General features: G+C 39.1%; 52 protein-coding genes, 1 tRNA gene, 1 other RNA gene and 1 pseudogene (1 of these 55 running past the window's edge). 30 read left to right on the top strand and 25 right to left on the bottom strand.

Features of this window, described 5'->3' with window-relative positions:
- Positions 1 to 53 precede the first annotated feature (53 nt).
- The 5 genes from lptD to ACFFHK_RS04995 form a co-directional block, all read right to left on the bottom strand.
- The gene (lptD, locus tag ACFFHK_RS05015) at positions 54 to 2,399 is read right to left on the bottom strand and encodes an LPS assembly protein LptD (protein ID WP_382370163.1); all 2,346 of its coding nucleotides are present in this window, start codon (positions 2,397 to 2,399) and stop codon (positions 54 to 56) included.
- 155 nt (positions 2,400 to 2,554) lie between these two features.
- The gene (gene tal / locus ACFFHK_RS05010; protein ID WP_382370161.1) at positions 2,555 to 3,505 is read right to left on the bottom strand and encodes a transaldolase; all 951 of its coding nucleotides are present in this window, start codon (positions 3,503 to 3,505) and stop codon (positions 2,555 to 2,557) included.
- 106 nt (positions 3,506 to 3,611) lie between these two features.
- Positions 3,612 to 5,078 carry a 4-hydroxy-3-polyprenylbenzoate decarboxylase gene (gene ubiD / locus ACFFHK_RS05005; RefSeq protein WP_382370159.1) on the bottom strand — a complete coding sequence of 489 codons (1,467 nt, stop codon included), beginning with the start codon at positions 5,076 to 5,078 and terminating at the stop codon, positions 3,612 to 3,614.
- Positions 5,079 to 5,092: 14 nt separating this feature from the next.
- The gene (bacA, locus tag ACFFHK_RS05000; protein ID WP_382370157.1) at positions 5,093 to 5,899 is read right to left on the bottom strand and encodes an undecaprenyl-diphosphate phosphatase; all 807 of its coding nucleotides are present in this window, start codon (positions 5,897 to 5,899) and stop codon (positions 5,093 to 5,095) included.
- 30 nt (positions 5,900 to 5,929) lie between these two features.
- The gene (locus ACFFHK_RS04995) at positions 5,930 to 6,277 is read right to left on the bottom strand and encodes an HIT domain-containing protein (protein WP_382370155.1); all 348 of its coding nucleotides are present in this window, start codon (positions 6,275 to 6,277) and stop codon (positions 5,930 to 5,932) included.
- A 325-nt stretch (positions 6,278 to 6,602) separates the two neighbouring features.
- Here ACFFHK_RS04995 and focA point away from each other — a divergent pair, with 325 nt between their 5' ends.
- Positions 6,603 to 7,445, top strand: a complete 843-nt coding sequence (focA, locus tag ACFFHK_RS04990) for a formate transporter FocA (RefSeq protein WP_382370153.1) — start codon at positions 6,603 to 6,605, stop codon at positions 7,443 to 7,445.
- 44 nt (positions 7,446 to 7,489) lie between these two features.
- Positions 7,490 to 9,802 (top strand): formate C-acetyltransferase, encoded by a 2,313-nt coding sequence (gene pflB, locus ACFFHK_RS04985; RefSeq protein ID WP_382370151.1) that lies wholly within the window; start codon positions 7,490 to 7,492, stop codon positions 9,800 to 9,802.
- 237 nt (positions 9,803 to 10,039) lie between these two features.
- Here the strand turns inward: pflB and polA are convergent.
- The 4 genes and pseudogenes from polA to mobA form a co-directional block, all read right to left on the bottom strand.
- Positions 10,040 to 12,856, bottom strand: a pseudogene (gene polA, locus ACFFHK_RS04980) (DNA polymerase I); the annotation flags it as partial.
- 144 nt (positions 12,857 to 13,000) lie between these two features.
- Complete coding sequence (locus ACFFHK_RS04975) at positions 13,001 to 14,362, bottom strand: PFL family protein (RefSeq protein ID WP_382370149.1); 1,362 nt, start codon at positions 14,360 to 14,362, stop codon at positions 13,001 to 13,003.
- Between the two features lie 11 nt (positions 14,363 to 14,373).
- The gene (locus ACFFHK_RS04970; RefSeq protein ID WP_382370147.1) at positions 14,374 to 14,646 is read right to left on the bottom strand and encodes an ACT domain-containing protein; all 273 of its coding nucleotides are present in this window, start codon (positions 14,644 to 14,646) and stop codon (positions 14,374 to 14,376) included.
- 1 nt (position 14,647) lies between these two features.
- Positions 14,648 to 15,235 (bottom strand): molybdenum cofactor guanylyltransferase MobA, encoded by a 588-nt coding sequence (mobA, locus tag ACFFHK_RS04965; RefSeq protein WP_382370145.1) that lies wholly within the window; start codon positions 15,233 to 15,235, stop codon positions 14,648 to 14,650.
- Positions 15,236 to 15,311: 76 nt separating this feature from the next.
- Between mobA and ACFFHK_RS04960 the strand changes: the two genes are divergently transcribed.
- From ACFFHK_RS04960 to ACFFHK_RS04950, 3 genes are all read left to right on the top strand, one after another.
- Positions 15,312 to 15,578 carry a YihD family protein gene (locus tag ACFFHK_RS04960; protein ID WP_382370143.1) on the top strand — a complete coding sequence of 89 codons (267 nt, stop codon included), beginning with the start codon at positions 15,312 to 15,314 and terminating at the stop codon, positions 15,576 to 15,578.
- A 10-nt stretch (positions 15,579 to 15,588) separates the two neighbouring features.
- Entirely contained in the window at positions 15,589 to 16,227 is a 639-nt protein-coding gene (gene dsbA, locus ACFFHK_RS04955) for a thiol:disulfide interchange protein DsbA (RefSeq protein WP_382370141.1), read from the top strand.
- Positions 16,228 to 16,296: 69 nt separating this feature from the next.
- Positions 16,297 to 16,626, top strand: a complete 330-nt coding sequence (locus ACFFHK_RS04950) for a MaoP family protein (protein ID WP_382370139.1) — start codon at positions 16,297 to 16,299, stop codon at positions 16,624 to 16,626.
- A 78-nt stretch (positions 16,627 to 16,704) separates the two neighbouring features.
- Here ACFFHK_RS04950 and ACFFHK_RS04945 read toward each other — a convergent pair whose 3' ends face one another.
- The 6 genes from ACFFHK_RS04945 to ACFFHK_RS04920 form a co-directional block, all read right to left on the bottom strand.
- On the bottom strand, positions 16,705 to 18,240 hold the full coding sequence (locus tag ACFFHK_RS04945) for a pyridoxal phosphate-dependent decarboxylase family protein (protein ID WP_382370390.1): 1,536 nt from the start codon (positions 18,238 to 18,240) through the stop codon (positions 16,705 to 16,707).
- A gap of 85 nt (positions 18,241 to 18,325) precedes the next feature.
- Positions 18,326 to 19,693 (bottom strand): diaminobutyrate--2-oxoglutarate transaminase, encoded by a 1,368-nt coding sequence (locus tag ACFFHK_RS04940; RefSeq protein WP_382370137.1) that lies wholly within the window; start codon positions 19,691 to 19,693, stop codon positions 18,326 to 18,328.
- Positions 19,694 to 20,093: 400 nt separating this feature from the next.
- Positions 20,094 to 20,813 (bottom strand): purine-nucleoside phosphorylase, encoded by a 720-nt coding sequence (gene deoD / locus ACFFHK_RS04935; RefSeq protein WP_382370135.1) that lies wholly within the window; start codon positions 20,811 to 20,813, stop codon positions 20,094 to 20,096.
- Positions 20,814 to 20,827: 14 nt separating this feature from the next.
- Positions 20,828 to 22,060, bottom strand: a complete 1,233-nt coding sequence (locus tag ACFFHK_RS04930) for a phosphopentomutase (RefSeq protein ID WP_382370133.1) — start codon at positions 22,058 to 22,060, stop codon at positions 20,828 to 20,830.
- Between the two features lie 16 nt (positions 22,061 to 22,076).
- Positions 22,077 to 22,856 (bottom strand): deoxyribose-phosphate aldolase, encoded by a 780-nt coding sequence (deoC, locus tag ACFFHK_RS04925; protein WP_382370131.1) that lies wholly within the window; start codon positions 22,854 to 22,856, stop codon positions 22,077 to 22,079.
- 114 nt (positions 22,857 to 22,970) lie between these two features.
- On the bottom strand, positions 22,971 to 24,260 hold the full coding sequence (locus ACFFHK_RS04920; protein WP_382370129.1) for a NupC/NupG family nucleoside CNT transporter: 1,290 nt from the start codon (positions 24,258 to 24,260) through the stop codon (positions 22,971 to 22,973).
- Between the two features lie 334 nt (positions 24,261 to 24,594).
- Here ACFFHK_RS04920 and mtr point away from each other — a divergent pair, with 334 nt between their 5' ends.
- From mtr to ACFFHK_RS04815, 21 genes are all read left to right on the top strand, one after another.
- Positions 24,595 to 25,854: a tryptophan permease gene (mtr, locus tag ACFFHK_RS04915; protein ID WP_382370388.1), complete on the top strand. Its 1,260-nt coding sequence runs from the start codon at positions 24,595 to 24,597 to the stop codon at positions 25,852 to 25,854.
- Positions 25,854 to 26,606: a class I SAM-dependent methyltransferase gene (locus ACFFHK_RS04910; protein ID WP_382370127.1), complete on the top strand. Its 753-nt coding sequence runs from the start codon at positions 25,854 to 25,856 to the stop codon at positions 26,604 to 26,606. The genes mtr and ACFFHK_RS04910 overlap by 1 nt, the downstream gene beginning before the upstream one ends.
- A 215-nt stretch (positions 26,607 to 26,821) precedes the next feature.
- A tRNA-Ser gene (locus ACFFHK_RS04905) sits at positions 26,822 to 26,911 on the top strand.
- 414 nt (positions 26,912 to 27,325) lie between these two features.
- Positions 27,326 to 27,898: a DUF3261 domain-containing protein gene (locus tag ACFFHK_RS04900; RefSeq protein WP_382370125.1), complete on the top strand. Its 573-nt coding sequence runs from the start codon at positions 27,326 to 27,328 to the stop codon at positions 27,896 to 27,898.
- A 15-nt stretch (positions 27,899 to 27,913) separates the two neighbouring features.
- Positions 27,914 to 29,098, top strand: a complete 1,185-nt coding sequence (locus ACFFHK_RS04895; protein ID WP_382370123.1) for a beta-ketoacyl-[acyl-carrier-protein] synthase family protein — start codon at positions 27,914 to 27,916, stop codon at positions 29,096 to 29,098.
- Positions 29,099 to 29,566, top strand: a complete 468-nt coding sequence (locus ACFFHK_RS04890) for a hotdog family protein (protein ID WP_382370122.1) — start codon at positions 29,099 to 29,101, stop codon at positions 29,564 to 29,566. It abuts the gene before it with no gap.
- Positions 29,567 to 29,579: 13 nt separating this feature from the next.
- Positions 29,580 to 30,305, top strand: coding sequence for a 3-ketoacyl-ACP reductase FabG2 (locus ACFFHK_RS04885; protein ID WP_382370120.1), 726 nt, complete (start codon positions 29,580 to 29,582; stop codon positions 30,303 to 30,305).
- Positions 30,302 to 31,543 carry a beta-ketoacyl-ACP synthase gene (locus ACFFHK_RS04880; protein WP_382370118.1) on the top strand — a complete coding sequence of 414 codons (1,242 nt, stop codon included), beginning with the start codon at positions 30,302 to 30,304 and terminating at the stop codon, positions 31,541 to 31,543. The genes ACFFHK_RS04885 and ACFFHK_RS04880 overlap by 4 nt, the downstream gene beginning before the upstream one ends.
- 57 nt (positions 31,544 to 31,600) lie before the next feature.
- Complete coding sequence (locus tag ACFFHK_RS04875) at positions 31,601 to 32,029, top strand: excinuclease ABC subunit A (protein ID WP_382370116.1); 429 nt, start codon at positions 31,601 to 31,603, stop codon at positions 32,027 to 32,029.
- 14 nt (positions 32,030 to 32,043) lie between these two features.
- Positions 32,044 to 33,279, top strand: a complete 1,236-nt coding sequence (locus ACFFHK_RS04870; RefSeq protein WP_382370114.1) for an NAD(P)/FAD-dependent oxidoreductase — start codon at positions 32,044 to 32,046, stop codon at positions 33,277 to 33,279.
- 31 nt (positions 33,280 to 33,310) lie between these two features.
- Complete coding sequence (locus ACFFHK_RS04865) at positions 33,311 to 34,033, top strand: beta-ketoacyl synthase chain length factor (protein ID WP_382370112.1); 723 nt, start codon at positions 33,311 to 33,313, stop codon at positions 34,031 to 34,033.
- On the top strand, positions 34,012 to 34,815 hold the full coding sequence (locus ACFFHK_RS04860; protein WP_382370110.1) for a lysophospholipid acyltransferase family protein: 804 nt from the start codon (positions 34,012 to 34,014) through the stop codon (positions 34,813 to 34,815). Before ACFFHK_RS04865 ends, ACFFHK_RS04860 begins: the two co-directional genes overlap by 22 nt.
- Positions 34,815 to 35,072, top strand: coding sequence for a phosphopantetheine-binding protein (locus tag ACFFHK_RS04855; protein WP_382370108.1), 258 nt, complete (start codon positions 34,815 to 34,817; stop codon positions 35,070 to 35,072). The genes ACFFHK_RS04860 and ACFFHK_RS04855 overlap by 1 nt, the downstream gene beginning before the upstream one ends.
- Before the next feature lie 18 nt (positions 35,073 to 35,090).
- Complete coding sequence (locus tag ACFFHK_RS04850; protein WP_382370106.1) at positions 35,091 to 35,339, top strand: acyl carrier protein; 249 nt, start codon at positions 35,091 to 35,093, stop codon at positions 35,337 to 35,339.
- 13 nt (positions 35,340 to 35,352) lie between these two features.
- On the top strand, positions 35,353 to 35,976 hold the full coding sequence (locus ACFFHK_RS04845) for a COG4648 family protein (RefSeq protein WP_382370104.1): 624 nt from the start codon (positions 35,353 to 35,355) through the stop codon (positions 35,974 to 35,976).
- A 39-nt stretch (positions 35,977 to 36,015) separates the two neighbouring features.
- Complete coding sequence (locus tag ACFFHK_RS04840) at positions 36,016 to 37,458, top strand: AMP-binding protein (protein WP_382370102.1); 1,443 nt, start codon at positions 36,016 to 36,018, stop codon at positions 37,456 to 37,458.
- Positions 37,455 to 37,802: an ApeI family dehydratase gene (locus ACFFHK_RS04835; protein ID WP_382370100.1), complete on the top strand. Its 348-nt coding sequence runs from the start codon at positions 37,455 to 37,457 to the stop codon at positions 37,800 to 37,802. The genes ACFFHK_RS04840 and ACFFHK_RS04835 overlap by 4 nt, the downstream gene beginning before the upstream one ends.
- Positions 37,803 to 37,812: 10 nt before the next feature.
- Positions 37,813 to 39,492 carry a glycosyltransferase family 2 protein gene (locus ACFFHK_RS04830; RefSeq protein ID WP_382370098.1) on the top strand — a complete coding sequence of 560 codons (1,680 nt, stop codon included), beginning with the start codon at positions 37,813 to 37,815 and terminating at the stop codon, positions 39,490 to 39,492.
- 9 nt (positions 39,493 to 39,501) lie between these two features.
- On the top strand, positions 39,502 to 39,936 hold the full coding sequence (locus tag ACFFHK_RS04825) for an acyl-CoA thioesterase (RefSeq protein ID WP_382370096.1): 435 nt from the start codon (positions 39,502 to 39,504) through the stop codon (positions 39,934 to 39,936).
- A gap of 9 nt (positions 39,937 to 39,945) precedes the next feature.
- Positions 39,946 to 40,584 (top strand): outer membrane lipoprotein carrier protein LolA, encoded by a 639-nt coding sequence (locus ACFFHK_RS04820; RefSeq protein ID WP_382370094.1) that lies wholly within the window; start codon positions 39,946 to 39,948, stop codon positions 40,582 to 40,584.
- Positions 40,553 to 42,859, top strand: a complete 2,307-nt coding sequence (locus ACFFHK_RS04815) for an MMPL family transporter (protein WP_382370093.1) — start codon at positions 40,553 to 40,555, stop codon at positions 42,857 to 42,859. The genes ACFFHK_RS04820 and ACFFHK_RS04815 overlap by 32 nt, the downstream gene beginning before the upstream one ends.
- A 106-nt stretch (positions 42,860 to 42,965) precedes the next feature.
- Here the strand turns inward: ACFFHK_RS04815 and udp are convergent, their stop codons facing one another.
- The 6 genes from udp to ACFFHK_RS04785 form a co-directional block, all read right to left on the bottom strand.
- Complete coding sequence (gene udp, locus ACFFHK_RS04810; RefSeq protein WP_382370091.1) at positions 42,966 to 43,724, bottom strand: uridine phosphorylase; 759 nt, start codon at positions 43,722 to 43,724, stop codon at positions 42,966 to 42,968.
- A gap of 19 nt (positions 43,725 to 43,743) precedes the next feature.
- Entirely contained in the window at positions 43,744 to 44,196 is a 453-nt protein-coding gene (gene asnC, locus ACFFHK_RS04805) for a transcriptional regulator AsnC (RefSeq protein ID WP_382370386.1), read from the bottom strand.
- Positions 44,197 to 44,373: 177 nt separating this feature from the next.
- Positions 44,374 to 45,597, bottom strand: coding sequence for an FAD-dependent monooxygenase (locus ACFFHK_RS04800; protein WP_382370089.1), 1,224 nt, complete (start codon positions 45,595 to 45,597; stop codon positions 44,374 to 44,376).
- Positions 45,594 to 46,787 carry a 2-octaprenyl-6-methoxyphenyl hydroxylase gene (ubiH, locus tag ACFFHK_RS04795; RefSeq protein WP_382370087.1) on the bottom strand — a complete coding sequence of 398 codons (1,194 nt, stop codon included), beginning with the start codon at positions 46,785 to 46,787 and terminating at the stop codon, positions 45,594 to 45,596. The genes ACFFHK_RS04800 and ubiH overlap by 4 nt, the downstream gene beginning before the upstream one ends.
- Positions 46,788 to 46,790: 3 nt before the next feature.
- Complete coding sequence (pepP, locus tag ACFFHK_RS04790) at positions 46,791 to 48,122, bottom strand: Xaa-Pro aminopeptidase (protein ID WP_382370085.1); 1,332 nt, start codon at positions 48,120 to 48,122, stop codon at positions 46,791 to 46,793.
- A 12-nt stretch (positions 48,123 to 48,134) separates the two neighbouring features.
- Positions 48,135 to 48,683, bottom strand: coding sequence for a UPF0149 family protein (locus ACFFHK_RS04785; RefSeq protein ID WP_382370384.1), 549 nt, complete (start codon positions 48,681 to 48,683; stop codon positions 48,135 to 48,137).
- A gap of 141 nt (positions 48,684 to 48,824) precedes the next feature.
- Between ACFFHK_RS04785 and ACFFHK_RS04780 the strand changes: the two genes are divergently transcribed.
- From ACFFHK_RS04780 to ACFFHK_RS04770, 3 genes are all read left to right on the top strand, one after another.
- A complete protein-coding gene (locus ACFFHK_RS04780) occupies positions 48,825 to 49,127 on the top strand; it encodes a cell division protein ZapA (protein WP_382370083.1) in 303 nt (100 codons plus the stop codon).
- 69 nt (positions 49,128 to 49,196) lie between these two features.
- Positions 49,197 to 49,378: non-coding RNA, 6S RNA (gene ssrS / locus ACFFHK_RS04775), on the top strand.
- Positions 49,379 to 49,395: 17 nt separating this feature from the next.
- A complete protein-coding gene (locus ACFFHK_RS04770) occupies positions 49,396 to 50,013 on the top strand; it encodes a 5-formyltetrahydrofolate cyclo-ligase (RefSeq protein WP_382370081.1) in 618 nt (205 codons plus the stop codon).
- Positions 50,014 to 50,070: 57 nt separating this feature from the next.
- On the opposite strand, the gene rne is transcribed toward ACFFHK_RS04770, so the two are convergent.
- Positions 50,071 to 53,052: a ribonuclease E gene (gene rne / locus ACFFHK_RS04765; RefSeq protein WP_382370079.1), complete on the bottom strand. Its 2,982-nt coding sequence runs from the start codon at positions 53,050 to 53,052 to the stop codon at positions 50,071 to 50,073.
- A gap of 473 nt (positions 53,053 to 53,525) precedes the next feature.
- Between rne and rluC the strand changes: the two genes are divergently transcribed.
- A complete protein-coding gene (gene rluC / locus ACFFHK_RS04760; protein ID WP_382370077.1) occupies positions 53,526 to 54,506 on the top strand; it encodes a 23S rRNA pseudouridine(955/2504/2580) synthase RluC in 981 nt (326 codons plus the stop codon).
- A gap of 210 nt (positions 54,507 to 54,716) precedes the next feature.
- On the opposite strand, the gene recF is transcribed toward rluC, so the two are convergent.
- The 3 genes in view from recF to dnaA are tightly spaced (at most 9 nt apart) and all read right to left on the bottom strand, a layout consistent with a single transcriptional unit that may run on beyond the window.
- On the bottom strand, positions 54,717 to 55,787 hold the full coding sequence (recF, locus tag ACFFHK_RS04755; protein ID WP_382370075.1) for a DNA replication/repair protein RecF: 1,071 nt from the start codon (positions 55,785 to 55,787) through the stop codon (positions 54,717 to 54,719).
- A gap of 2 nt (positions 55,788 to 55,789) precedes the next feature.
- Positions 55,790 to 56,890 carry a DNA polymerase III subunit beta gene (dnaN, locus tag ACFFHK_RS04750; RefSeq protein ID WP_382370073.1) on the bottom strand — a complete coding sequence of 367 codons (1,101 nt, stop codon included), beginning with the start codon at positions 56,888 to 56,890 and terminating at the stop codon, positions 55,790 to 55,792.
- A 9-nt stretch (positions 56,891 to 56,899) separates the two neighbouring features.
- Positions 56,900 to 57,671 carry the 3' portion of a chromosomal replication initiator protein DnaA gene (gene dnaA / locus ACFFHK_RS04745; RefSeq protein WP_382370071.1) on the bottom strand. Its footprint extends 590 nt past the window's final position, so only the last 772 of its 1,362 coding nucleotides appear in the window; the start codon falls outside the window, past its right edge; the stop codon is at positions 56,900 to 56,902.

Here is a 57,671-nt window from a genome sequence, read left to right as displayed (position 1 = left end):
TCATCTCCCAATAACAAAACCCCATATTTATGAAATATGGGGTTCTTATTTTATTAACGCAAACTAAATGGCGCTGAATAAGGAATAATTCCTACATCTAACATCTTACTGATGCTACTACCATGGCGGTTGCCTAAACCAGATAATTCAAAATTAATGCCAAAGGAATTGCTATAAAAAACATCATTTCGATTAGAATATTGTTGCTCATCTTTCGGTGCAGTCAAATAGCGTCTAGCACCTAAATTAGCACGCCAACAACAAGTGCGATACTCAAGACCAATATACTGTTCTACTGGTTTATTTAATGATAAATCATGATAAGCGTGTGCCACCACCGCCCAATTATCATTAATCCGCCATGCGGTTGCCAATCCTACCTGACGAATATGTTGATCATAGATATTTTGCCCTGTGAGATTTTGATTAATATATTGCTCACTCACATAGCGATACGATAATTGAATTAAGTTCTCAACTGTTGGTCGGTATTCAATCGCGGTATTCATTAATGCAGTTTCTTTAAATAATGTATCGTATTGATAACCGCCTTTCCAACTCCACTGATCATTTATTTTCCAATTTGCTTCTACTGACCAAGAAGATGAACTTCCTTGAGTTTGATTATCTAGATCCTCATCAATTTTCGATGGTGTTAAATACAAAATTTGTCCTAAAGAAAGATTAAAACGCTCATTTGCATACTGGTCAAAGAATCGTGTTGTTCCACCAATCGTTATCTGATTCGCCGAAGAAATTCTATCTAAACCACTATAACGTCTATCATTAAAGAGAGAATAGAAATCTTGTTGCAACAAAATGGAATCATAACCAAAACCTAAATAACCATATTTATTTGAACCAATACTACTTTGATCGCGGTATGGTCGATAAACATACTGCACTTTTGGCTCAATCGTTTGAGTATATCCTGCAAACAAGGTGTTACTAGATGCTAAGACTGTCGCTAACTCCGCTTTAATTTGTGGAATTACCCGATTAATCGAGCGTTCAACTTCAGCCGCGTTGTCTGCTGCCCCTTGTTTTTGTGCATAATGCGTAGCATATAATTTTGTTTCTACATTGAGGCTACCATAACGATTGGCTAATGGCATCGAAAGTGTTGGTTCCATATGGAAACGCCAAGCTGATGGCATCACATCATTGTCATTTTTAAAATGAACCGCCTGTGAATATAAAGAAAAATCAATTAAATTATTTGCAAGCCCATCTCGATAGTAATAAAAATCAATTTGTGGCAACGTACGATACGGTCCAACAGAAACGGTATCAAACACTTGGAATTGTGTTGCCGACACAGTGAAATTGTAATTAGGTTGGTAATAGCTCAAAGCAAAATTCTGTGTCGCATAACCGTCCGTACTTTTCCCATACGGTGAAGTAAAATCATTAAAATAATACGGATCGCTTACCTTTGTATAATTCACATGAAAACGCCAGTTATTCCATAGTGAACCACCATTTTGCCAATAAAGTAAATAGCGTGGACTACCTTGAATATATTCTGCATAACGATCGCCATTTAAATATTCTCCAGCAAAAATACCTGAACCCAAATTATTTAAATAACGTGCTTCGCCTAATAATTGTACGCCTCGACGACTCATATATTTTGGCGTAATTGTCATATCATAATTAGGCGCCAGATTAATATAAATAGGTTGAGCATAATGATATCCATCGCGACTTGATGTACCAAAATCAGGCATTAATAAACCTGAACGACGACGATCGCCAATCGGGAATTGAACATATGGGAAATAAAAAATAGGGATATCTTTCACATAAAAAACCGCATTCCAAAGATCTGCATATTCTTCTTTTACATACTGTTTCATCTCTGATGCACGGATTTTCCAAGCATTATTATCTGGTAAACAAGAAGTGAACGTTGCATTTTTTAGCATACGGTACCCTTGACGTAATTCTGCTTTTTCCGCATTGCCTCTACCTTGGCGATCAACAAATTGATAATTCGAGCGGTAAATATTGGCATCTTGCGTATTTAAATGAATATCCGCTTTTTCCCCAACAACCTGAACTAAATTATCCTGATAATTCATATTGCCATTGATATAAGCATAACGTTGCGGATCGGGTTTATCCCCTTTTTGCTCAATCAATACAGAGTCAGCCCGTAATTTACGATTTCCTTGTTCAATTTGCACATTGCCTCGATACAAAGCATTATTTGGCTGGTTAATTTCCGCACTATCAGAATCAATATAAACTGGCAATTCATTCGGATCTTGCGTGATAACCTCACCTGTAAAATGAGGAACACCTAACAAGCATTGGCTAGCAAGATCTGCATAACTCATCTGACTATATAAAACCGAAAAAATCGATAAAGATAAAAAGGAGTAATATTTTTTCATTGGCGCTTCAACTATAATTTTGTTAATAAACTGAAATTACTCTGCATTATAGCCTAAAACATAATTAATGATGAGCAGAAAAATGAAAAAGCATTGGTATAAAAATAATTAACACCAATGCTTTTTACGAATATTCTGTTTGAATAAAAACGGAATTACAGTTTTGTACTTAACATCGCTTCTAATTTTTCAATATCTGCAGCAAATTTACGGATACCTTCTGCCAATTTTTCTACCGCCATCGCGTCCATATTATGTTGCCAATAGAATTCCGCTTCAGTCATTGCTGCTGGGCGAGCTAATACCTCACCTTGATAATCGAGTTTACGCGGTAATTCACTCGTATTTGCTTGTAATTCTTTCAATAATGCTGGTGAAATCGTTAAACGATCACAGCCCGCTAACTCCGTAATTTCACCTACATTACGGAAACTTGCCCCCATTACCACCGTTTTATAACCATATTGTTTGTAATAGTGATAAATTTTGCTTACCGAAATCACACCTGGATCTTCACTTGGTGCAAACTCTTTTTTATCACCATTCGCTTTATACCAATCTAAAATACGCCCTACAAATGGCGAAATGAGATACACACCTGCTTCTGCACACGCACGTGCTTGCGCTTCTGAGAATAATAACGTTAAGTTACAGTTAATCCCCTCTTTTTCTAAAATTTCCGCTGCTCGAATGCCTTGCCAAGTTGAAGCGATTTTAATCAAAATACGATCATTGCTGATACCTGCTTCGTTATACAGGGCAATCAGTTTACGTGCTTTTTCTACTGTCGCTTGTGTATCATAAGAAAGGCGCGCATCAACTTCCGTTGAAATACGTCCTGGGACAATTTTTAAAATTTCTAAACCAATGTTAACCGCTAATTTATCTTCTGCATCAATCAGTTGTTGTGCTTTATCTGCACTTTTACTTTTCGCATAAGCCACTGCTTCATCAATTAATGACGCATATTGTGGTAATTGAGAGGCGCTAAGAATAAGAGATGGGTTCGTCGTTGCATCTTCTGGTTGGTAGGCTTTGATTGCTTCAATATCACCTGTATCTGCAACCACAACGGTCATTTTACGTAGTGCATCAAGTTGAGACATGAATTTACTCCTTTTGTATATATTGTTCAAAAAAACGTACGAATAGTATCATAGAAATAGCTGGAATGAGTAGTGAGTTACATAGCAATCATTGCTATCATTGAAACTAATCAATACCTAACTCTTGCCAAATTTGATCTATTTTCGCCACGACAACAGGATCTTTCTTAATTGGTCTTCCCCATTCACGTTGTGTTTCACCAACCCACTTATTTGTGGCATCAATGCCCATTTTTGAGCCTAATCCAGCCACAGGTGAGGCAAAATCAAGGTAATCAATCGGTGTATTTTCCACTAAAGTCAAATCCCGTGCGGGATCACAACGTGTGGTAATCGCCCAAATCACATCTTTCCAATCACGTGCATTCACATCATCATCACACACAATCACAAATTTGGTGTACATAAATTGCCGTAAAAAAGACCAAACGCCCATCATGACTCGTTTGGCATGTCCAGCATATTGTTTTTTCATCGTAACCACCGCTAAACGATACGAACACCCTTCAGGTGGAAGATAAAAATCAACAATTTCAGGAAACTGCTTCTGTAAAATAGGAATAAAAACCTCATTAAGCGCTTCGCCTAACACGGCTGGTTCATCTGGCGGTCGCCCAGTATAAGTGGAGTGATAGATCGGATCTTGGCGCATCGTAATATGGGTAACCGTAAACACAGGAAAATATTCTTGTTCATTATAATATCCAGTATGATCGCCATAAGGTCCTTCCAACGCTTTTTCCTCTGGATCAATATACCCCTCCAACACAATTTCTGCGCCTGCTGGAATATCTAAATCACAACTTAACGCTTTAGCGACTTCCGTTTTATTACCACGCAATAATCCTGCAAACGCATACTCTGATAAGGTATCTGGAATAGGCGTTACCGCACTTAGAATGGTTGCTGGATCCGCGCCCAACGCCACGACCACAGGAAACTTTTCACTAGAATGTGCTTCTTGCCATTCTTGGAAATCTAATGCACCACCACGATGTGATAACCAACGCATAATCAGTTTATTTTTCGCAATTAATTGCTGACGGTAGATGCCAAGATTTTGCCGTTTTTTATATGGTCCTTTAGTAATCGTTAACCCCCATGTAACTAAAGGAGCAATATCTTCTGGCCAACACTGCATAATTGGTAAGCGATATAAATCCACTTCCTCATCACGCCAGACAATCTCTTGACACGCGGCTCGGCTAATTGTCTTCGTTGGCATATTGAGGACAGGGCGAAATTGTGAAAATGTACTAAAGAGATCCTTAATACCTTTAGGTGGCTCGGGTTCTTTTAGAAAAGCTAATAACTGACCAATTTCACGTAAAGCACTTACTTCTTCTTGCCCCATACCTAAAGCAACACGTCTTGCTGTACCAAATAGGTTACACAATACTGGCATTTGGAACCCTTTCGGATTTTCAAATAACAATGCTGGTCCCCCTTTACGTAAAGTACGATCAGCAATTTCGGTCATTTCTAAATAGGGATCAACCTCGTGTGTAATACGTTTTAACTCGCCTTGTTGCTCCAGTAAGGTAATAAATTCTCGTAAATTTCTATATTTCACCCAACTCTCCTCAATTAAACTAAAACAATCCACGCCAATAACAATGCAAGAATAAAGCGATAAATCGCAAAAGAGACAAATGAAATGCGTTCAATTAAATGTAGGAAAGTCCGAATTGCTATCATGGCTACCACAAAAGCGGTTATAAATCCTACTGCAAATAATGGAAAATCGTCCCATGAAAGGAAAGGCAAACTTTTATATAAATCTAAGATAGTGGCGCCAATCATCATTGGTACGGCTAAAATAAAAGAATACTCAGCAGCCGCTTTTTTTCCTACGCCCATCAATAATCCACCTGATATGGTTGCACCTGAGCGAGAAAATCCTGGGAATAAGGCTAAACATTGAAATAGCCCAATCGCAAATGCCTGACGATAACTAATTTGATCTACTTCTTCCGCATAGGCGCGTTGTGGACGGAATTTTTCAGCCAAAATTAACAAAATACCGCCAGCCACTAAAGAACCAATCACATTATGAATATTAAACAATGATTTAATCGTTGAATGGAATACGAGCCCAAGAATAACCGCAGGGATCATACCTAAAATAATATGTAATAAATTCAAATGGGGTTTATGTTTATCAACAGTTTCACCAAAATGAATACCTATTAAGCCAAACATTTTTCGCCAATAAACAAAGATCACCGCTAAAATAGACCCTAATTGAATTATTACTTCAAAGGTTGCTGCTTTTTCTCCTTCAAACCCCAGAAAATGCCCAGCAATAATCATATGCCCAGTTGAAGATACAGGCAAAAACTCCGTCAATCCTTCGACACAACCTAAAATAAAAGCAATCAATAATTCAGACATCAATTTTTCCTCAAATGTATTTTCACTTATTTATGGCAGCATTTTGCCTAAATGCTTACCACCAACTAAGTGCATATGTAGATGGAATACTTCTTGCCCACCATGTTTATTACAATTTACAATCAAACGATAGCCATCTTCTGCAATCCCTTGTTCTTGCGCAATTTTGGCTGCCACAACAAACAAATGCCCAAGCACTTGTTCATCTTCAATGGTTACATCATTAACCGTTGGAATGATTTTGTTAGGAATAATTAAAATATGAATGGGGGCTTGTGGTGCAATATCACGAAAGGCTGTTACCTGTTCATCTTGATAGATAATTTCTGCTGGAATTTCCTTACGGATAATTTTACTAAAAATAGTTTCTGTTGCCATAATATCCTCTTTAATCAATACAAACGAAACCAAAAAATGTTATTTATTATAGTACATTAAATGGGATTTAATTTAGTTTTTTCCTCACCGCAAAACTGTATTTATATTTTCATTTCTCTAAATGTTCAGCAAATATTAAGTGATGATTTAGTAACAGAGTTTTAACATACAACCAACTGTTTTTATTAGAATTTGATCTGTATCAACTACTATGTAAAAGCTATTTCCTAACTTATAAAATTACTATGTATTTTTTTCAAAAATTTTTATAATTAACGAAATTTTTTGAAAATATAAAATTTTTTTGATAAAGGAAATCGTCTTTATGAAAGATGCGACAACAGTAGCACTAAATCCAACCGAGATGACTAATCTTGCGGAAAATGTTGCCGCTTATAAAGCACAAAAAAAACCCTTTCTTTCTTTCGCTTCTGGCATTTCAGCTGGTGCATGTATTGCCTTAGCATTCGTTTTTTATACGACTACCCAAACTGGATTAGGTAACGTTTCTTGGGGATTAGCCAAATTAGTCGGTGGCTTAGTCTTTTCATTAGGCGTCATTATGGTTGTGATTCTAGGGACAGAACTTTTTACCTCTTCTACGCTAACTATCACAGCAAAAGTGTCTGGAACTATTACAACAACACAGATGTTACGTAATTGGGTGGTTGTCTATCTTGGAAACTTTGTTGGAAGTTTAATTATTGTTGCATTAATTTGGTTTGCGGGACAAACCATGGTAGCGGACGGTCAATGGGGGTTAACTATCCTTAAAACCGCACAACATAAAATTCATCATACTTGGCTAGAGGCTTTCTCACTTGGCATTTTATGTAACATTATGGTATGTGTTGCTGTTTGGCTAGCCTACTCTGGTCGTACTGTTACTGATAAAGCATTTATTATGATCTTACCTATTGGAATGTTTGTGGCTTCTGGCTTTGAACACTGTGTCGCAAATATGTTTATGATTCCGATGGGGATTATGACTGCTCACTATAGCAGTCCTGAATTTTGGCAACATTTGGGGATTGATCCTTCACTTTATGCTGATCTTGATGTGTATCATTTTATTGTGAAAAATCTTATCCCTGTAACCTTAGGTAATATTGTTGGTGGTGCGGTTTGTATTGGCTTATTCCATCGCTTCTTAGCCAAAGCGCACTAAAGATTTAATTTTTATTATTCATTCATCAAACGAAGGAAATGATTATGACTCAATTAACTGAGCAACAACAAAAAGCATGGGCTGGTTTTGAAGCTGGCGACTGGCAACAAAATGTGAATGTACGTGATTTTATTCAACGTAACTACACCCCATATGAAGGTGATGAATCATTCTTAGCTGGTGCAACTGCAGCAACAACTACACTATGGAACAAAGTAATGGAAGGCATCAAAGAGGAAAATCGTACTCACGAACCTCTTGATTTTGATACAGATATTCCTTCAACTATCACTTCTCACCCAGCTGGTTATATTGAAAAAGAATTAGAACAAATCGTTGGTTTACAAACTGATGCCCCATTAAAACGTGCGATTATTCCATTTGGTGGCATCAAAATGGTAGAGGGTTCATGTAAAGTTTATGGTCGTGAACTTGATCCACAAGTGAAAAAAATCTTTACTGAATATCGCAAAACTCACAACCAAGGGGTATTTGATGTTTACACGCCAGACATCTTACGTTGCCGTAAATCAGGAGTATTAACAGGTTTACCTGATGCGTATGGTCGTGGTCGTATTATCGGAGATTATCGTCGTGTTGCCCTTTACGGTATCGACTTCTTGATGGCGGATAAATTTAAACAATTTTCTTCACTACAATCTCGCTTAGAAAATGGTGAAGATTTACAAATGACCATTCAGTTACGTGAAGAAATTGCAGAACAACATCGTGCATTAGGTCAAATCAAACAAATGGCAGCAACTTATGGTTGTGATATTTCTGGACCAGCAACCAATGCCAAAGAAGCGGTGCAATGGACTTATTTTGCTTACCTTGCAGCAGTAAAATCACAAAACGGGGCAGCAATGTCATTTGGTCGTGTTTCTTCTTTCTTGGATATCTATATTGAACGTGATCTTAAAGCAGGCAAAATCACTGAAGAAGAAGCACAAGAACTAATTGACCATTTAGTGATGAAACTCCGTATGGTGCGTTTCTTACGTACTCCTGAATACGATCAATTATTCTCTGGCGACCCAATTTGGGCAACTGAGTCTCTTGGTGGTATGGGCTTAGATGGACGTACTTTAGTTACAAAAAATACTTTCCGTTTCTTAAATACCCTTTACACAATGGGACCATCTCCAGAACCAAATATGACAATTCTTTGGTCTGAACAATTACCAGATAACTTCAAACGTTTCTGTGCAAAAGTGTCTATTGATACCTCTTCTGTTCAATATGAAAACGATGATTTAATGCGCCCAGATTTCAACAATGATGACTACGCTATTGCTTGTTGCGTAAGCCCAATGGTTGTAGGTAAACAAATGCAATTCTTTGGTGCACGTGCAAACTTAGCGAAAACTATGCTTTATTCAATCAATGGTGGTATTGATGAGAAAAACGGTATGCAAGTGGGACCAAAAACGGATCCAATCACAACTGAATATCTCGATTTTGATGATGTGATGACTCGCATGGATAGCTTCATGGATTGGTTAGCAAAACAATATGTTACTGCATTAAATATCATTCACTATATGCACGATAAATACAGCTATGAAGCGTCATTAATGGCATTACATGATCGTGATGTTTACCGTACTATGGCTTGTGGTATCGCTGGATTATCTGTAGCGGCTGACTCACTTTCTGCTATTAAATATGCGAAAGTGAAACCAATTCGTGGCGACATCAAAGATAAAGACGGTAATGTGGTCGCGAAAGATGTCGCGATTGACTTTGAAATCGAAGGAGAATATCCACAATTCGGTAACAATGACAGCCGTGTTGATGAAATCGCTTGCGACTTAGTTGAACGTTTTATGAAGAAAATTCAAAAACTCAAAACTTACCGTAATGCAGTACCAACTCAATCAGTGCTCACTATCACTTCTAACGTGGTGTATGGTAAGAAAACAGGTAATACCCCTGATGGTCGTCGTGCTGGCGCACCATTCGGACCAGGTGCGAACCCAATGCACGGTCGCGACCAAAAAGGTGCGGTAGCATCATTAACCTCTGTGGCTAAACTTCCATTTGCGTATGCGAAAGATGGTATCTCTTACACTTTCTCAATCGTACCAAATGCGTTAGGTAAAGATTATGAAGCACAAAAACGTAATCTTGCAGGTTTAATGGACGGTTATTTCCACCACGAAGCAACCATTGAGGGCGGACAACACCTTAACGTAAACGTAATGAATCGCGAAATGTTATTAGATGCGATGGAAAATCCAGAGAAATATCCTCAATTAACCATTCGTGTTTCAGGATATGCTGTGCGTTTTAACTCTTTAACCAAAGAGCAACAACAAGACGTAATTACGCGTACTTTCACACAAGCGATGTAATCTAGATATAAGCTTATAAAAGCTACTTTATAGAACAATACCAGTCAGAAAAATGGCTGGTATTTTTTTATAGACCGACAAAATAAATAAAACGATCATAAATAAAGCAACGATAAAAGTTACTGAAGAAAATGCTGCCAAGATCATTATCAAAGCAACAATTATTTATTGTAACGCATAAAAAAAATGAAGTTTTGTCTGACAAAACCTCATTTAAATCTATTCTGCTTTTCTTTATTAATGCGCCTGATCCCAATTATCTCCCGCATTAACTTCGACAATTAACGGCACGGTTAGTTTGACTGCATTTTCCATCACTTGTTTAATCAGTGCTTGGTATTCAGCCACTTTTTCTTCTTTCACTTCAAATATCAATTCATCATGCACTTGCATTATCATACGAATATCATCTTTATCAGCAATTAATTGATCAAGATCGATCATTGCTTTTTTAATAATATCTGCGGCGGTACCTTGCATTGGCGCATTAATGGCGACACGTTCTGCTGCTTTACGACGAATCGCATTACTAGAATTGATTTCAGGCAAATATAGACGGCGACCTAATAAGGTTTCAACAAATCCCTCTTGTTTGGCTTTTTCCTGAATATCTACCATAAATTGTTTTACACCTGGGTAGCGTTGGAAATAACGGTCAATATAAGTTTGCGCTTCATTACGTGGAATATTGAGTTGACGAGATAACCCAAATGCACTCATGCCATAAATTAGACCGAAATTAATCGCTTTAGCACTATAACGTTGTTGAGCAGTAACCGATTCTAATGGAACCTCAAACATTTCCGCCGCAGTTGAACGGTGAACATCTAAGCCGTGAGAAAACGCATAGGCTAAACCCGCATCACCTGAAAGGTGTGCCATAATGCGTAACTCAATTTGTGAATAGTCGGCTGCCACCACTTTATACCCTTTTGGCGCAATAAAGGCTTGGCGAATTTTTCGTCCCTCTTCACTGCGGGTTGGAATATTTTGTAAATTTGGATCAGAAGAAGATAAACGCCCAGTAACGGTTACCGCTTGATGATAAGAGGTATGCACTCGCCCTGTATCAGGATCAACCATTTGTGGCAATTTATCAGTATAAGTTGATTTTAACTTACTTAAACCACGATGTTCGACCAGCAATTTTGGTAATTCATGTTCATAAGCTAACTCTTCTAATACTTCTTCATTGGTTGAAGGTGCGCCTTTTGGTGTTTTCTTTAGAATTGGCAACCCTAATTGATTAAATAAGATCTCTTGTAATTGCTTGGTAGAGGCAAGATTAAATGATTGCCCTGCTAATTGGTGTGCTTGTTGTTCTAATTGGATTAAACGTGCATTAATTTCTTGAGATTGTTGATAGAGAAGATCGCTATCAATTAAGACACCATGACGTTCCATTCGTGCTAAAACCTGAGCAAGTGGCAGTTCAATATCAGAAAATAATTGACGTAAACTTGGGGTTTGTTGCAGTTGTTGCCACAATACTTGATGTAATTTCATCGTTACATCGGCATCTTCAGCAGCATATTCAGCTGCTTGAGGGATCTCAATTTGATCAAACGTAAGTTGACCTTTTCCTTTACCCGCAATCTCTTCAAAATGGATTGTATCATGTTGTAAATAACGTTTTGCAAGGTCGTCCATATTGTGGCGCCCCGTACTATCTAATGTATAAGATTCCAACATGGTATCAAATGCTACACCTTGTAAATCAATCCCATGACGCGCGAAAATCGTCAGATCGTATTTTAGATTTTGTCCAATTTTTTTAATGCGTGGATCTTCTAAAATCGGCTTTAATTGTTCAAGCGTCGTAGTGAGTTCAAGTTGCGGAGGGCAAGCTAAATATTGATGTTGTAATGGTAAATACGCTGCTTCTCCATTTTCTAAGGCAAAGGAAATTCCCACTAATTTTGCCTGCATATAATCAAGGCTATTAGTTTCTGTATCGATAGCAAACAACGTTGCTTTCGCTAATTTCTCACACCAGTCGGCAAGTTGTGATTCAGTGAGAATGGTTTGATATTGTGAACGATCAACTTCAACTTTTGTTGTCGTGATGGCAGGGCGAGCATGTTTTGTAGTGGCAACAGAAAGAGCAGAAGCAGATTTATCTGTCTGTTGTGGCTGATCGTTGAGTAATTCATTTAACCAACGTTTAAATTCATAACGAGCAAAATATTCAATTAATTGATCTCGATTTTCGGGACGTAAAGTTAATTGCTCTACAGTGGTATCTAACACAACATCAGTTTTGATAGTAGCAAGTTTATAAGATAACTCCGCATCTGCTTTGGCAGCAGCTAACTTTTCGGCTAACGTTTTTGCTCCGCGTACGGATAATCCTGCAACTTTATCTAAATTGGCATAAATAGTTTCGAGATTACCAATGCCTTGTAATAAACCTTGTGCTGTTTTTTCGCCTACACCAGTAACGCCAGGGATATTATCGGAGCTATCCCCCATTAAGGCGAGAAAATCGATAATTAATTCTGGCGGAATACCATATTTTTCAATCACACCTTCCCGATCTAAAATGGTATTCGTCATGGTATTAATCAAAGTAATACGATCATCAACTAGCTGCGCCATATCTTTATCGCCTGTACTAATTAATACATCTCGACCTTGTGCCGAAGCCTGTTTAGCAAGTGTGCCAATCACATCATCAGCCTCAACTCCCTCAACGATTAATAATGGTAAACCTAATGCCTCAATCATTTGATGTAATGGTTGAATTTGTTGGCGTAACTCTTCTGGCATAGGTGGGCGATGCGATTTATATTGCTCAAACATTTCATCACGAAACGTTTTGCCTTTTGCATCAAATACGACAGCAATATGGGTTGGTTGGACTTGCTTTAATAGGCTTTTCAGCATATTTAACACACCATACATTGCCCCAGTGGGTTCACCAGCAGAATTAGATAAAGCAAGACGAAGATTTGCGTGATAAGCACGATATAAATAAGAAGAACCGTCAACCAAGACGAAAGGATTTTCTGCAATTTGTGGCATAGTTATCTCGATATTATGATGAAATTTTGTGTATTAGCACCAAACAAGATGGGCTAAAAGTGTTATTTGATGAAAAGTTTTCATTCTAAGCTGTGAGATTGAAAATGCAACCATACGGTAAAAAATCTTAATTAGAGGTTATCTCTATAACGAGATAACCTTTTAATGGATAGATTAATTCTTTAAAGATTGCACTGGCGCAGGAATACGTCCACCACGATTAACAAAGAGCTCACAAGATCCCTCTTTCACTGGCATAATTGGCGCATAACCAAGCAACCCACCAAATTCTACCATTTCGCCAACATCTTTATTTGGCACAGGAATAATGCGTACTGCCGTTGTTTTACTATTAATCATACCTATCGCTGCTTCATCAGCAATAATGCCTGAAATAGTGCTAGCTGAAGTGTAACCAGGTACAGCAATCATATCCAAGCCAACAGAACAAACCGCTGTCATCGCTTCGAGTTTATCTAGAGTGAGAACCCCTTCTTTCGCAGCAGCGATCATTCCCTCATCTTCAGAAACAGGAATAAATGCGCCACTTAATCCGCCAACTGAACTACTCGCCATCATACCGCCTTTTTTCACGGCATCATTTAATAATGCAAGCGCAGCCGTTGTACCATGCGTACCACATACACTCAATCCCATTTGTTCTAAAATACGTGCCACACTATCACCAATGGCTGGGGTAGGTGCCAATGATAAATCTAAAATACCAAATGGAATCCCGAGCCTTTTACTAGCTTCTTGCCCAATTAATTCACCAACACGGGTAATCTTGAATGCTGTCTTTTTCACCACCTCGGCAATTTCGGTTAATGTGGTTGCTTGGCTATTTTCTAAGGCAGATTTCACGACACCTGGACCAGAAACACCAACATTGATCACGGCATCTCCCTCACCAGAACCATGAAAAGCACCAGCCATAAATGGATTATCTTCAACCGCATTACAGAACACCACAATTTTGGCACAGCCAAATCCCTCTGGGGTCATTTCAGCAGTTTGCTTAATCATCTCGCCCGCTAATTTCACGGCGTCCATGTTAATTCCTGCTTTGGTTGAACCAATATTGATCGAACTACACACAATATCCGTTAATTTCATTGCTTCAGGAATAGAGCGGATTAAAACTTCATCGGCTGGACTCATTCCTTTATGCACAAGAGCGGAAAAACCACCTATAAAAGAGACACCTATTGCTTTTGCCGCACGATCTAACGTTTGAGCCACCGAAACATAAGAGGTTGCTTTTGTCGCTGCTGCAATTTGCGCTATTGGCGTTACTGAAATTCGCTGATTAACGATAGGGATCCCATATTTAGCAGACAATTCACGTGCAGTTTGTACCAAATCGCCACCAATCCGCACAATTTTGTCATAAATTTTTTGGTTCAAAATTTCAATATCATCACTAATACAGTCATGCAGATCGATCCCAATCGTAATAGTACGAACATCAAAGTTTTGATCCGACACCATACGCAACGTTTCTAAAATCTCATAAGATTGAATGCTATTACTCATAGAGATAATCCTTAAATGCGATACATTGCATTAAAAATTTCTGTATTTTGTAGGCGAAGATCTAAACCAAGTTTTTGCCCTTCTTCGGTACAATACGCCGCAAGGGTTTGATAATCCTTTTTACATGCTGTGGTATCAACCAACAAAATCATCGTAAAATAATTATCCATTAATTGTTGACTGATATTGAGAATATTAATGTGTTGTTCTGCTAATAATTTCGCCACATCGTACACAATGCCAATGCGGTCTTTTCCGATTACCGTTAATACAGATTGATTCATTTCACGCTTCCTCTTGTTGGCTATAAAACTGTAATTCATCAAGTGAATTAATGTTAATAAAATGGTGTTTCTCAGTAGAAAAATCCACCGTTTGATAATGATGTTGTTGCATAAAACCTAAAACTCGACGTTGCCCTTGCTGTAAATATTCCTCTAACGCAGGCATTAAATGCTTATGCAATAAACAGCAGGTTGGGTGATCTCGTTCACCATCAGTTACATAAATGACATTAGTATCAGCTTGTCTAGAAGCCATTAGCTTTTCTACTAAATTTACTGGTAAATAAGGTGTATCACAAGGGACAAATAGTACCCAATCCGTTTTAGCCTGTTGTAATCCAGTTAACATACCGCTTAAAGGTCCTAAAAAACCTGTTATGGCGTCAGTAATAATTGGCAGATGACTTTCCTGATATTGCGCAAGAGAACGATTGGCACTGATCATCACTTGATCAACTTGTGGAGCAATAACTTCATAAACCCACTGATATAAAGGTTTATTCGCGAGTTGTTGCAATCCTTTATCTGCACCATTCATTCGTTGTGCTTTTCCTCCGCACAAAATTACTGCGGTTATTTGTTCTGGCATATCAATCTCTTTTGGCAATTAAAAATTTAAATGGTATTATCGCACACCTGTGCAAAACAGTGAGAGGAATTACAAGATGAAATGCCATCGTTTAAATGAAGTTTTGGAGCTATTACAACCCTATTGGTCAAAAGATCCTGATCTTAATCTCACCCAAATTTTACAAAAAATCGCGCAAGAAGCAGATTTCAATGGTGAATTGGCTACGTTGAGTGATGAAATTATTATTTATCATCTCAAAATGGCAGGAAAAGATAAAAATGAGCCAATTCCAGGGATTAAAAAAGACTATGAAGAAGATTTTAAAACAGCTTTATTAAAAGCAAGAGGAATTATTAAATAAGGAGTATATTATGAAAAAATTGTGGATTGTATTGGCAAGTTTGATAGTTGCAATTACTGCACCATTTGTATCAGCGGCAAATTTTACAGAGGGTAAAGATTATTCTGCATTAACCCTACCGCAATCAGAACAAAAAGAAGTGATACAATTTTTCTCTTTTTATTGTCCGCACTGTTATGATTATGAATTGAAATACCAAATTCCAGAAAAAATCAAGCAATCCTTACCAACAGGCGTTACGTTTAAACAATATCACGTGAATTTTTTAGGCGCTCAATCAGCAAATCTTACCCGTGCTTGGGCATTAGCAATGGCGATTGGCGAAGAGGATAAGGTGCGCGCACCTTTATTTGAAGCAGCACGAAAAAATAGCTTACATTCAATGGAAGATATTCGCCAGATTTTTATTGAGAATGGTATTGACGGTAAGACATTTGATGGCGCAATTAACAGTTTTGCAGTAAATGCGTTAGTCGTAAAACAAGAAAAAACCGCTGAATCCTTTAAAGTCCGTGGTGTACCAGATTTCTATATTAACGGTAAATATCATATCGAAACTGGTAACAATAGCGGATTCTCAAATATCAAAACTTTAGATGAATTTGTACAACGTTATGTTGACCTTACCCAATTTTTATTAAAAAAATAATTGACTTCTCGTAAAAAGTTGCTTAAATGCGACTTTTTGCGTGAGTTTTTAAATGTGAAGGATTTTATTATGGCTGAAAGTTTTACCGTTACCCGTCGTTTCTTTGATGATAAAAATTATCCACGTGGCTTTGCTCGCCATGGTGATTACACAATTCGTGAGTCTCAAGCGTTAGAAACTTACGGTTTAGCATTTCTTGAGTTAGATAATGGTTCTCGCCAACCTGCTACTGAAGAAGAACAACAATTTGTTGCATTTTGTCGTGGCGAACGCCCAGCAGAAACCTTCTTTGAAAAGACTTGGGATAAATATCGTTCACGTGTATCACGTACAAAACGTGTTTATACACTTTCAGGTGTGTTAGCCAATGATAGCGTTGATGATTACAACGCCGATTAAACAATTTATCATTATGATAATTAGAAAGCCTGCATATGCAGGCTTTTTACTTTTCATTTTATCGCAATTTATTTTCAGCTAAGAGGCGATTGGTGGGATATAACTCCCCTCCACAATCGCGTCTTTGATTCTATCTGCTTCTGCAACTAATTGCTGTAAAAGTGCTTTTACATTTTCAAGCGTTGCTATTGGACTCAGGGTTGTCATTTTTAACGCTTGTTGCCCATTCACTTTTGTTACACCAATATTCGCTTCGCCACGAGCAAATAACTCATCTGCAATATTTTGATTTAACGTATCAATAAATGCTTGTGGATAATCTGGTGGATTAATACGGAAAAGTACTGAGGCAAATTGTGGCTCGACTAATAATTCTATCTCTGGCTGTGAGCGGATATAATCACTGACTTCTCGAGCTAAATAGATACCATGATCAATCATTGAGGCATACAGCTTCTCACCTAATGCTTCAACAGTAAACCATAATTTTAAAGCATCAAAACGTCGTGTTGTCTGCAATGATTTCACCACTAAATTAGGTACGCCATATTCATCGTCATATTCAGAGTTGAGATAATCCGCTTTATAGTCAATGAAACGGAAATTTTGTTCCTCTTTTAATAAAAATGCCCCGCATGAAATGGTTTGGAAAAAATGCTTATGAAAATCAAGTGTAACTGAATCTGCTTGTTCTAAACCTGCCAACCAATGACGAAAATCTTTAGAAAGTAATAAAGCGCCACCCCAAGCGGCATCAATGTGCAGCCAAGTTTGGTATTTTTGCACAACCTTGCTAATCGCTTTAATATCATCGATTGCCCCCGCATCTGTTGTTCCTGCTGTCGCCACCACACAACCAATTAACTTACCCTCCTCAGTTAATCTTGCTAAGGTCTCCTCTAAAGCAAGGACGTCCATTTGTGCATTGGCATTAGTTGGTACGGTTACCACTGACTGGAAGCCCATTCCCATCATTGCCATATTTTTTTGTACAGAGAAATGCGCATTCTCAGAACAGATAATTTTTACTTTTTGTAAGGCTTCTGCGGGTAATCCTTGTTGTTGCACGAGCCATTCTGAACCATCATCATTTTTCCAATGCTTAGCTACACAAGCATCTCGTGCTAGTAACACCCCCATTAAATTGGATTGCGTACCACCAGAGGTAAATACCCCACCCGTCCCTTTGCCATAGCCGACTTTTTGTCGCAACCAATCAATGAGCTGTTCTTCCATAATAGACCCAGCTGGACTTTGATCCCATGAATCCATAGATTGGTTAGTTGCATTAATTAATACTTCTGCAATTTGGCTCGCCACCATAGTTGGGCAGTGTAAATGGGCTAATGAATGTGGGTGGTGTACTTTTAAACTTGGATTGAGAAAAATAGAGACTAAATGTTCTAATGTTTTTTCAATACCTTGCCCATTTTCTGTTGGATTAAATTGAATGGTTGGACGAATTTCACGGATACTACCACCTGTGTACATCTGTTCATTTTGCATCCATTGACAAACTGCGTTAATTGCCTGTTGCATCGCTGTAGCATAATCATTTATTGATTGAGGATCACGGCAAAATAAAGCTCTTTTATGTTGAGTTAACATCGCAATAAATTTCCTAACTAAATTGGCTATCTATAATGGATAAAAAGTACGAGCAACCTCGTACTTTTTCACTGATCACGGACATGATGAATTATGCCGCTCTTATTTGTAATGCTTCGATCAATGCGTTAGTGAAACGTTTAATCATTTCTTCACATTCTGCTTGTGTGATAATGATTGGGCAAAGAATACGCACCACATTGCCGTTTCGTCCACCACGTTCTAATAAGAGGCGATTTTTAAAGCACGCTTTTTGAATAGCGACAGCAAGATCAGGATCGCCTGGATAAGCCCCTGTACGATCTTGTGCTTTTGTTTCATCAACAATTTCAATCCCCATCATTAATCCACGTCCACGAACGTGTCCGATACATGGATATTGTTGCGCTAAGGTTTGTAAAGCCGATTTTAAGTATTCGCCACGCTCTTTGGCATTTTGTGCTAAATTTTGCTCACGCATAATTTTCAACGACGCATAACCTGTTGCCATAGCTAATTGGTTACCACGGAACGTTCCTGTATGCCCTGCTGGTTTCCAAACATCAAACTCTTTACGAATCGCTAACACTGCCAATGGTAAACTCCCTCCGACAGCTTTAGACATCACAACAATATCTGGTTCAATGCCTGATTCTTCAAAAGCGAACATTTGTCCTGAACGACAAAAACCAGCTTGTACTTCGTCAACAATCAGAAGAATGCCGTGTTTTTGGGTAACTTCTCTTACTTTCTGTAAGAATTTCGCTGGCGCTGGTACCACACCACCCTCGCCCTGAATCGCTTCTAAAATCACGGCTGCTGGTTTAACAACACCACTTTCAACATCTTCAATAAAATTCTCAAAATAAGCTGTTACTGCTTCCGCTCCCGCTTCTCCACCAATACCAAATGGGCAACGGTACTCATGTGGATATGGCATAAATTGCACACCCGCCATTAAATTTTGCACGGCATTTTTTGCACTAAGATTACCCGTTAAAGATAATGCACCGTGTGTCATGCCATGGAAGCCACCAGAAAAAGCGATAACATTGCCTCGCCCAGTATAGGTTTTGGCTAATTTAATTGCCGCTTCATTAGCATCTGCACCTGATGGTCCACAAAATTGCAAACAATATTTATCTTTAGGAAAGAAAGATAACAACTCTTCGGTAAACGCATCTTTTAATGGCGTGGTTAAATCTAAGGTATGTAAAGGTAAATCGCTTGCTACGGTATCTAAAATTGCTTGTTTAATTGCTGGATGGTTATGACCTAAGGCTAACGTTCCTGCACCTGCTAAGAAATCAAGATATTCATTGCCTTCCACATCGGTTACCCAACAGCCATTTGCCTTTGCAATCGCAAGCGGTAATTTACGCGGATAACTACGCACATTCGATTCCATTTGATCTTGGCGATCTAAATAATAAGCGTTAGTGGCATTATGAATTGATTTTATAGGGGTGATAATTGTCATGATAAGATAAACCTTCTAATAGAGGTGAAAAAAATAAGTCGGGTGCCTTGCGGGAAGCATATGCTTTCTGTTTCCTACAAACAGATGCCATGGGGCATTTGACTCGCTACTTATTAAAAAAAGCGTTTCAGCTTTTTTACTTCTCAATAAAACGTTTAAAGAGAATATTCCTCATAAAATCATTATTGGAGATAAATTTTATAGGGACGGCGTATAGTACCGACTTTTATTAGAAAAGAAAGCTTTTTATCTCTATTTTTTTAAATAAATTTGTATTGCTTGATGTTTATTAACAAATTGGTAACAAAACGTATTTAGTCAGCAAAAAAGAAGCAGAAATTTGCAGGCGAGTAAGTAATTTATGTCGGACGGAAGAATCCGACATAAATTTGATAATAGATTATGCTTGATCAGCGATTAATACCGATTCTAACGCAATTTCAATCATATCATTGAAAGTTAATTGACGCTCTTCTGATGTCGTTTGTTCACCAGTACGAATATGGTCAGAGACAGTACAGATTGCTAATGCTTTTGCACCATATTCTGCTGCCACCGCGTAAATACCAGCCGCTTCCATTTCGACACCAAGAATGCCATATTTTTCCATCACATCAAACATTTCTACATCTGGCGTATAAAAAAGATCCGCAGAGAACAGATTACCCACCAGAACTTTAGCTTGTTTTTGTTTTGCTGCTTGCACAGCTGCTTGTGCCATCTCAAAATCTGCAATCGCCGCAAAGTCATTATCTTTAAAACGGATACGATTCACTTTAGAATCCGTACACGCCCCTAAACCAATAATCACATCACGGACTTTCACATCATGACGCACTGCACCACAAGAACCAACACGAATGATTTTTTTCACGCCATATTCCGTAATCAATTCTTTAGCATAGATTGAACAAGATGGAATACCCATTCCATGTCCCATCACAGAAACCTTTCTACCTTTATAAGTCCCTGTGTAACCAAGCATATTACGCACATTGGTTACTTCAACGGCATTTTCTAAGAATGTTTCCGCAATATATTTTGCACGTAATGGATCACCTGGCATTAAAACAACATCTGCAAAAGCACCATCAACAGCATTAATATGTGGAGTAGCCATAAATATCCTCTTCTTTATTTGTTATTAAAATCAATCATTGTTGTACCGTAATCCATTGGACTAAGATCAAAATAATTTGCAATGGTTTGTCCAATATCCGCAAAGGTTTCACGTTTGCCAAAAGATTGTTTTGGTACATTTGCCCCATATAACAATACAGGAATATGTTCACGCGTGTGATCTGTGCCGCTCCATGTTGGATCGCAGCCATGATCCGCTGTAATGACTAATAGATCATCTCCCGTTACTAATTTTAGTAATTCAGGTAAACGCTGATCAAAATATTCTAAAGCTGAAGCATAACCAGCGACATTACGACGATGCCCGAAATCAGAGTCAAAGTTTACAAAATTAGTAAATACGATTGTTTTATCACCAGCCGCTCTTACTTCGTCTAAAGTACGATCAAACAGTTCTTCCAACCCTGTTGCTTTAATCTTACGAGTAATCCCTGTATGTGCGTAAATATCCGCAATTTTACCGATTGACACCACTTCACCTTGTTTTTCATCAACTAATTTTTGTAAAACAGTGGCTGATGGTGGTTCAATCGAATAATCATGGCGATTACCCGTACGTTGGAAATTGCCTGCTTTATCCCCAATAAACGGACGCGCAATAACACGACCAATATTATATCCCTCTAACTCATCACGTACTAAATGACACAATTCATACAAACGCTCTAAGCCGAATGTTTCTTCATGGCAAGCAATTTGGAATACGGAATCAGCCGAGGTATAGAAAATTGGTTTACCAGTACGCATATGCTCTTCACCCAATTCATCAAGAATCACCGTACCTGATGAGTGGCAATTACCTAAGTAACCAGGAATACCCGATTTTTCTACAATGCGATCCAATAACTCTTGTGGGAAAGAATTTTCATGTTCAGGGAAGTATCCCCAATCAAATAATACTGGCACGCCTGCAATTTCCCAGTGCCCAGATGGCGTATCTTTCCCAGATGAAATTTCTTTGGCATGCGCATAGCCACCAATGATTTCTGCATTTTCGTCTAATCCTGCTGGGAATGTACCACAAGACTCTTTTGCCGCTAAACCTAAACCAAGTTTGGTTAAGTTTGGTAAGTTCAATACCCCTTCTCTACCCTCATTAGCTAAACCAGCTGCACAACGTTCAGCAATATGTCCCAATGTATTTGAGCCTGCATCACCAAATTTATCTGCATCTGCAGATGCACCAATGCCAAATGAGTCTAGCATCATAATAAATACACGTTTCATAGAATCCTCTCTGTCATTAATAACTTGTGTGGATAGCTGTAGTTTCTACCCCTAATGTCGTTAATAAATTATCTAGTAATCCCGATGCACCAAAACGGAAATGGCGTGGTGTTAGCCATTGTTCACCAAATAAATCTACAGCAAGTTGTAAATATTGTTGAGCTTCTTCCGCAGTACGCACACCACCAGCCGCTTTAAAACCAACACGATCTTGGACACCTAAATCACGAATCGTTTCCAACATCACTTTTGCAGCGTCTAATGTTGCATTTACTGCCACTTTTCCTGTTGACGTTTTAATAAAATCTGCACCTGCTTGAATGGCGATTTCTGATGCTTTACGAATTAATGCTGCTGATTGCAGTTCGCCTGTTTCAATAATAACTTTGAGCAGTTTATCACCACACGCTTGCTTACAAGCAGCGACTAATTCAGCACCAATTTTTTCATCACCCGCCATTAATGCACGATAAGGAAATACCACATCAACCTCATCTGCGCCTGCTTGAATAGCTCTTTCTGTTTCATGACGCGCCAACTCAACATCTGCTACACCTTGAGGAAAATTAGTAACTGTTGCTATTGCAACAAAAGATGTACCTTGTTGTTGTAAAGTTTGCTTTGCAGTTTGAATAAATTGTGGATAAATACAAACTGCTGCAGTTTGCCCGATTGGATTCAGTTCTTTTTGACACAGCGCCATTACCACTTCATCGGTATCATCACTATTTAATGTAGTGAGATCCATTAAAGATAAAGCTAATTTTGCAGCCTGATTAAGATTTAATGCTGACATCAATTATTCCTTTTATGAGAAAAGCAAACGTTTTCTATCCCTTAATAATAGAACACCACGACATCTGTCGTGGTGCTGCGATATGTATTAAATATGATAATTATATCACACTGATTATCCCATTAACACAGGACCAACCAATCCGATAAATAGCCCCGCAATAGCAGCACTCATTAAATTAGAGAGTGAACCAGCAATAACCGCTTTAATCCCTAAACGAGCAATATCTTTACGACGATTCGGCGCCATAGTGCCTAAACCACCAATTAAAATTGCAATGGAACTAAAGTTTGCAAAACCACAAAGCGCAAAGGTAATAATCGCTTTCGTTTTTTCGGCTAAGACTATTGGAGAATCTGGACCAAGGTATTTCACAAAATCCACATACGCCACAAATTCATTTAATACTAATTTTTGCCCAATCATTGAACCAGCCACTTCTGCTTCATTCCATGGCACACCAATAACATAGGCTAATGGACGGAAAATCCAACCAAGGATAGTTTGCAGATTTAATTCTTTATGATCCAGTGAGCCAGAACCATATCCAAACCAATCACCAATACCGCCAATAATACCGTTTAATAATGCAATTAAAGCGATAAAAGCAAGTAACATTGCACCTACATTCATTGCTAATTGCATACCTGATGAAGCCCCCATTGCTGCAGCATCTAAAATATTAGATGGTTTATCTTCATTACTGTTTTTTAAGCTATCGTCAAATTTTTCAGTTTGTGGAATAAGAATTTTAGCAAATAACAACCCACCTGGCGCAGCCATAAACGATGCCGCAATTAAGTAAGGAAGCGGTACGCCCATTTGCGCATAACCGATCATGACAGATCCTGCAACCGAGGCTAACCCACCACACATAATCGCAAAGAGTTCTGATTCTGTCATTGTTGCGATATATGGACGCACAATTAATGGGGCTTCAGTTTGCCCAACAAAGATATTTGCTGCGGCAGACATAGATTCTGTCTTAGAGGTGCCAAGTACTTTTTGCAAGAAACCACCAATTAAACGGATAATCCATTGCATAATACCTAAGTAATAAAGTACGGAAATTAAAGAGGCAAAGAAAACGATTGCTGGTAATACACGTAATGCAAAAACAAATCCACCACCACCAAACACCTCAAACATCTTATCACTTACTAAACCACCGAATAAGAAGCTGATCCCCTCGTTACCATAGGCAATAACTTTATTGACAGCTTCTGCAGCGCCTAATAATGCTTTACGACCTAATTCAGAATAAAGTACTAACGCCCCAATCCCGACTTGAATTAGGAATGCGCCACCTACCGTTCTAAGATTAATCGCCTTACGATTAGTTGATAATAAAAAGGCAATGGCTAATAACACCACGATGCCAATAATACTCATAAATAAATCCATAATTACCCCTGATTGGAAAAATGGCTGTTGATGAATTGATGAGATAACTCGAATTTATCCCGAAAAATAAGACCAACAATAGTCCTAAGGATAAACGTTGCCAACTATACTCGCTTTTCAAAAAAATGTCTGTGAAATTTGTAAAAATGAGAACGTAATCGATTACTTAATGACTACTCTTTCTATTTTGCCCATCATTTTGCAAGAGTAATAAGGATAAATTACATTTTTTCTACAGCTTTATCATGACGTCTCCGCCTAAAAAATCTCTATTAAATCTCCTTTACTTTTAAAAATGTACTACTATAATAGTGCAAAAAATCATTGGAGAATTATCATGAGTCAGAAAATCCCTTCTTTACTTGGTGGCGCTATGATTATTGCAGGTACTGCAATTGGCGCTGGAATGTTTGCAAACCCAACTGCGACCGCTGGCTTATGGTTTATCGGTTCAATCCTTGCCCTGATTTATACATGGTTTTGTATGACAACTTCTGGGCTAATGATTTTAGAAGCAAACCTACATTATCCTACTGGTGCAAGTTTTAGCACGATTGTGAAAGATCTACTGGGTAACACTGCCAATATTATCAATAGTTTATCGTTAGTGTTTGTACTTTATATTCTTACTTATGCTTACATTACATCAGGCGGAGGAATTACCGAAAACTTGCTAAATCAGTTACTCACGTCAGATAGCCATACAGTTGAATTGGGCAGAAGTTATGGTTCATTAATTTTCTGTATTATTTTGGCTGCTTTTGTATGGTTATCAACCAAAGCAGTAGATCGTTTTACCACAATCTTAATTGCAGGAATGGTTATTGCCTTTTTCCTTTCTACAACAGGTTTATTAACCTCCGTAAAAACGGAAGTACTTTTTAATACAATAGCGACAGGCGAACAAAGCTACCTACCTTATTTATTAGCGGCTTTACCCGTCTGCCTTGTTTCATTTGGTTTCCACGGTAATGTACCAAGTTTGGTGAAATATTATAATCGTGATGGAAAGCGTGTTGAAAAATCCATTATTTTAGGGACATTCATTGCGCTGGCGATTTATGTCTTATGGCAATTAGCGATTCAAGGGAATTTACCTCGTAGCGAATTTGCACCAGTTATCGCGAAAGATGGTGATATTGCGGTATTACTTAGCGCATTAAACAAATATATTCAAATAGAATATATGGCAGTGATTCTCAATTTCTTTGCTTATATGGCGATTGCCAGCTCTTTCTTGGGCGTAACTCTTGGTTTATTTGACTATATTGCAGATTTATGCAAATTTGATGATAGTATTGCTGGGCGAACTAAAACCACATTAATAACATTTTTACCACCACTTATCCTTAGCCTACAATTCCCATTTGGTTTTGTAATGGCGATTGGTTATGCTGGGCTAGCTGCAACGATCTGGGCGGCAATCGTTCCTGCATTATTAGCAAAAGCTTGTCGTAAAAAATTCCCTGATCAAACGTATTGTGTGTTCGGTGGTAACTTTATGATCTATTTTGTGATTTTATTTGGGGTACTAAATATTGTTGCACAATTAGCCGCTCGCTATGGTTTTCTTCCCGTATTTACAGGTCAGTAATGCAAAAAAGTGTCTATGATCAGGCTGAATTTTTCGAGTTATACCAAAAATTAAGAAATAACCCCATCAGCCTGAATGAAATTGTCGAAAAGCCAACGATGTTCCAACTCGTTGGCAATCTTACAGGAAAAAGAGTATTAGATCTTGGTTGTGGAATGGGCGTTCATTTACAACACTATTTACAACAAGGTGCTAAATATGCCGCTGGCATTGATCTATCTGAAAAAATGCTACAACAAGCCTCGACTAATCTACAACACGCTGGAATCACAACAGAACGCTATAATCTTTATCCGCTCGCCATGGAACAACTTGCTGACTGCCCAGATAATCAGTTTGATTTGGTTACCAGTTCATTTGCTTTTCATTATATAGCTGATTTTCCTGTACTTTTACAGCAAATTGCAGCAAAGCTAACTCCAAATGGACAGCTCATTTTTTCACAAGAACACCCGATTGTAACTTGTTATCAAAGTGGAGAACGTTGGGAAAAGGATCAAAATAAACAGCAAATTGCTTATCGCTTAAATTATTATCGAGAGGAAGGATTACGCCAACGTAACTGGTTTAAACAACCATTTAAAACGTATCATCGAAAACTTTCTACCATTCTGAATGATCTAATTCAAGCAGGTTTTACTATTCAACAGGTTGCAGAACCTATGCTAGATACACAACCTGAATGGCAACAAGAATTTAAAGATTTACAACATCGCCCTGTATTATTGTTTGTAAAAGCACAAAAATGTTAACTAAAAATTTATGCAAAAACATTTTTACTCTTCACATAAATAAGTGTCTTTAATACTCAATTTAAATCAATACGTTATTGCTTTATGACCATATCAGTTATAAGGACTGCTTAAAGAAAAATCAAACTTAACTGATTGATTTAAAAATACTTGACGAAGTATTGGAAAGTGAATATATTGCAATTCCTCTATTTTCCTGCTCAAATTTCTATTATGGTGAGATGTCCGAGTGGTTGAAGGAGCACGCCTGGAAAGCGTGTATGTGCGAAAGTGCATCGGGGGTTCGAATCCCCCTCTCACCGCCAGAAGAAAGATTTTTTCAAGCGTTTTTGTTTATATTGTTCACTAGCTTATTGAAAAATAAGCAAATTCTAAATCCATTCTGTTTATTTTGTTCTTTTTGCGTGGTTTTGTTTTTGGCGAAATGATCCAAAATGATACCTAGTAACATAATGTTACTAATTTTTAAAAAAATTTTTTTCATTAGGGATCATTTTTGAATTAAATCTATCAAAAACAAGGTCTTACAAAATGACAAAATTTCATCAATAAAGTTAAATCAGCAAGAACCCCTAACATCAGACCCTTTTTAAAATGCTAAATGATAAAAAGCATATTTGTTACATCTATATAATGTCTTGTTACTTATTTATTTACAAAACAATTTATTTTATTAAAATAAATTATCAATGAAGTAAAAATCTAATGTAATGGTAAAAATGCAATATTTTCGTTTTATTTGTTGTGCATTGACGATATTTTTGTGCGGTTGTCAGCTCTCAACGAACAATACTCAATATCACCTACAAAAAACAACACAAGTGCCATTACCTTCGCTTAGTTTTGCGCCAACGATTGAAGCGCAACAATTACTTCATATTAATGCTCAACAGATGAAACCAAGTAATCATCATCTATTAACTTTGTTAGCGTTATCGCCAGAGCGTTTAAGTTTAACCTTGCTTTCGCCTGTGGGAATTAGACTTGCGCAACTGGAGTATAATGGTCAAACGATCAATGTGAAACAGCAAGTTAATTTGGCTAATAATAATCTGCCGCCTTTGCCACAAATTGTTGGGGATATTTTACTTACCACTCTTCCGCTCACTGCGTGGCAGTCAGTGTTGCCAGTGGGTTGGCAGATAAGTGATCAGGATAAGCAGCGTGTTGTGTTGAATGATAAGGGGCAGGCGGTTGTTCGGGTTGATTATGGCGATGATGCTTATCAGCAGGCAAAACAGATTACGCATTATCAGTTTCACTATCAGATTTTGCTAGAACATTTAGAATAAAGGAAAAAACAAGGAATGCGGGAGCCAGCGGTTTTTATTCATCATTATGCTTTTTGTAATGCGTTAGGTGCAGATAAGCCGACTATTTTCAATAATCTGGTGGAAAACCGTTGTTTACTTCAATTAGATCAACAATTTTTAGCCAAGAAGCATAGCTATGTTGGCAATATTCCTGTCGTTGATTTGCCATCTATTCCTAGCGATCTTTCTATTTATACTTGCCGTAATAATCAGGTGGCGTTATGGTGTTTGCGGCAGTTAGACACGGAATTAACGGCGTTGATTGCTCGTTATGGTCGCTCTCGGGTTGCGGTGGTGATGGGAACAAGCACGGCTGGTATTGATTTAGGCGAGGCAAGCATTTATCAGCCTGAGACAACAAATTATGATTATCGCTGCCAAGAACTCGGCTCTATTTCGGGCTTTGTCGCAAAATATTTAGGCTTAACAGCACCGCACTTTACCATTTCTACCGCCTGCTCTTCGAGCGCTCGGGTATTTATTTCGGCAAAACGCTTATTAGCCAGTCGGTTGGTTGATGCCGTGATTGTTGGCGGCGTTGATACCTTGTGTCATTTAACCTTAAATGGGTTTGATTCGCTGGCTTCGCTTTCTGAACAACACACTCGCCCTTTTGCGGCGAACCGTAATGGGATTAATATTGGTGAAGCTGGGGCGATCTTTGTTTTAACCCGAGAGCCAAGTGAGATTGAATTAGCTGGAGTGGGCGAAAGTAGCGATGCTTACCATATTTCCGCCCCAGAGCCAAACGGGCTGGGTGCGGAGCGTGCAATGCAAATGGCATTGGAAGATGCTCATCTGTCGCCACAGGAGATTGGCTATCTCAATCTACACGGCACAGCCACGCCACTCAATGATAGTATGGAGAGTTTGGCGGTGAGCCGTGTTTTTGGCTCACTTCCTTGTAGCAGTACGAAGCATTTAACAGGGCATACCTTAGGCGCAGCTGGGGCAACTGAGTTGGCAATAAGCTGTTTGCTGCTTGAACATTATAGTGAGACGGAAAAACCATTATTGCCACGTCAAAGTAACGCGCCGAAAAGCAGCTATTATGATGATAAATTGCCTGAGATTGGCGTGATTTTTGAAGATTGTTACTTAGAAAAACCAGTAATAATGAGTAATTCATTTGCCTTTGGTGGTAACAATAGCAGTTTAATTATTCGAAAGAGAGGATAAATGTTAGGTAAAGCTGGTGATTATTTGCCCCACGATGTACCGATGATGTTATTGGATAATCTATCTCTTTGCCAAGAGAATTTTGTTGAAGTCGATACTCGCATTGATGATAAGTTTACCCTTTTTTTAGATGAAAATGGACGTGTACCAGCGTGGATCAGTGTGGAATTAATGGCTCAAGCAGTGGGTGTTTGGGCAGGTTATCACGCTAAGTTAAAAACAAACAGTGAGCCGAAAATCGGTTTTTTACTGGGTGGCAGACAGTGCCGACAAGCGGTTGAATTTTATCAAAAAAATGAAAAATTAAAGATTCAAGCGGAAATTATTATGCAAGATAATCAGATGGCAAATTTTGCGGCTCGAATGATTAATCAAGAGGGTGTTGTCGTGGCTGAAGGAAAACTGACGACATATCAACCGAATGAGAGCGAAATTGCAGCATTAAAGCAGGCTGTTGGAAAAAAGTAAATTAGAAAGAGAAATGATGAGAAGTGTATTAGTTACTGGTGCAAGCAAAGGGATTGGCAAAGCGATTGCCATTGAGTTGGCGAAATTAGGCTTTGAGATTGTGGTGCATTATCTTTCCGACCAACAAGGGGCGGCGGATACCTTACAGCAAATTCGAGATCTTGGCAGCGATGGGCGATTGCTCTGTTTTAATGTTAGTGATCGCACGCAATGTCGGGCAATGATTGAGCAGGATATTGCAGAAAATGGCAGTTATTATGGTATGGTGCTTAATGCTGGGATTATCCGTGATGGGGCATTTCCAAGTTTAAGCGAAGAAGATTGGGATAGTGTGATTCATACCAATTTAGATGCCTTTTATAATGTGATTCACCCTGCGATTATGCCGATGATTTCTGCTCGCAAAGGCGGACGTATTGTTACCTTAGCCAGTGTTTCTGGTATGGTTGGTAATCGTGGTCAGGTCAATTACAGTGCCTCAAAAGCAGGCTTAATTGGTGCGACAAAGGCATTAGCGTTGGAGCTTGCCAAACGCAAAATTACGGTAAATTGCGTCGCACCTGGGTTAATTGATACAGGAATGATTAGCGAAGAGGTGCAAAAGCACGCCTTGCCACTGATTCCAATGCAGCGAATGGGGCAGGCACAAGAAGTGGCTGATCTTGTGGCATTTTTAATGAGCGATAAAGCGGCGTATATCACCCGTCAGGTGATTGCGATTAATGGTGGTATGGTATGAGTATAAATAACAGACGTGTTGTTGTTACGGGAATGTCAGGCGTAACCGCATTCGGTAACGATTGGGCGACGATTAAACAGCGTATGTTGCAGTACCAAAATGCGGTGGTTTATGTGCCAGAATGGGAAGTGTATGACGGCTTGCAAAGTCGCCTTGCAGCCCCTGTGTCTGATTTTAAGCTCCCTGCTCACATTACCAAAAAGCAAAGTCGCAGTATGGGGCGAGTGGCACAAATGGCGGTGGTCGCTACTGAGCAAGCCTTAGTTGATGCAAATTTGCTCAATAGTGATTATTTAAAAGCAGGCAATGCGGGCGTTTCTTATGGCTCTTGTACAGGCAGCACTGAGCCTGTGCGAGCGTTTGGGACGATGCTCAGCGAAAAACACACTCACGCTATCACCGCTCAAACGTATATTCAAATGATGCCTTACACCACAGCGGCCAATATTAGCTTATATTTTGGCTTGCAAGGGCGAGTTATTCCCTCTTCGACTGCGTGTACCTCAGGCAGCCAAGCGATTGGTTATGCTTATGAAGCGATTAAACACGGTTATCAAAATATTATGATTGCAGGCGGTGCAGAGGAACTCTGCCCGAGTGAAGTGGCGGTGTTTGATACCCTTTTTGCCACCAGTCAAAACAATGATAATCCTGAACTTACGCCACGTCCATTTGATGCACAACGAGATGGATTAGTGTTAGGGGAAGGTGCAGGCACCTTTATTTTAGAAGAGTTAGAACACGCTAAACAGCGTGGAGCAAAAATTTATGCCGAAGTTGTCGGCTTTGCAACAAATTGTGATGCAACGCACGTTACCCAGCCACAATTTGCAACAATGCAAGTTTGCTTAGAGCAGGCTTTAGCACAAGCGACCATTTCTGCCGATCAAATTGGCTATGTTTGCCTACACGGCACAGCGACAGAGCGTGGCGACATTGCCGAAAGCCGTGCAACTTATAATGTTTTTGGTCATCAGCCTTATGTTTCTTCAATCAAAAGCTATTTAGGGCATACATTAGGAGCTTGCGGTGCGTTGGAGTCGTGGTTTAGTATTGCGATGATGAATGATGGATTATTTATGCCAACCATCAACCTTGAACAGCGGGACGAACGCTGTGCAGATTTAAACTATATTCAACAACAAGCTATTGAATGCAAAACAGATTATGTGATGAATAATAATTTTGCGTTCGGTGGTGTAAATACCTCGTTAATTTTCAAGCGGTATCAAAATTAACTCAGGTGTAATATTTAGGTACAATATTTTGACTCATCAATATAAGAGGAAAAGACAATGAAACTGAATAAAGCAATTTTGCTATTAATGGGCGTGGGTATGTTATTCTCAGCAAATAGTTTTGCGCGTGATACTACCTATCATTTACCAATTAAAGATGTATTAAATCTGCCAGAAGCGAAAGAAAAGTTAGATCCAACTATTAAATTTTATTTTGGTCAATCCGTAGCTGGTAGCGTCGTAAAAACAGCTTCTACTAACAAAAAAACTAATGCATTTAACAAATCAGACGAAAAAGCGTGCCAATGGGCAATGCTATCCGCTATGTTACAAATGCAAGAACGTGCAAAGCAGTTAGGCGTGAAAAAAATCTCAAATATAGTGAGTTATTATAAGAAAAATCCATATAAAAGCACGACGACTTACGAATGCCATGCAGGCAGCGTTATGGCAGGTGTTGCGTTAAAAGGTGATTTTGTTAAATAACCCCAAGGTACGTAATGGTAGAACAAAGAAAGGTGGTGGTGATTGGTGCTGGACCTTCGGGGGCAATTGCCGCCACATTATTAAAGCGCAAGGGATATGATGTTGTTGTGCTGGAAAAGCAACAATTTCCTCGCTTTTCCATTGGTGAAAGCTTACTTCCTCACTGTTTAGATTTTATTGAAGAAGCAGGAATGCTTGAAGCGGTGGAAGCTCAAGGCTATCAAATTAAAAATGGTGCTGCCTTTGGTTTAGCAGATGAATACACCGTGTTTGACTTTGGCAAACAATTTACCGCAAATAGCAAGCCTTATGCCTATGAAGTAAAACGTGCCGAGTTTGATCAGCTACTGGCAGATTGTGCGCTAGAACAAGGAATTGAAATCCGTTATCAGCACGAAATTACAGAGGTTGTTTTTCAAGAAAATTGTGCATTATTAACGGTTAAGCCTGAGCAAAGCGAAAGCTATCAGATCGAGTGTGAATTTGTGCTAGATGGCAGTGGTTATGGTCGGGTACTTTCTCGGTTATTGCAGTTAGAAACACCGTCTAATTTACCGCCTCGCCAAGCGATTTTCACTCATATTGAAGATAACATCACCGCCTCGCAATTTGAGCGTGATAAAATCCTGATCAGCGTACACCCTGAGCATAAAGATATTTGGTTTTGGTTGATTCCATTTAGTGATGGCCGAAGCTCAATCGGCGTGGTTGGTGAGCCACACTATTTTGCTCAATTTGGCGATAATCTTGAGCAATGTTTGCAGCATTTTGTGAAAAATACACCAAATTTGACCGCACTTTTAGACCAAGCCAAATGGGATACGCCATATCAAAAACTCACTGGCTATTCAGCCAATGTCAAACAGCTTTATGGTAAACGTTTTGCTCTGCTTGGCAATAGTGCTGAGTTTTTAGACCCCGTGTTTTCATCAGGGGTAACCATTGCGATGTGCAGTGCAAGCCTTGCTGTTAAGGCGTTAGATCGCCAATTTAAAGGTGAGCAAGTGAATTGGCAAAGTGAGTTTGCCGACGTGTTGCAACGTGGCGTGGACACATTCCGCACTTATGTAATGGGCTGGTATGATTTAAGTTTCCAAAATGTGGTGTTTGCTCAAAATCGCAATGAGCGAGTTAGTGCGATGATTAGCTCGATTTTGGCAGGTTATGCGTGGGATCTGGACAATCCGTATGTGAAAGAACATAGCCGCCGCTTGAAAGTATTAGCGGAACTTTGCCAGTCTTCTGCTTAAGTGGTTGTAATGAAAAAGGGAGTAATCATTTATGCTAACCTTTAATCTACTGGCTTGTAAGGCTTATTCAGCCGCATTCACTGAAGAGGCTGAGTGGCAGGCGTGGGCAAGCCAAGCGGATTTGGCGCTGCCAAAAGCTAACAACTTTAAAGCGTCAAAAATCCCGATGTTACAAGCTCGTCGTATGTTGTTGGCTGATAAAATGGCGATTCAATTAGCCTTGGAGCTAAATGAATTACACCCTGACATTGATGCGATTGTTTTTGCCAGCAGACACGGACAGCTAGAGCGAACCTATAAATTATTAAGCCACTTTTTCCAAAGCGGTGAGATGTCGCCAACAGATTTTGCCACTGCCGTACATAACGCACCAGCAGGGCAATTTAGTATTTTAGCGAAAAACATTGCCCCAATTAGCTCGGTGGCAGCAGAGGATCAAACCTTTTGTGCAGGGTTAGTTGAGGCGTTATTAGCCTTACAAGATGGCAAAAAGAAAGTGTTGTTGGTGATGTTTGACGGCGTGGTGCCTGCACATTATCAACCTTATCTTGCAAACGATGAGATAAGTGAACCTTATGCGTTGGCAATGGTGCTGACTCAAGGGGAGCAGTGGCAGCTATCTTGGTCTGAACGAAGCGAGCAAGCCAGCACAAAAAGCCCTGATGGTTTGCAGTTTTTGCAGAAATTTTTCCAAAAACAACCGCACTTTTGCTTAGTGAGTGATACCCAACAATGGCAATTTACACGCAATTAAACAAACTGTGGCGAATTGTCGGCACAGGCCTTGCCTTTGCCTATTTTGGCATTGGTGCGGCAATTTTGGGTAATATTTATATGTTGGCGATTCGCTTGCGTTATCGTGATCCGATATTGCGGCGAAAATATAGCCAGCGTAGCATTCAACTCTGTTTTCATAGTTTTGTGGCGACGTTAAAATTTTTGCGTATAATTGATTACAAAATTGAAGGGGTGGAGCTGTTGCAGCAAGATAAAGGCTGCTTAATTGTGGCGAATCACCCAAGCCTGATTGATTATGTGTTGCTCGGTTCAGTGTTGCCTGAAATGGATTGTGTGGTTAAAGAAGCACTGTTTCATAATCCGTTTTGTAAAATGGTAGTAAAAAATGCGGGCTATATTGCCAATTCTGCCGATCCACAACAGCTGTTAGCCAGCTGTAAACAGCGATTAGCACAAGGCGGAAAGCTGTTGATTTTCCCTGAAGGAACACGCACGCCACTTCACAGTGAGGGCTTGAAGTTACAACGAGGGGCGGCAAATTTGGCGATTCGTTGCCAAGTCCCGATGCGGATTGTGCATATTGTATGCGAGCCTCGCAGTTTAAGCAAAGAGCAGGCGTGGTATCAGGTGCCAGAGCGAAAATCATTTTTTTATGTGAAAGTGCAAGAGTTATACGATATTGCCCCTTATCTTGCTGAAGATGTGCCAGAAAGTAAAGCGGTTCGCCGTTTGAATCGAGATTTAGCGAATTTATTACAACCAACCGTTGATATGATTGAATTGACAAGGAAATTATAATGACAACTTTAGAAAATCAAATTAAGCAATTGATTATTTCTTCATTAAATTTAGAAGAATTGACCGTTGATGATATTGAAACGGACGCACCGTTATTTAACGAGGGTTTAGGTTTGGATTCTATTGATGCCCTTGAGTTGGGGTTGGCAATAAAAAACACATTTAATATTCAGTTAAACCCCGAAAGCGATGATGTACATAAACATTTTTATTCAGTAAAAACATTGGCTGACTTTATTCGCAGCAATCAAGAATAACAACAAGGAATAATGATAATGGAAAAAACAGAGATTTTTGAACAGGTTAAAGGTTTTTTATCTGAGTTATTTGATATTGATCCGAATAGCGTTACCCTTGATTCACATATTGTAGATGATCTAGATTTGGACAGTATTGATGCGGTGGATCTGATTGTACATTTGCAAAATGTAATCAAAAAACGAGTAAATCCAGCAGAATTTAAAAATGTCCGCACGATTGGTGATATTGTAGAGGTTATCTATAAATTACAGCAATCAAGCTAACAGATAACATTTTGTGAAAAAGGTTATTACTGTTTTATTTACAATCATCTTTATTCTCTACCCTCTTTTTATTTATGTTGCTTCTCATTATATTAAGTTGCAATGGCTAATTTGGGGGGTGTTATGTGTATTTATTTTTCGAGGTGTAATGCTCATTGCCAGTACAGTGAAAATTAAAACCAACAATCCTGAGCATTCACCTAATCTATCGATGCAACAACAAGCCGCAACATTAAAAGGCATTGGCATTTACTCGGCGTTTATTGGTGTTGCCCTTGCGATTGGGGCGTTGGTCTTCGATAGCCAACAGGCACTGCTTTTTTACCCTGTGTTTATTAATGTATTGTTATTTACGGTGTTTTTTACTAGTCTTTTTCGCCCAATAACGATGATTGAATATTTTGCTCGATTGCAAAAGCCAGCGTTACCTGTCAAAGCAATTCGTTACACTCGCAAGGTAACGCAAGTGTGGTGTCTGTTTTTTGTGTTAAATGGCAGTGTGGCATTTTATACCGCACTTTTTGCCGATTTATCGCTGTGGACACTCTACAATGGCGTAATTAGTTATATTTTGATGGCAACATTATTTGTAACCGAGTGGCTAATCCGCCATTTTTGGCTAACCAAACGAGTATAGTCCTACCAAAAAAGGTTAAAGGCAGAAAAGGTTCTCTTGATGACAATAGATCAATTACAACAACAATTAAGCCAACAATTTATTCAAGATAAAACAGCATTAATTTCGCTGAAAAATCTATTATACCGCAATACAACCAGTCAGCATCTGGTCTGTCTTGGTGATGGATACCACTATACTTGGCAAGATTTACGTCTGCATACTGCTTATTTTGTCCAAATATTAAACAATAGACCGACAGATAAACAGGTTGCGTTAGTATTTAAAAGTGGCTTTTTGATGGTCTGTGCCTTGTTAGCGTTAGCTCACTGCCAGCGAAAAATTATTCTGCCTTCTTTACAAACCGCAGAACATCTTGCTGATATTCAACCGCACTTTTCACTGTTATTGACCGATAATGAATCATTGAGCAATCAAGTGGAAAACGAGGGGATAAGTGCGGTCTATTTTCATCAAATTTCTGCACACAAACCGCTCAGTCTTGAACAAATCGATGGCTTATTGCAAGCTAACGACAAGATTAATGCACAAGCGGTTGATCTAGAAAACCCTGATTTATATCTCTTCACCTCAGGTAGCACTGGCACACCTAAAATGATTGATAAATATTTTGCCCTTTTTGATCGGCAAATAGCGATTGAATATGACTTGCTTGCAGAGCGATTGCAAGGGGCGGTGATGTATTCCACTGTGAATCATAACCATCTGCTCGGTTTGATGTACCGCCTGTTTTTCCCTTTAGTGTTGCGAATGCCGTTTTGGGATTACAGCTTAATTATGCCAGAGCAATTAAGCAAAATTAGCCTGCCTTATGCGTTAATTAGTAGCCCTGCATTTTTACGTTTTTTAGATGACAAACTCAGCTACCCTACGGCACGAGTGGTCTATTCTTCAGGTGGAAAATTACCGCTTGCCGTTGGTGAAAAAGCGAAAAGTTATCTAAATTGCCCATTAATGGAGTTTTATGGCTCCAGTGAAACAGGGGCGATAGCCTATAAATATTTCCCAAGTGAGGATTGGCTTGCACTGAATGGCATTGAGGTGCAAAAAAATGCGAACGGCTGCCTTGCGATTTTATCGCCACTTCTGCCACAAAATAGCTGGTATGCAATGGAAGATCGGGTCAATCTCACCGCTTGTGGCTTTGAGTTATTAGGGCGAGCGGATCGGGTGGCGAAAATTGCGGATAAACGGGTCTCGCTGACGCAAATTGAGCATTTAGCCTTACAACTGCCTGAAATTAGCGAAGTAAAAGCCCTAGTTATTAGCGAAGCACACCGTGATAGCATCGGGTTAGTGGTGGTGTTGTCGCCAGAGTTCACCGAGTTATCAAGTAAAGCCGCATTAAATTTATTGCGTAACCATTTACGCAATCATATTGAGCTTATCGCCTTGCCTCGTCGTATTCGATTAGTTGAATTTATGCCGTTAAACGAACAAGGCAAGTTAAATATTAAACAACTGGAGCAGTTATTTGTATGATTATCAAACCACCATATCAGCTAATCAGCCAATCAGAGACCGCATTTAGTCTTGAGTGTGATTTTCGTGGCGATTATCCCTATTTTGCAGGGCATTTCCCGAGTTTTGCCTTGCTCGCTGGCGTGGTGCAACTTGGGTTAGTGCATCAGTTTGTTCAGCAGTTTTTTGCCTTGTCATTAAGCCAAGCCACTATTCGCCAAATTAAATATCAACAGCCGATTTTACCTGAAAGCAAGGTGTTATTATCAGTGCAGTATTACCCCGAGCAAAAACGCCTCGACTTTAAGTGGCAACAGGCAGAAAAAGTGATGAGCAGTGGCATTTTTATCCTGAAATCAGAGTGAGTAACAGCAAATGAATTTCCGCCCTTGTTTTATTGTTCCTTGTTATAATCACGGCAAGTTTATTGAAGCGGTGTTAGCGAAACTGCAGGCTTATTCCTATCCGATTATTGTGATTGATGACGGTTCAAATGCCGAAACGGCAGAAAAATTAGCACAATTACAACCGCACTTTAACCTGATTTTACATCGCCATTCACAAAATTGTGGCAAAGGTGGGGCAATTAAAACCGCCCTGTATCTCGCAGAAATTCACGGATTCAGCCACGCCTTGCAAGTCGATGCTGACGGCCAGCATCAACTTAGCGATATTGAAAAGCTATTGAGTTATGCCAAAGATCACCCCGAAACCTTAGTCTCTGCCAATCCTATTTTTGATGAATCTGTGCCAAAAGCTCGCTATTATGGGCGATATTTAACCCATTTTTGGGTCTGGCTCGAAACCCTGTCATTACAGATTAAAGACAGTATGTGCGGCTTTCGTGTTTATCCTGTGAGCCACACATTAGCCCTGATCCGCAATCACTTTATCGGCAACAAAATGGATTTTGATATTGAAATTATAGTGCAATATTACTGGCATTATCGCCAAGTCCATTTTATACCAAGCCAAGTGATTTATCCTGCTGACGGCATTTCGCATTTTGATCAACTTTATGATAACTTGCGGTTAAGCCGAATGCACTGCCGTCTGTTATTGCAATTTTGGTATCGCATTCCTTCGCTGTTAATGCGTAAAACCGCACAAAAATCGGCTCAGCCCCATTGGTCAAAAATGCAAGAAACAGGCTCAATAATTGGTATTCGTACACTATTAGCCATTTATTCCCTACTGGGTAGAAAAGGCTTTAGACTGCTACTTAAACCAGTGATTTTATATTACTGGCTATTTTCTCGTACGCATCGCCAAGCCTCAGAAGCCTATTTGCAGAACGTACAACATTATGCCAAACAGCAACATTTACCGCTCAATCAGCAGGTAGCATTAACCAGTTTTAACCATTTGAGCTATTTTGCCGAATCGATGCTAAATAAACTGATTGCGTGGCGAGGTGAAATTAGCGCAGCAGATTTAAATTTCCACACACCCGAAGAGTTTGATTGTGAACAGCTCAAAGGCGGATTGATTATTGGCTCGCACTTAGGTGATTTAGAGCTAAGCCGCGCGTTGGGTTCTCGAATTACCGATTTAAAAATCACAGCGTTAGTATTCACCAAGCACGCTGTACGGTTTAATCAATTAATCCAACAACAGCAGAGCAACCAAGATCAACTTGAAGTATTGCAAGTTGATGCGATTTCGCCTGCCACCTTGTTATTGCTACAAGAGCGTGTTCAGCAAGGGCATACCATTGTCTTGGTCGGCGACCGCACTTCGCCAAACGAAAGCCAAAAGAGCAACCAAAGCCAAGTGGATTTTCTCGGTCAGCCTGCCTATTTTCCGCACGGGCCTTATATTCTTGCTCATCTGCTGAAAGTGCCAGTCTTTTTACTTTTTGCCTTGAGAAACCCAGCGCAAGAGGGGCGATTTGATATTTATATTGAGCCATTTGCAAAAAATATCCAGCTGCCACGCCAGCAGCGTGAACAGGCGATAGTACCTTATATTCAACACTATGTGGAGCGATTAACCTATTACTGCTTAAAATCGCCCCTTGAGTGGTTTAACTTTTTTAATTTTTGGCACAAATAAGGAGGGCGAATGTCAGCAAAACAGCCAGCATTAATCAGCGTACGAGTTGCCTGCCAGCCTGCTTTTCAAGATCTTGATATTATGCAAGTGGTGTGGCACGGGCGGTATTGGCAGTTTATTGAGCAAGCCAGAGAAGCCTTATTTAATCATATCGGTTATGGTTATGCCGAAATGATCAAGCGAGGCTACCAATTCCCGATTATCAAAGCAGAGATTAAATATATCCAGCCGATAGTGCTTGATCAGCAATTTGATGTAGAGGCGGCATTATTGGAATATGAAAATCGGGTTCATATCCGCTTTACTTTTTTTGATAAGCAAAGTCAGAAAATTTTGTGTAAAGCAAGCAGTATGCAAGCGGTAGTGGCAGTGGGCGAGCGGCATTTGCAATTTGTTACCCCTGACTGCTTTCAGCAAAAAGTGCGGTCATTTTTGGCAAATTAAGGAGCGTTTATGCGAAAATATTTTTCTTGGCTGCTGATCGGTTTGTTATTAAGTTTAGGCATCGTTACTCAAGCTGCACAAGCGGCTCAAACACAACAGCAGACATTAGCACAGATTGTAAATCGATTAGCCATTCCTGCGACAATGCGTTGCCAATTTAGCCAACAACGCTTTTTAACAGGGTTGAAAAAGCCGTTAAATGCCTCAGGCAAAATGTGGTTGGATCAAAAGCAAGGGATCGCTTTGTTGCAACAACAACCTTTTGAACAGATGACCGCCCTTGCCGCAGATAAGCTCATTCAAATTATTCAGCAACAAAAACAGGTGATTTACGAAAAAGATCAACCGCAACTTTTCCATATTACTCGCCTGCTTTTCTCACTGTTTCAAGGGGATTTTAATGCCATTCCGAACCATTTTGAGATAACGGAATTAGAGGCAAAATCAGCACAATGGTCATTGGTCTTAGTACCGAAACAAGCACCGCTTAACCTGCTTTTTAGCCAGATCAGCTTGCGAGGAGATCGTCATATTGAAAGCCTAACGATCCTTGATAAACAGCAAGATCAAACTCTGTTACAATTTGAGCAGTGCCAGCAACTAGAAAAATTGAGCAATGAACAGCAAATTTGGTTTAACGCAGAATAAAATCCATCTGCTGATTTGGTTGGCGTGTGTCTTATTAAGCCTTGCGGTGTTGATAAAAAATAGCGATCAAATCAAAATTGAAGGAAATTTGACCGCCCTTTTAGGGCAAAGCCACACTGTGCCAACGGAAGTGGATAAGCAGTTATCAAGTGCGGTTAATGATTCGCTTCTTTGGCTGGTAAAAGCAAAAACGCTGGCAGCGGCACAACAGGCGGCAGGCGAGTTTGTTCAACAGCTTTCACAGCTCGCAAAACTCTATGATATTCAAGCCCAAGACACCGCACAACAGACAGCGTGGCAGCAATACTTTTTTCATCATCGGGCAATGTTATTAACGCCTAGCCTAAAAGCGGCACTCACTGATCCAGCACATTATTTTACCTACATTCAATCGCAACTTTATTCGCCCGTAGCAGGTGTATCGCTGCAGGAGTTAGCACAAGATCCACTGCTGCTCACTCGCCAACAATTACTACAACAAAAACAACGGCTACAAAGTGATAACGGCTGGCTTTATGTCAAATATCAAGATGATTTTTATCTGCTAATTCGAGCAAAAACCAACGCTCAAGATCTTAATGAAAAAGCCGAGTTAGTCGAAAAAATCAATCAAATTACCACGCAGCTCACAGCAAAAAACGAGATCAATATTTACCGCAGAGGGGCATTATTTTTTAGCCACGCGGCCGCCGAAAGTGTCGAGCGAGACATTACCATTATCGGCACAGGTTCACTGCTTGGCATTATCCTGTTATTACTACTGGTATTCCGCAGCCTTTACCCCTTTTTATTACTAACAAGTTCGCTTTTCACCGCAATGTTATTTGGCACACTGGCGACTTGGTGGTGGTTTGGCGAAATTCACCTGCTTACACTAGGCTTAAGCAGCTGTTTGATTGGTGTCTCTACCGACTATAGTCTGCATTTTCTAGTGAAACGTTTTTACGCCAGCAATAAATCAACTCACCTACAATCCCCCCCATTAAATGGGTTGAAAGTGCCGTTAATTATTGCCTTTATTACCACCGCACTTTGCTATGGAGTAATGCTGTTTGTGCCATTGGCAATCCTGCAACAGATGGCAGTTTTTGCGATTTTCGGGCTATTTGGTGCATTATTTACCGTGATGCTCGCCTATCCCTGCTTGACAGTGCGAATAAAACCGCTCACATTCCGTTATCCTGCGGTGATAATGGGATATCTGCAACAGTGGCAAACACAACGCTGGCTGCGAGCGTTCACCTTGCTTCTGTTTATGCTTTCGTTATTGTTGGTAAGCCGAATTCAGATTAATGATGACGTACGCCTGCTACAAAGCCGAGATCCTGCTCTGTTACAAGATGAACAGATAATAAGCCAAGTGTTACAACAACATAACGAACTGCAATATTTTATTGTGCAAGCGGACAATCTTAACGATTTATTAGCAAATAGCTACACATTAATGCAGTTATTACAACAGCCAGCCTACCGCACCGCACTACAACCTGCACTTCAGCTGGAAAATTATATTCAACCGATTGAACAACAACAGCAAAATTATCAACAAATAGACCGCACTTTGACTGCACTCTTGCCACAACTGAATGAATTAAGCGAAGAGATTATCGACAAATATCCTCAGCAAACGGTCAGTTTTGCCGATTTTTTACAAGGCGAGGTGGGCAAGCTCTTTCGTGAATTATACCAACAACATCAAGGCAAACATTATCTCTTAATACCACTAACCAAAAGCGACAGCCAACTTGCCAACGCCCTTGCGGCACAGTCGGAAAATATCAGCTACCACAATATCACCCAAGAATGGAGCGATCTCTTTCAACAAACCCGAGTGCATATTTTGCACATTTTACTGGTGAGTGTTGTCATCGTGTTTATTCTGCTTAGTTGGTGTTTAACGTGGCGAAAAGCGTTGGCGATAGTTGCGGTTTTGGTGTTAGCAATGAGCCTTGCCACCGCTACACTCACCCTCACAGGGCAATATTTCAACCTCTTTAGTGCGTTAGCCTTAATGCTATTGCTTGGAATGGGGATTGATTATGGGGTCTTTATGGCGAAAGCTCAAACAGACAAGCAAGCGAATATAGAAAGCAACAAAGAAACCAGCCTCTCATTTTTGGCAATTTGGCTTTCTGCGTTAACCACGTTGCTCTCTTTCGGCTTGCTCACATTAAGCGAAACCAAAGCCTTAGTCAGTTTTGCCAGCGTGTTATGTGTTGGCATCAGTTGCGTATTTATTTTTATTCCATTGGTGTTAAATATAAAAAAAACTTAAAGCCTTGAATTATCAGGCTTTAAGTATATTCTCTCTTTTAACAACTATTTTAGCCTTTCATTAAAAGGGTTATAAGGAGATTTAAAAATATACATTTATGATCAAATTACAATAAATAACTTGCGGCTTTCACTACAATTTTGATCGCATTTTCTTCTGTTGCTTTCATCGTCTCTTCATTTGGAATTTCTTGTTGTGTACGATTAACAATCGCTCCCGCCACCATTCCTGCACACAATCCTAAAGCAGAACACATAGTAAACAAAGTTGCAGATTCCATTTCAAAATTCATCACATTGAGTTCTTGCCACTGTTTTAATGAACCTTGGAAATGGCGCCACACTTTACCAGAATAGGTATCGTAACGCTCTTGTCCTGGATAGAAAGTATCAGAAGAAGCAGTAATGCCGACATAAGTTTTATTCGGATTTACCTCTTGTGCAGCACGATACAATGCAGTAGTACATTCAAAATTTGCTACTGCTGGATATTCTAATGGTGCAAAGTGCTGGCTTGCCCCATCTAAACGTACTGCACCAGTGGTAATTAATACATCACCAACATTGATTTCTGGTTGAATTGCACCCGTTGTGCCAATACGCAAGAATGTTGTTACCCCTAATTGCGCAAGCTCTTCTACGGCAATAGACACAGATGGTCCACCAATACCTGTTGAACACACAACAACTGCTTTACCATTTAAATAGCCTAACCAAGAAGTAAACTCTCTGGTTGAAACTAAAAATTTCGGATTTTCTAGCTGTTTCGCAATCACAGGTACACGTTCAGGCGCACCTGGTACAATAGCTAACGTTGCTCCGTCCAAATCACTTTTCTTAAGACCTAAGTGGAAAACGTCCGACATAATGCCCTCCTTATTATGGTTATGGTTTTATATCTCGGAGAATAGGGTTCTGCATCGAAATCAAGGTTTCTGTCGATTGAATTTCGTCAATTAACTGAATTTTCGTTGCCAGAACATGATGCAGCTCTTCAATAGTGTGTGTCATCACTTTAATAAAAATAGAATAATTGCCCGTGGTGTAATACGCCTCAACCACCTCATCAAACTCTTGTAATTTAGCAATCACTTTTTCATAATCTTTTGCACTTTTTAGAATAATGCCAATAAAACAACACACATCATAGCCAAGGCGTCTTTCATTAATCTTGACTTTTGTGCCTTCAATAATGCCCGATTGACGCATTTTTTCGACTCGTACATGAATCGTACCAGGACTGACCCCAAAGTTTTTTGCCATTTCAGCATAAGGTGTGCGCGCATCTTGCGTTAAAACACGCAAAATTTGTTGATCAAGATGATCAATATTACTGATTGGTTGCATACTTGTCCTTTTAGACCGTGAATTTATTAGAAATTATATAATTTATAGAGATAAAAAATAAATTTCTTCTAATGATAAGGAGCTTCAACAGTAGTTTCAAGACAAAATCAGGTTATACTGCTGAATTCAGATAAAAGTGTGAAGCTGATCAATATTTTCTGTTGTAATTCAATGTTCTAAAGCAAATAAATCTATTTGTTTCACCCGTTTTGGCAAGTCGCCACTTAGTCCTGTCGCTTGTGCAATAAATTGCTGTTTCACAGGTAAAAGTTTATCTGTCAAACTTAAACCAATACCTCGTACCAATTTTTTCAACGGCATATCACCAGCAAACAGCTCTCTAAATCCTTGCATTGCAGCCAGCATCTTCATTGCTTCAGTTTTACGCCAACGTTCATAATGACGTAAATGACGATATTCGCCTATATCTTTATTGTGAGCTAGATTAGCTTCAATTTCTTGTGCTAAGGCTAATGCGTCCATAAAGCCTAAATTAACGCCTAATCCCGCTAACGGGTGAATGGTATGTGCAGCATCTCCAACTAATGCCACTCTATCTTGTGCAAAATGACGGGCAAATCTCGCCCGTAATGGATAAATATGACGTTCACTAACAACTCGACATAAACCTAATCGATTATCAAAGGCGGTAGTTAAACGGCGATTAAACTGTTCTTCATCACACATTACTAATGCTTTTGCTTGTAATGGATCTAGCGACCATACAATGGAATTTAAATTCGGTTGGTGTAATGGTAAAAACGCTAGAATTGACTCTGAGGAAAAAATTTGCCGACAAACTTGTTGATGTGGCTCTTCCGTTTCAACATTACAGACCAATGCGGTATGTTGATAATCTCGAAAACTCAATGGGATCTGCATTTGCTCTCGCAACCAAGAGTTCGCCCCATCTGCACCAACAACTAATTTAGCTACAATAATTTCGCCATTATCTAAACTTAATACTGCATTGTTCTCATTAATCCCCACCGAGGCTGGTTTAGCAAATAACAGTTCTACATTGGCTTGTTGCTGAACGGCTTGATATAACGCTTGTCGGATAATCTGATTCTCAACGATATGACCTAAATGATCGCTACCTAAATTTTGCGTATCTAATTGAATATTGGCGAAACTATCTTTTTCCCAAACTTGCATTCGATCATAAGCAGTAGCTCGCCAATACTGAATTTGTTGCCAAACCCCAAATTGGCGCAACATGGCTTCTGAAGCAAGATTTAATGCACTAACACGATTAGCCACTTGCTCTAACTGCAAAGTTGGCTGATTAGCTTCAATAATCGCAATAGAACACTCATTTTCTTTCAATGCTTGGGCTAATGCCAAGCCCACCATACCACCACCAATAATGACAATATCGAAAGTTTTCATAAAATCCGCCCTAATGTTGGCTGTACAAACAAATTACGCAAGCCAGAACAATGACTTAAACTCAGCAAACCAAGATTTCGCAATAGTTGAAAAGGTAAAAGATCATTACTAAAAATGTGTACTAAGTTACTCGTGAGACTCATTATTCGCTGTTGATCTTGTATTCGAGCGTTTTGGTATTGTTGCAGCATTTGTTCAGATCCAATAGCTGTTGCACTCACAATCAACTCTGCCAAAGCAAATACATCGCGAATACCTAAATTAAAGCCCTGCCCTGCCACTGGGTGTAAGGTTTGTGCAGCATTCCCTACTAATGCCACTCGTTGTCCAATAAAAGAAGCGCTACGTTTTAATTGCAATGGATAAGCTGTGCGGCGACTCACCGAGGTAAATTTACCCAAACGCCAACCAAAATATTGTTGTAAATGTTGTAAAAAAGCCTGATCATCGAAACCAAGTAGCAGCTCTGGTTGTTTGGTACAAAAAACCAATGACATCATATTATTTGTCATCGGCAATAAGGCAATCGGTCCCTCAGACGTAAATCGTTCAAAGGCTCGCCCTTGATGAGCCACTGATGTCATCACATTAGCAATCACCGCACTCTGATGATAATCCTGTTCAATATAACTGGTAATACCAGCCAATTTTGCTAGTTGTGAATCGCTACCATCTGCTGCAACCAGTAATTTTGCGCTTAATTGGCAACCGTTATCCAATAATACATTGACTTGTCCATCTGTCGTTTGCAGTTGTTGAATGGTATGAGGGCAAAAAAAATCAATATTCGGTTTATCCGTCAAAGCTTGCGCAAACAGCTCCCCCATGTGATGTAAAGAAACCACAACCCCCACTTGCGTTAAGTGCATATCGCTTGCATTAATTTCTACAATACCGCTATGTCCACGATCTGAGACATGCACTTGTTTAATCGGTTCAGCAAATTGTGCTATACGATCCCACAATGTTTGTTCTGAATTAAATTGGATACGGTTTAATTTACGACAAGTGCCATCTGATAAAGCAACACAACGACTATCAAATCCCACACCTTGATGTTGCGATCGTTGCTGCTTTTCAATCACCGCAATCTTGAGTCGGGCTGCGCTCATAGTGTGCAATGCTAGCGCAAGCGTTAGCCCATTCATTGCCCCACCGCCTATAATTACATCGTAGTGTTGCTGTTGCATTAATTAATCCTTTTGTGCCATTAAAGCTTCAATATCGGCAATTTCTTTTGGTACAGCAGCAGTTAATACCTTATTACCATATTCCGTAATTAACAGATCATCTTCGATCCGCACACCAATGCCTCGGTACGCCTCAGGTATATCTTCTGCATTCGGAATATATAATCCAGGCTCAACGGTTACCACCATTCCAGGCTGCAATTCACGTTGACGCTCGACACCGTAACTACCTACATCATGCACATCTAAGCCAAGCCAATGTCCTAAACTATGCATATAAAAACGAGTGTAAGCCTTTTCCGTAATAAGAGTTTCAACATCACCCGATAAAAGCCCCAAGCGAACTAAACCAGCGACTTTAATACGTAACACTTCATCATTTGCTTGTTTAATTGAACTACCATTGACCAATAATTCAATCGCGCGTTTTTGTGCGTCCAATACAATTTGATAAATTTCACGTTGTGCTGGACTAAACTTGCCATTGACAGGGAAAGTACGCGTAATATCGCCTGCATACATCGCAAACTCACACCCCGCGTCAATTAAGACTAAATCACCATCTTGCATCAAGCGGTCATTCTCTGTGTAATGCAGAATACACGCATTTTCCCCACTAGCGATAATAGCAGGATAAGCTTCCCATCTTGCACCAAAACGATTAAATTCATGTAGCATTTCACTAGCTAATTCATATTCAAAACGTTGTGCTCGTGCTTGTTTCATTGCTCGAATATGCGCTAATGCAGAAATTTGCCCTGCTTGTTGCATTAAGCGAATTTCATTATCTGACTTAAATAAACGCATTTCGTCTAAAATATGTCGCCAACAAACTTGGGTTGTTGGGATTTTCATACCTTGACGTTGCTGGGTACGCATCAGAGAAAAAGTTTGCCGAACTAGTTCATCTCCCCACGCTTGCATTTCTTCTGCGTGATAAAGAGTATCTAAACCATTTAATAATTGTGGTAACTGTTGACGAACTTCATCAATAGAAAAAGCTTGATCTAAATGTAATGTTGCAGGAGCTCGCTCAACTCCTAAACGGCGTCCATTCCATGTTTCCATTAATGGATCAGATGGGCGTAGAAATAGAATACTTTGCTCACCTAGCTCACTTTTTTTCAATAGCAAGATCGCATTTGGCTCATTGAATCCTGTTAAATACCAAAAATAGTTATCTTGCCGAAATGGGTAAGTAGATGAGGCGGTACGTTGTTGTTCTACATTGGAAAAAACTAATAAGCCACTATTGTTGGGTAATTGAGCCAAAACTGCTGCTCGGCGTTGTTGAAACTCTTCTATTGGCATTTCTGCCATATAACTTAAATCCACAATAACGTCCCCTTAGTGAATTGTTTTATTTGTTGTCGTTGATTGGTTAAAGTGCGAATAAAATAACATTGCAATAGTACGTAAGTATTCAATCACTTCTTCTAAGGCCTGTGCAAGACTCTCTTCATCATCATCTTCTTCATAACCAAGCTGACAAATTTCGCGTAAATCCGCTAAAGCTTCAGCAATATCTGGTTGTTGTTCCTGTTGTAAATTCGGCTGCGCTAACCCTAAACCCAGTAAAAAATGATTGCACCACTCACTTAATGAGGTAATATTTTGGTAAGTATCATCTAGACTACCTAAATCTAAGTCAAAGGTAAATTCGCTAAGATCAGATAAACTTTGATTTAATGCGTTATATAATTCTGCAATCTTGCTAATAAGTTGTACGGGATAGGCATGATCATCATTAGTAAATTTATATAACAAAGGTTTCCAACTTTCATCGCGGATCCCCCCACAAATAAATCCAGTTAATAACCCATGTAGTTCGATTCCATTTAAGGCTATATCGACTTGTTTTAATTCTTTTGTAAGCTGTGCTGCTGTAATGACCATATTTTTTCCCATTTGATAACACACATCAATCATTCTAACACCAACCAGAATATCCACCAATAATCTATGACGAAACTTATTTGCTATGGCATAATATCAAACTATCTATGAATTATCATTTCTGTCTAAAGAGGTTCTTGTATGTCTAAAAATATTGATTTGTATATTTTTGGTCAAAACCTACGTTTAAGCTGTCCTGAAGATCAGCATCAGGCACTAAGAGAAGCAGCGGATATTTTGGAAAAAAAAGTATCAGAACTGAAAAATCGTACGGGTATTATTCAACTAGATAAAGTGTTAACGATTGTTGGGTTAAATTTATGTCATGAATTAATCACTCAACAGCAGAAAAATTCAGAACGAGAAAACCTCATTAATAATAAAATTGAACAAATAGAACACTCTTTAAGCACTATTTTATCAAATATGCCTTCACCTAAATAAAAGATGATCTAAATTAAGGAAATTAAGTACCCTGACTAGGCAAATTGATAAAATTCATGTACTATTAAAACTATCCTGAGGTGTACGACAATGGGTTACGTCCCTGAGCCGATACTGATATATTTTCGAGTTGGTTACCTACAATCGGTGAGCATGCTTGATTTATCAAGAAGCCTAATGACTGTAAGACTGACTCCCTTGAACCGTAGGGTTCAAGGACCGACCACCCGTATCGGCACCTCGGGTTCTAACTAAAGTAGTCAAGCCTATGTCGATTATTCCGTCTCACTCTCAAATTATATTTCCAGAGAATTCCGCATTTAATAAAACTCACCAAAGGCAGCAATTACGGCAATTTATTCGCAAGCAACGCGCAGCACTTACAATACAGCAACAAATTGAAGCTGAACAAAAAATTGTTGCCCCTGTGTTAGATTTTTTACATTCCCGCTCTGTAAAAAATATTGCTATTTATCTCTCATTTGATGGTGAGCTTTCTACAAAAACATTAATTCAAACACTCTGGCAACAAGGCTATCATCTCTATTTGCCTGTATTACACCCTTTTAGTAATGGTAATCTCTTATTTCTTGCTTATACACCTGATACACCACTACAAAAAAATAAATTTTCCATTAGAGAACCAACATTAGATGTAACTCAGGTTTTACCAGCTAATCAGTTAGATATTATTTTCACACCTCTTGTTGCATTTGATCCCCAGAAAAATCGGCTAGGTATGGGAGGTGGCTTTTACGACCGCACCTTAGAAAATTGGCAACAAAAAAACTTTCTGCCAGTTGGTTTAGCACATAAATGTCAACAAGTGAGAGAGATCCCTTGTGAGACATGGGATATTCCATTATTTGATATTTTTGCAGTTTAAATCGAAAAATGGTCAAAAAAATGTCGGATACCTTTGTACCCGACATTTACTATTTGTTTATCCTGCTACTGCTTGGGTAGGTTCAACCGCTGCATGATCAATCGCCGTATGATAGCCAGCAGCCCCTTTACCTCTAAAGCTATAACGAGAGCCTTTCCACTCAGCAATACTATTGAATGTCATTGGCACAAGCGTATCCGCTTCTGCTAACGTCATATCGACTTTCACGTGTTGCACGGCAGAAAATGTACCTAAACGACCATTAAATTGATAAGTTGATTGATATGGAACAACAACTTTTTCTGCTACGTTTAATTCAGTTACAGCTTCATTGAATGCAACTTGTTCAGTTACTGGATCCACCGCTGATACAACTGTTTCTGTTACTTGTTGCTCATCAGCCTGTGCCAATAATGCCTGATTTAGGCTACTATTTGGTTTAGATTTTGCCTCTTTGCCATTAGCAGCCATGGTTAATACTGGCGCTAGTGGGCGTGGATTTGCCTCTTGGCTTGCCACTGCAGACGTAACTGGAATTACTGTTTCATTGGTATCTTGTTTTTGTTGTTCTAACATTTCATCAACTGAAACAAAAGTGCTGTTTTTCTCTTTCTCAACACGATTCACAAATGGTAAACAAATTTTACCACTCGCCAATTCAGGTGATGCTACTGCCATAAATAAAGGCATAGGTGATACCACTTCAGCCGCATGGCGACGTCTGCGATTATTCATGCGCAAATGACGAGGTAAGCGACGTGAACGGTTATCTTTATGTGTTTTTTCCTGCCCCTGATTTTCTTCTGCTTCTACATTTACAGGAGAATCTGATTCAGATTGAACACCATCTAATGACACCATTGCTGTTTCCATCACGTCATCAGCTTTCGTTTCAGTAATCGTTGACATTACCTCTTTGATTTCAGCGACTTTACTTGGTTCCGATACGACTACTTCTGATACCTCTATTAGAGCATTAGGCGTTACATTATTTTCTTGCTCAACTATCGCCTCACTATTTAAACGAACTTTTTTACGCAAATCTCGACGTTGACGACGAGAAGCAATTTGTTGTTCTTTGCTATTTTCGTCATCTTTGCGGGTCGCAACCAGCGAAGTATTTGTTTCATTAAGTTCTTCATTGATTGATTTACGGCGTTTGGTACGTTTTATATTTTCATCTTTTTCTACTGTAAGATGCGTATCTTTACGGCGTGTATCCTCATTATTGCGGCGATCACGGCGGTTATTTTCGCGGTTATCACGGCGTGGTCGTTTATTATGACGAGAATGAGATTTCTTATTCTTCTCCTCATTTTCTTGATCTGCAAATAAACCTTTAATTTTTTGCCACAAACGAACGAGCAAAGAAGCTTTCTCTTCTTCTTTACGTTTGATCACTGGCGCAGGTGCTGGAATAGTAATTTCTACTGCAGCAACTTCTGGTTGTGTCGCGGTTGTATTGGCTGATACATCAGACACACGACTCACTAATGACTCTTCGCCATCAAAGTCATCTTGGATATCATGCAATTTTGTTAAGTTATAACTCAATGTATGATTATCTTCACCATCTCGTAAACGGAATACCGAAAAGTGAGGGGTTTCCATTTGTTCGTGCGGCACAACAATAACTTGTACATTATGGCGCTTCTCAATCTCCATAATTGCACGACGTTTCTCATTCAATAAGTACGTAGCAATTTTCACAGGCACAATAGTATGTACTTGCTTGGTATTTTCTTTTAAGGCTTCTTCTTCTAATAACCGTAAAATTGAGAGTGATAAAGATTCATTATCTCGAACTTTCCCTGTTCCTTGACAACGAGGACAAATATGGTGTGTTGATTCATTAAGTGATGGACTTAACCGTTGGCGGGACATCTCTAATAAGCCGAAACGTGAAATACGGCTAATTTGAATTCTAGCACGATCTTGACGTACCGCATCACGAATTCGATTTTCAACTTCACGTTGATGACGCGCTGGCGTCATATCGATAAAGTCAATCACAATTAAACCACCAAGGTCACGTAACCGTAATTGACGAGCAATTTCATCCGCTGCTTCTAAGTTAGTGTTTAAGGCAGTTTCTTCAATATCGCCGCCACGTGTTGAACGTGCTGAGTTGATATCAATCGCGGTCAACGCTTCTGTTACGTCAATAACGATAGAACCGCCTGATGGTAATTGAACTTCACGTTGGAAAGCCGATTCAATTTGTGATTCAATTTGGAAATGACTGAATAATGGCACTTCACCTTGATAAAGTTTGACTCGATTAATAAAGTCTGGACGCACCAATTTGATATGCTCTTTTACTTTGTCATATACCTTACGGCTATCGATTAAGATTTCACCAATATCACGACGCAAATAATCACGAATTGCACGCACAATAACATCACTTTCTTGGTGAATTAAGAATGGTGCTGGACGTGATTCTGACGCTTGTTTAATCGCTTCCCAGTGATGTAATAGAACATGTAGATCCCATTGCAACTCTTCAGGTGATCTTCCCACACCCGCAGTACGCACAATTAAACCAACACCATCTGGTACTTCTAATGAACCAAGTGCTTCTTTTAACTCTAAACGTTCATCCCCTTCAATACGGCGTGAAATACCGCCAGCACGAGGATTGTTTGGCATAATCACTAAATAACTGCCAGCCAAAGAGACAAAAGTTGTTAACGCAGCACCTTTATTACCCCGTTCTTCTTTACTAACTTGCACAATGACTTCTTGCCCTTCGTGCAAAATATCACGGATATTTGGTCTGCCTTGATAAACATAACCTTCTGGGAAATATTCTCTAGCAATTTCTTTTAAAGGAAGGAAACCATGTCGTTCTGCACCATAATCAACAAATGCAGCTTCTAAACTTGGTTCTACTCGGGTGATTTTTCCTTTATAGATGTTGGCTTTCTTTTGTTCATGCCCTGGAGATTCAATATCGAGGTCAAATAAACGTTGACCATCAACTAGAGCGACACGCAACTCTTCCTTTTGCGTGGCGTTAATTAACATTCTTTTCATCGTTATTTCTCTATTCTTGTTATAACTTTTATAAAAACGATGATAATACAAACACTTTAATTCTGTTGTTGCAGTATGCCAATCTCCCGATTCTCATTGTGCTAAAACGTAACGCAATTTAACATACAAACATGACTGTTCCATTGTTTGTACTAAATGGTTACTTTGAACTGATTATATTGAATTTGCTTAATTCGTGTCCTGTATTAACATCTCTAAAATTGGTGTCTTACGCCCTACTGCTGCACCAAAAATCAAGTTAAAAAGCACTATTTTGTGATTGATAAAGACAAAACAGCAAATGTGTTAATTGCCCACAAAAAAATGCTCCTTATTATTCCATTTTATCGGCCTTTTGCAAAGCTAAAGATCCTTAATTTCCTATCACTTACTGTGAAAAAAATTGCGTAATTTTTCGCAACTCCTGATGCTTAATGGTATGATACGCCGAATTTTTTAAGGTTAGAGAAATTATGAGTCATTCTGAAAATAATGTAATTAATGCGAATGTCCGTTTTGTGACGATTGAAAGCGATGAAGATCAACAACGCATCGATAATTATTTATTAGCCAAATTAAAAGGTGTCCCCAAAAGTTTAATCTATCGCATTATTCGTAAAGGTGAAGTACGCGTAAATAAAGGTCGAGTCAAACCTGAATATAAATTACAAGCGGGTGATATAGTGCGAATCCCTCCAGTAAGAGTGAGTGAAAAAACCGACACTGTTCCCGTTTCCACCAAACTTAATAAAGTGAGTGAACTAGAACAACAAATCTTATTTGAAGATGATCAACTCCTAATAATCAATAAGCCTTCTGGTATTGCGGTACATGGTGGCAGCGGTTTAAGTTTTGGGGTAATCGAAGCATTACGCGCTTTACGTCCACAAGCAAAATTTCTCGAACTGGTACACCGTTTAGACCGTGATACTTCAGGGATTTTATTGGTTGCAAAAAAACGTTCTGCCTTACGCAATTTGCATGAGCAGTTACGTGAAAAAACAATCCAAAAAGATTATTTGGCATTAGTTAGAGGTGAATGGCAATCACACTGCAAAGTGATCAAAGCACCGTTATTAAAGAATGAATTATCTAGTGGCGAGCGCATTGTGAAAGTTAGTGATCAAGGTAAGCCGTCTGAAACACGCTTTAGCGTAGAAGAACGTTTTAGTTTTGCAACATTAGTGAAAGCCTCTCCTGTTACAGGACGAACACATCAAATTCGGGTACATACGCAATACGCAGGGCACCCGATTGCTTTCGATAGTAAATACGGTAATAAAGAATTTGATCAACAACTTGCATCATTTGGCTTACAACGCCTTTTCTTACATGCAGCATCTATTCGTTTTGTTCACCCAAAAAGCGGAGAGGAAATGGTTGTTCAAGCGCCATTGGATAAAGCCTGTAAGCAGCTGCTAGTACAATTAAGGAACTTAACTAAATATCAATAGTTAAGGCAAAGTGATAATAAAGCTAATTTAATATGACAAAAAACGATAGCTTTTTGAACATTGCTGGCAACGACTCGTTAGAGTGAGTAACTTTGCTTGCGAGTAAAATGGTATCCCCTTTTGGGCGAAACCTAAATGTATAGCTCAGACACTTATATTCAACTTTATCGTTTATAAATTAATATGTTATATCGGATTTAAAAATTTGCCCTACAAAATTTCCCCATTTTGCAAATAGAAAGTAGCCCCTTCTTGCCAATGGGGTTGTTGTAATTGTTCAGGCGTGATAGCTGTAATAATGACTTGCGATTGACTTTCTTTGAGGCGCTGTGCCAATAACGCTCGTTTATTCGGATCCAGTTCTGAAGCAAAATCATCAATTAAAAAAATACAACGCCGTTGTTGCTCTCGCATTAGATGTTCGCCTTGTGCTAACCGCAAGGCACACATTAATAATTTTAGCTGCCCACGCGAAAGAATATCTTCTGCAGGCAAACCATTGGCTTTAAATTTAAAATCTGCTCGTTGTGGTCCTGACATTGTGTAACCCACCGCCTGATCACGTTGAAAATTTGCAGCCAAAACCTCTGCATAATCTAGCTCTTTCGTCCAACCTTGATAGAACTGGGTATCGATTTCTACTTCTGGCAAAAATAGCCGACAAGTCGCCTCAATTTCTGCCTTTAATGTTTCAGCATACTGCTGACGCCAAGCACTAATTTGATGTGCAACCTGTTGCAACTGTTGATCCCAAATTTTAATTTGCGCATATTCTTTAACTTGCTGTAATGCTGCATTACGTTGTTTCAACAGGCGATTCATCATTGACCATAGCTGATGAAAGTTTGCTTCAAGGTGAAACAGTCCCCAATCTAGAAATGCGCGGCGGTAACTTGGTCCACCATTAATTAAAGTCAATCCTTCAGGGGTAATTAATTGCATTGGCAAGAGATGGGCTAAATCAGAAATTTTATTGCCATCTTCCCCATTAATACGAATCGTATTTTCACCTTGGCGAGTTTTTTGTAATCCTACTGACCAGCTCGTTTGCTGATCTTCGATCTTCGCATAAAGGGTAAATTCCGCTTGCTCATACTGAATCACTCGACTGATCACTGAGCTTTTAAAAGAACGTCCATGCCCTAAAAAATAGATCGCTTCTAATAGGCTTGTTTTTCCACTACCATTATGTCCAATCAAAAAATTAAAGCCTGAGTTTAACGTTAAACTCACGGCTTTAAGATTTCTAAAATGTTGAATATTGAGTTGAGATAAAGCCATAACTACAGACGCATTGGCATAATCACATATTCTGCATGACTTTCTTCGCAATCTTCTATTAGACAACTTGACGTTGCATCAGTTAGACGAATACGCACAGCCTTACATTTCAACGCATTGAGTACATCAAGGATATAGCTTACATTGAACCCCACTTCCATTGGTTCACCACTATAACTAACATCTATTACTTCTTCGGCTTCTTCCTGATCTGGATTTTGCGCTAAGATTTTTAATTGATTAGCTTCAATAATTAAACGTACACCACGGAAACGTTCATTAGATAAAATTGCAGCTCGCACACAAGCCTGTTTTAACGCGTTCCAATCCACTTCTAAAATACGATCCGCATTGCGTGGTAATACGCGACGGTAATCAGGGAAACGTCCATCAATAAGCTTAGAAGTAAAAATCACATTATTGAGATGCACTTGGATATTATTTTGCCCCATACGAATAAAAGCATTTTCACTATTACTATCCAATAAACGCATTAATTCAATGACCCCTTTGCGCGGCACGATAATGGCATAATCAGGCACATTTTGCGCTAATTGAATACCACAGACAGCCAAACGATGCCCATCTGTCGCCACCGTTCTTAACACATTATTTTCCGTTTCAAATTTCATTCCATTTAAGAAATAACGCGCATCTTGATTTGCCATAGAAAATTGTGTTGCTTCCATTACTCGGCGTAACACGGATTGTTCCAAGCTAAGCTCAATATCAATATCTAGCTGTGTAATATTTGGATAACTTTCTGCAGGTAAGGTTGCTAAATTAAATTTACTACGTTCAGCAGTAACTAATACACGGTCATTTTCATAATTTACAGTTATTTCTGCATCATCATTTAATGAACGACAAATATCTAAAAATTTGCGCGCAGGAATAGTAAATACCCCGTCTTCACTCGCCGAAATTAATTGCACAAAAGTAGAAAGTTCTACCTCAAGATCTGAACCTGTTAAGGTTAAACGATCCCCCGCAATTTGTACTAAAATATTATTTAATACAGGCAAAGATGGACGGCTACTTAAAACCCCACAGACTTGTTGTAATGGTTTTAATAAATTTTCTCTTGCTACGATAAATTGCATATGCCCACCTTAGGTTGATAATGTTCTAATAAGATTTGCGTAATCTTCACTGGTATTATTGTCTGAATCACGTAACTCAGCGATCTTGCGACACGCATGTAATACCGTTGTATGATCACGATCACCAAATGCACGCCCAATTTCAGGCAAACTATGATTGGTTAGTTCTTTTGCTAATGCCATCGCCATTTGACGCGGGCGTACAACCGAGCGTGCTTTACTTTTTGATTTTAGATCTGCCACTTTAATGCGATAACGTTCCGCTACCACTCTTTGAATATTATCCAATGTTACTGAACGATCATGCACTGCCAGCATATCTTTTAATGTTTCTCGGACAAAATCGATCGTGATAGGCTGACCAGTGAAATTTGCATTAGCACTGACGCGGTTCAATGCACCTTCTAACTCACGTACATTGGTGCGTAATTTTTGCCCAATAAAAAATGCCACTTCTTCAGGCAAGACAATATTACTTTCTTCTGCTTTCTTTAATAAGATTGCAACTCGAGTTTCTAATTCAGGTGGCTCAATCGCTACACTTAATCCCCAATTAAAACGAGATTTTAAACGCTCTTCAATCTTATCAATCTCTTTAGGATAACGATCTGAGGTTAAAATAATTTGTCGACCACCTTCAAATAAACTATTGAAAGTATGAAAAAATTCCTCTTGCGACCCCTCTTTTCCTGCAAAAAACTGAATATCATCAATCAATAATGCATCTAAAGATCGATAGAATTTCTTAAATTTTTCAATACTTTCTGTTTTTAAGGCCTTT

Source organism: Gallibacterium trehalosifermentans, assembly GCF_042433055.1.
Lineage (GTDB): Bacteria > Pseudomonadota > Gammaproteobacteria > Enterobacterales > Pasteurellaceae > Gallibacterium > Gallibacterium trehalosifermentans.
Note: the sequence above shows the minus strand (reverse complement) of the source record. Positions and strands in the feature narration are given on the sequence as shown.

Bases quoted from the DNA above. Each gene is read 5' to 3' on its own strand.
- lptD (WP_382370163.1), bottom strand. From the start codon at position 2,399: ATGAAAAAATATTACTCCTTTTTATCTTTATCGATTTTTTCGGTTTTA.
- tal (WP_382370161.1), bottom strand. From the start codon at position 3,505: ATGTCTCAACTTGATGCACTACGTAAAATGACCGTTGTGGTTGCAGAT.
- bacA (WP_382370157.1), bottom strand. From the start codon at position 5,899: ATGTCTGAATTATTGATTGCTTTTATTTTAGGTTGTGTCGAAGGATTG.
- ACFFHK_RS04995 (WP_382370155.1), bottom strand. From the start codon at position 6,277: ATGGCAACAGAAACTATTTTTAGTAAAATTATCCGTAAGGAAATTCCA.
- focA (WP_382370153.1), top strand. From the start codon at position 6,603: ATGAAAGATGCGACAACAGTAGCACTAAATCCAACCGAGATGACTAAT.
- pflB (WP_382370151.1), top strand. From the start codon at position 7,490: ATGACTCAATTAACTGAGCAACAACAAAAAGCATGGGCTGGTTTTGAA.
- ACFFHK_RS04975 (WP_382370149.1), bottom strand. From the start codon at position 14,362: ATGAGTAATAGCATTCAATCTTATGAGATTTTAGAAACGTTGCGTATG.
- ACFFHK_RS04970 (WP_382370147.1), bottom strand. From the start codon at position 14,646: ATGAATCAATCTGTATTAACGGTAATCGGAAAAGACCGCATTGGCATT.
- mobA (WP_382370145.1), bottom strand. From the start codon at position 15,235: ATGCCAGAACAAATAACCGCAGTAATTTTGTGCGGAGGAAAAGCACAA.
- ACFFHK_RS04960 (WP_382370143.1), top strand. From the start codon at position 15,312: ATGAAATGCCATCGTTTAAATGAAGTTTTGGAGCTATTACAACCCTAT.
- dsbA (WP_382370141.1), top strand. From the start codon at position 15,589: ATGAAAAAATTGTGGATTGTATTGGCAAGTTTGATAGTTGCAATTACT.
- ACFFHK_RS04950 (WP_382370139.1), top strand. From the start codon at position 16,297: ATGGCTGAAAGTTTTACCGTTACCCGTCGTTTCTTTGATGATAAAAAT.
- ACFFHK_RS04940 (WP_382370137.1), bottom strand. From the start codon at position 19,693: ATGACAATTATCACCCCTATAAAATCAATTCATAATGCCACTAACGCT.
- deoD (WP_382370135.1), bottom strand. From the start codon at position 20,813: ATGGCTACTCCACATATTAATGCTGTTGATGGTGCTTTTGCAGATGTT.
- ACFFHK_RS04930 (WP_382370133.1), bottom strand. From the start codon at position 22,060: ATGAAACGTGTATTTATTATGATGCTAGACTCATTTGGCATTGGTGCA.
- deoC (WP_382370131.1), bottom strand. From the start codon at position 22,856: ATGTCAGCATTAAATCTTAATCAGGCTGCAAAATTAGCTTTATCTTTA.
- ACFFHK_RS04920 (WP_382370129.1), bottom strand. From the start codon at position 24,260: ATGGATTTATTTATGAGTATTATTGGCATCGTGGTGTTATTAGCCATT.
- ACFFHK_RS04910 (WP_382370127.1), top strand. From the start codon at position 25,854: ATGCAAAAAAGTGTCTATGATCAGGCTGAATTTTTCGAGTTATACCAA.
- ACFFHK_RS04900 (WP_382370125.1), top strand. From the start codon at position 27,326: ATGCAATATTTTCGTTTTATTTGTTGTGCATTGACGATATTTTTGTGC.
- ACFFHK_RS04895 (WP_382370123.1), top strand. From the start codon at position 27,914: ATGCGGGAGCCAGCGGTTTTTATTCATCATTATGCTTTTTGTAATGCG.
- ACFFHK_RS04890 (WP_382370122.1), top strand. From the start codon at position 29,099: ATGTTAGGTAAAGCTGGTGATTATTTGCCCCACGATGTACCGATGATG.
- ACFFHK_RS04885 (WP_382370120.1), top strand. From the start codon at position 29,580: ATGATGAGAAGTGTATTAGTTACTGGTGCAAGCAAAGGGATTGGCAAA.
- ACFFHK_RS04880 (WP_382370118.1), top strand. From the start codon at position 30,302: ATGAGTATAAATAACAGACGTGTTGTTGTTACGGGAATGTCAGGCGTA.
- ACFFHK_RS04875 (WP_382370116.1), top strand. From the start codon at position 31,601: ATGAAACTGAATAAAGCAATTTTGCTATTAATGGGCGTGGGTATGTTA.
- ACFFHK_RS04870 (WP_382370114.1), top strand. From the start codon at position 32,044: ATGGTAGAACAAAGAAAGGTGGTGGTGATTGGTGCTGGACCTTCGGGG.
- ACFFHK_RS04865 (WP_382370112.1), top strand. From the start codon at position 33,311: ATGCTAACCTTTAATCTACTGGCTTGTAAGGCTTATTCAGCCGCATTC.
- ACFFHK_RS04860 (WP_382370110.1), top strand. From the start codon at position 34,012: ATGGCAATTTACACGCAATTAAACAAACTGTGGCGAATTGTCGGCACA.
- ACFFHK_RS04855 (WP_382370108.1), top strand. From the start codon at position 34,815: ATGACAACTTTAGAAAATCAAATTAAGCAATTGATTATTTCTTCATTA.
- ACFFHK_RS04850 (WP_382370106.1), top strand. From the start codon at position 35,091: ATGGAAAAAACAGAGATTTTTGAACAGGTTAAAGGTTTTTTATCTGAG.
- ACFFHK_RS04840 (WP_382370102.1), top strand. From the start codon at position 36,016: ATGACAATAGATCAATTACAACAACAATTAAGCCAACAATTTATTCAA.
- ACFFHK_RS04835 (WP_382370100.1), top strand. From the start codon at position 37,455: ATGATTATCAAACCACCATATCAGCTAATCAGCCAATCAGAGACCGCA.
- ACFFHK_RS04830 (WP_382370098.1), top strand. From the start codon at position 37,813: ATGAATTTCCGCCCTTGTTTTATTGTTCCTTGTTATAATCACGGCAAG.
- ACFFHK_RS04825 (WP_382370096.1), top strand. From the start codon at position 39,502: ATGTCAGCAAAACAGCCAGCATTAATCAGCGTACGAGTTGCCTGCCAG.
- ACFFHK_RS04820 (WP_382370094.1), top strand. From the start codon at position 39,946: ATGCGAAAATATTTTTCTTGGCTGCTGATCGGTTTGTTATTAAGTTTA.
- ACFFHK_RS04815 (WP_382370093.1), top strand. From the start codon at position 40,553: ATGAACAGCAAATTTGGTTTAACGCAGAATAAAATCCATCTGCTGATT.
- udp (WP_382370091.1), bottom strand. From the start codon at position 43,724: ATGTCGGACGTTTTCCACTTAGGTCTTAAGAAAAGTGATTTGGACGGA.
- ACFFHK_RS04800 (WP_382370089.1), bottom strand. From the start codon at position 45,597: ATGAAAACTTTCGATATTGTCATTATTGGTGGTGGTATGGTGGGCTTG.
- ubiH (WP_382370087.1), bottom strand. From the start codon at position 46,787: ATGCAACAGCAACACTACGATGTAATTATAGGCGGTGGGGCAATGAAT.
- ACFFHK_RS04785 (WP_382370384.1), bottom strand. From the start codon at position 48,683: ATGGTCATTACAGCAGCACAGCTTACAAAAGAATTAAAACAAGTCGAT.
- ACFFHK_RS04780 (WP_382370083.1), top strand. From the start codon at position 48,825: ATGTCTAAAAATATTGATTTGTATATTTTTGGTCAAAACCTACGTTTA.
- ACFFHK_RS04770 (WP_382370081.1), top strand. From the start codon at position 49,396: ATGTCGATTATTCCGTCTCACTCTCAAATTATATTTCCAGAGAATTCC.
- rne (WP_382370079.1), bottom strand. From the start codon at position 53,052: ATGAAAAGAATGTTAATTAACGCCACGCAAAAGGAAGAGTTGCGTGTC.
- rluC (WP_382370077.1), top strand. From the start codon at position 53,526: ATGAGTCATTCTGAAAATAATGTAATTAATGCGAATGTCCGTTTTGTG.
- recF (WP_382370075.1), bottom strand. From the start codon at position 55,787: ATGGCTTTATCTCAACTCAATATTCAACATTTTAGAAATCTTAAAGCC.
- dnaN (WP_382370073.1), bottom strand. From the start codon at position 56,890: ATGCAATTTATCGTAGCAAGAGAAAATTTATTAAAACCATTACAACAA.